The organism is uncultured Bifidobacterium sp., from assembly GCF_959020155.1.
Classification (GTDB): domain Bacteria; phylum Actinomycetota; class Actinomycetes; order Actinomycetales; family Bifidobacteriaceae; genus Bifidobacterium.
The window spans coordinates 1-42,330 of sequence record NZ_CAUERC010000014.1 but is presented as its reverse complement, the minus strand read 5'-3'; the positions used below and the strand labels follow the sequence as shown (position 1 = coordinate 42,330).

The following is a 42,330-nucleotide window of genomic DNA, read 5'->3' as shown; positions in this document are numbered from 1 at the left end:
AAGAGCAGCCGTCAGAGCAAGAGCAGCCGTCAGATCAAGAGGCTTACCAGCAAGTCGAACAAGAAACGGAACAAGAAACGGAAGAAGAGACTGAGCAGTGGGTTGAGCAGGAGGTTGAACAACAATCTGAACAACAATCTGAACAACCTGATGAGCAGCCAGTTACGTTGTCCGCTCAACCGATTGCGCGAGCAAATCGGGCGCAGTCGGTTGCGCAGAACGAGACCGGTTCTCAGTTGGGCGCTCCGGAGAAGCATAAGCGCATCAAGAAGAACGATGATGGCAGTTACACCGTGAACGTGGATGTGAAGGGCGCCGTCAACAGCACCACGGTCACCACCACCCAGCCGATCGACTTCACGCTGGTGCTGGATGTGTCCGGTTCGATGGACGATCCGATGAGTAAGACGGATCGGACCAAGCGGTTAGACGCACTGAAAGAAGCGGTTAAAGCATTTCTTGATGAAGCTGCGAATACTAATACGGAGGCCGGTTCCGAACTGGTTCGCGTTGGACTGGTGAAGTTCGCCGGCAACGAAAAGAACGGAATCGGGGATGACACGTACCGAAGTGGTGGGTACACCTACAACTACTCCCAAATCGTTAGCGATCTGACTGCGAATATGAGCGGTCTGAAGAACAAAGTCAGCAAACTCAAAGCCGCTGGCGCCACCCGAGCCGACAATGGATTCAATCTTGCGGTCAAGGTGATGGGCAGTGCTAGTGCTCGAACCGATGCGAAGAAGGTCGTTATCTTCTTCACGGATGGCTCGCCTACATCGTCTAATGGGTTTGAAAAAGAAGTGGCAAACAATGCCGTTACCGCTGCCAAGAAGTTGAAGGATGGCGGTGCCGCCGTGTATTCCATCGGCATCTTCGCCAGTGCCAACCCGTCCTCGCTCTCCAGCAACGAGAACCAGTTCATGCATGCGGTGTCCAGCAATTTCCCAAAGGCAACGAAATACAACCAGCGCGGTGAAGGGAATATCAAAGCCGGCTATTATAAAAGCGCGACGAACGCTTCGGAGCTGAATGCCATCTTCGACGAGATTGAGAAGAGCGAGACCACCACATCCGCATACATCAATGTGGTGATGGAGGATACGCTGTCGGAATATGCCGAACTTGCTGGCAGCGACTATAAGGTCGTAGCCAAGGACTCGTCCGGACAGGCCGTCGCTTTGACCAAGGATGTCGATTACACCCTGACATACGACGAGAACGCGAAGAAGTTCACCGTCAGGTTCCTGAAGGCTCTGGCCCACAACGTGACGTACACGCTGGAATACAACGTGAAGCCCACGCAAAATGCATACAACGACTACGCCTCTAATCTGAATACCGGCAAGGATGGATATGCCGGCGTGAAGGGTGACGCGGATACCGATCTGGACGGGAACACCACGTCCTCGAACCAGCCTGGTTTCCATTCGAACGATTCCGCATGCCTGTCATACACGGCCGATGGCGTGGATCATGCATGCGGCGGCAATCCGTATCCGCATCCGGTGATCCAGGTGGTTTCCTCGACGCTGCATATCGAAAAGCAGTGGAGTGGAGACGGTGACAAGCCGGAAAGCATCACGGTGGATATCAAGCAAGGTGGCAATAGCTACAAGACAGTCACGTTGAAGCCGGATGCGAACGGAAACTGGTCCACGGATGTGATCATTCCGGCCGGTGCCGCGAAAACGTACACGGTGACGGAAACCGAACCGGAGAACCATCAGTGGCAGGCCTCCTACCAGCACAAAGTCGGCAATGGTGCTCTCGCTGACGGCAATGTGGTGACGGTGCCGGAATCCACGGCATCGCAGAACGCCACAGTAGTCATCACCAACACGTTGAAGACGGCCACGTTGAAGAACGCAATTGGCGTGAAGAAGGAGCTGGTCGGCCGCGATTGGAAGGATTCCGACGAGTTCACTTTCAAGCTGAAGGCAGACGATTCCAATCCAGACGCGCCGATGCCAGCTTCCTGCAAGAACCAGTCGGCGTGCACGGTGACGGTGAAACGCGATTCGTCTGACGATCACGTTGCTTACTTCGGCGACATCACGTATGACGCAGGTGAAGCCGAGTACACATATCTTGTGACGGAGAACGCTGGTAATGCTTCCGCAATGTATTACTCGCAGGCGGAATACCGGGTGGTCGTGTCCGTGATGAAAGACGGAACGTCCGGTGAATGGAGGGCCGTTGTCGAATCCGTGACCCAGCTGAAAACCGATTATGGTGTCGCTGGTTCGAATTGGGATAGTACCCGGCCAATGCTGTTCACCAACAAATACATTTCGGCATCGTCGCTGCCATTGACGGGCCGCATGGGCGCGGAACGATGGTGGCAACTGGCGGCGAGCGGGATTGGCGTGCTGGCATTGCTGGCCGTCGCTGCGGCCGACCAGTGGAGACGCAAGAAGCGGCTCGGCTGAACAACACAGGATTTGCGGATCGCGGGGGCATGTTGGGTTCCCGCCTCCCGCGATTGCAGAACACAGTAACCAACAATCAAGGAAGAGGAGATTCTCATGAAGATGAGGAAGCTTTTCGCAGGGCTGGCCGCCGCGGCAACGTTGCTGAGCGGCATGGCCATCGGCGTCGCCGCCGCACAGGCTGATGATGCTCCATTGCTGCAAGTTAACCACGCACAGGAAGGCCATACGTACACGCCATACAAGTTTGCCATGTTCGAGAATCCTGGCGATGGCTCGGTCGAAGTGAAAACGGTTGACGCATGGGAGGGAGCTGTGACCACCGCTGCTGATGTGGCTGATGGAAGCCACAACGGCATCCCGACAGAGTACAAGGATAATCCAGCCGCCTATGTGGCGACGTTCACTGCGGATCAGCTCCGTGTCTTCGCCAAGACCTTGGCTGGAATTACTCCGCCGGCAGGACCTGATGGTACTGGCCTGACCGTAACTACGGAGCAGGCAAATACGAGCCAGGCGGTCAATGTGAACGGAGAAGGCTGGTATCTGGTGAAGGATACGTTCACCAAGGCTGGCGAAACGACTGTGACGTCGGGGACTCCGGCTGTGGTGGCCACCACCGTCAATGGACTGTCCAATCTGAGGATTGCGGCCGATACGACGACCGGTCAGGGCAACATCACGACTGAAGGCCAGTTCAACGCGAAGAACGCGAATCCGACCGACGAGCCGCTCAAGTTCGCCCGGATGAATGACGTGGATGTGAACGGTAAGAGCGTAAAGGTGGGCGACACCGTGGACTTTACTGTGGCCGCGGACGTTCCTTATGCTGCGGCTGGCTGGGATGCGTACCCCTTTACCATTACCGATACCGCGTCCAAAGGTTTGCAGATTGCGGCAAAGAGTGCCTTCACGGTCCAGTTCGGAGATCATACTACTGTGGATCCCGATCTGTACACGATAACGCAGGAAGGCAATGCTCAATCCGGCACCACCACGACCATCTATTTTGCCGATGCCACAACGCTGGCCGGTAGGACGATCGTCGTGTCGTACCAGGGCACCGTCACCAAGGATGCGTTGGATGGCTTGAGCGGCAGTGTGGACAACAAGGCCACAATCACCACCAAGGATGGTACCAGCGGTGAAGGCAAGACTGTCCTTAAGACCTACGGTTTCCAGTTCACGAAGATTGGCAAGGAAGGGAATGAGGCCAAGCCTCTAGCCGGCGCCAAGTTCGTTGTCAAGAATGCGGAGGGCAAGTTCCTTAAGCAGGCTGAGGACGGTGCGTGGTCGTTTGTTTCCGATCAGAATGATGCCAAGACGTTCACTACTGAGAATGATGGTTTGGTGAAGGTCGCGGGTCTTGCGGCGGGAACCTACACGGTTGTGGAGACTCAGGCTCCGACCGGCTACGCCCAGAACTTCAGGGTCACTTTCAATGTGGAGATCACAGATGAAGGTCTCGTCACCTTCGAGCCGGATGCCCTTCGTCAGGTCCAACCGGTCGATAACACCACTGCGAATGCCACCGCTACCGTGCTGAACGTCAAGTCTGTCACTCAGCTGCCGCTGACCGGTGCCGCGGGAACCGTGCTGTTCACGGTCGTGGCGCTGCTGGTGGGTGGCGCTGGCGTGGCTGTGGCGGTCAAGAGTCGTCGCCGCACGTACTGAGCGCATGCGTTCGGTGTGAGTGAGTTGTGAATTGACTCACTCGCAATAAAAGTCAATGCGGGCGGTTGTGGATATTCCATAATCGCCCGCATTGATGTGTGACCGACCGGTTGAAGTGATATACGGTCAGCAATATTTGAAAAGCTGCTTGTGAGAAGTCGGATATACACTTGCTTCATTACGGGGTATAGCAAAGGGGGTAAAACGATGCGCGGTGGAGGATCATTCAGCATGGAAGAGCTCCAAATGTTGCGGGATCTGCCGGCGGTGGCTAACGTGTCGAAAGACCGCATCACGTACTCCAACGCTTTCAAACAGGTGTGTGTCATACGGTATCTTGCGGGGGAATCGCCGACCAAAATCTTCCGCGAGGCGGGATTGCCGCCGGAACTGATTGGGTATAAACGTATAGAACGAAGTGTGGCGCGTTGGAAGGCTGCCGTCCTCAAATCCGTGAACGGTAGCAGTAACATGAGTAACGGCGAAATCATTACGGAGCTCGTCAACCTGTATGTTCATGCGGTGACGCGCAAGGAGAAACTCGACGACATCGCAGGAATCGCCAATCCCGATAAGGCAAATATTGAAAATGCTCCGCATCCGCTGGACGGGGCGAACGTGTCGGGGGGGGGTGTATATCCGCTGACGTGCCCGTCCCATCCGATGCGGCTGCCATCGCCGTGCCGCCTGCACCTCTCAGCGCGAGCAGCGGCCTTGACAGCGAGACGGCGCTTGTCATCATCAAACAACAGGCTCGGCGCATCGACGAGCTGGAACGCGAAAACGAATCGCTCCGTGGCAAGCTGAAAACCTTGGCAAGCTGACTCCACCCGTCGCAAAGCGTTTTTTGGAAAAGATGCGAATCTGCCACATATAGCGCATTTCGCGGTGCGAACAACGGCGGAGATTGTGCGGTTGGCGCGGTAGGGTGTGAACATTATGACTTTTGGGAATACGAAAACCGGAAAAACTGGTACAAGCACGTCCGAAGCGACGGAAACCGCGCAAATCAAATCCGTCGAAAGCCTCGACAAAGGCAACGACATGGAACGCGGCCTGAAAAACCGCCACGTCCAATTCATCGCCATCGGCGGCACCATCGGCACCGGCCTGTTCCTCGGCTCCGGCAAGTCGATCGCGCTGACCGGACCGAGCATCATCCTCGTGTACATCGGCGTGGGCCTCATCATGTTCCTGCTGATGCGCGCCATCGGCGAAATGATGTACAGCGACCCAAGCCAGCACACCTTCATCAACTTCATCACGCGCTATCTCGGCCGCGGGTGGGGCAAGTTCGCCGGCTGGACGTACTGGATCGTGCTCATTCTGACCGGCATGACCGAAATCACAGCCGTCAGCACGTATTTCGTCACGTTCTTCGGTACGTTCGGCATAGACCTCAACGCGTGGAAATGGCTTATCGAACTGTGCTTCCTTGTGGCGCTCACCGGCATCAATCTCATTGCCGTGAAAGTGTTCGGCGAGGCGGAATTCTGGTTCTCCATGATCAAAATCACGCTGATTGTGGGTCTGATTGTCACCGCCGTGGTGATGCTGTTCCTCGGTTTCAGCTACCCGGCCACGCATATCGAAGGCGTGGACGGCACGGTTTCCGGTGCCACTGTGAGCCTTACGAACATTACCGACGGCTTCCAGCTTGCGCCGAACGGCTGGATGAACTTCTTCATGAGCTTCCAGATGGTGTTCTTCGCCTACCAGCTCATCGAATTCGTAGGCGTGACCGTATCCGAAACGCAGAACCCACGCAAGGTGTTACCGAAGGCCGTCAACGAGCTGATCATGCGCATCCTCATCTTCTACGTGGGCGCGCTCGTGGCCATCATGGCCATCGTGCCGTGGCGCAACTTCCATCAGAACGCGGACGGCTCGTTCGGCTCCCCGTTCATCATGGTGTTCAAATACGCTGGGCTCGACTGGGCTGCCGCGCTCGTGTTCTTCGTGGTGATCACCGCAGCCGCGTCGGCACTCAATTCGCTGATCTACTCGGCGGGCCGCCACCTATACCAGCTTGCGCAGGACTCCGAATCGCCCGCTATGCAGCGCCTCGGTGAGGTGTCGGATCACAAGGTGCCGGCGAAGGCGATCATCGTGTCCGGCTGCATGATTCTGTTCTCCCCGCTGGTCAACGCGATCCCGGGCGTTTCCGGTGCGTTCGTGCTGTTCGCTTCGGCCGCCAGCGCCGTCGTGATCTTCATCTACATCCTGACGATGCTTGCGCACCGCCGCTACCGTCAAAGCGCCGACTTCCTGCCGGACGGCTTCGTCATGCCGGCATGGCAGGTGTGCGACTGGATTGCGATTGCGTTCTACGTGTTCGTGTACGTCACGCTGTTCCTGTCCGCAGATACGCGCGGTTCCGCCATCGCCGGCCTGCTGTGGCTCGTCGTGTTCGGCGGCTACTGCCTGCTGCACGAGCGCTTCCAGAACCGCGATTTGAAAGCGGCTCTAGGGAAGTAGACGTATTGCCTGTCGCTGCGGTATGCGTGGCATGCGCGTGTTGCGCTACGTGTCGCGCATCCGACGAAAGAGGGCCGGTGGAAACCTTGCGAAAATGTGCGTTTCCACCGACCCTCGTCGTGTAATCGCAATAAAACAGTGCGAAACGTTAGTGCACGAATCGTACGAAATCGGCGCGAATCAGCCGATGTAGTCGGCCTCGTTCGTCGGGCTGGACGGGACGGCGTGGTCTTCCGTCACCTTGCCCAGGCCGGACAGGTATGCTTCACGGCCGGCCTCAATCGCGTTCTTGAAGGCGCGTGCCATCAGCGGAATGTTGCCGGCGGAAGCGATCGCCGTGTATGCCATCACCGCATCCGCACCCATCTCCATGGCCTCCGCGGCTTGGCTCGGCCGGCCGATGCCCGCGTCGATGATCACCGGAACGTTGGAGTTCTTGATGATCACCTCGATGAAGTCACGTGCGCGCAGGCCCTTGTTCGAGCCGATCATCGCGCCGAGCGGCATCACGCATGCCGCGCCCGCGTCCTCAAGACGTTTCGCCGCGATCGGATCCGGGAACATGTACGGCATGACCACGAAACCTTCCTTCGCCAGCTTTTCCGTGGCCTTGATGGTCTCCTCGTTGTCAGGCAGCAGGTACTTCGCCTCGTGCTCGATCTCCACCTTCACGAAGTCCGTCTGGCACACCTCGCGCGCGAGACGTGCGATGCGCACCGCCTCCTCCGCGTTGCGCGCGCCCGACGTGTTCGGCAGCATGGTGATGCCCTTCGGAATGTAGTCGAGCAGGTTGTTTTCGGTGGTGCGGCAGCGGCGCAGCGCCATGGTGACGATTTGCGTGCCCGCGTTCTCGATGGTGGCCTTGATGAGGTTCAGGTCGTAACGGCCGGAACCGAGGATGAAGCGGCTGGTGAACTTGTGGCCGCCGAGAATCAACGGATCGGCGTCTCCTGTGGCGATCTCGTCGTACGCGTGCGCGTCCGGCTCCGGCAGGATCGCCGTGTTCGTGGTGGTGCCGACCAGCTCGTCAAGCGTGGCGTTCGGTGCGGCCGCAACATCGGCTGCTGCGGTGGTGATGGTGTTTTCGGTGCTCATCGTCGGTTCCTTTCGTTGGGGTGTTTGGTGTTGCTGTTGTTGCGATTGCTGTGCTGCTGTTGTGTTGTGTGCAACGTGCGTTTGTAATCGCAATAAAAATTTCGATTACGGCAGTGGAGTAACGTAGCAGTGCGTCAGGCGTCTTCCTCGCCGAGGATCAGTCGCGTGATCATGTTCGCTTCGTGGCAGGCGACCACGCCCACGCGCGGCGCCATCAGGCCGGCACCCGGTACCGGAGCCGTCTCGCCATCGCCACAGAAGTAGAAGTTCTTCGAAACGCGACGCGTGCTCACCAGGTTGGAGCTGCGGAAGCCGGCCATGCCGGACGCGCTGACGAGCTTCTTGCCCGGCAGATTCTCCAGCACCGCGTTGACGAGCATCGTCTTGTTTTCCGGCACGTCGAACGCCTCGCAGATGATGTCCTCGTTTTCGAACAGCGTCGGCACGTTCTCGTCGGTCACCTTGACGGTGTCGATGGTGATGTCCGTGAACGGGTTGATTTGGCGCAGATTGCTGCGCAGCGCCTCCGTCTTGTACTGGCCGAGGTCCTTCAGGAAATACTGCTGGCGATTCAGGTTCGTCATATCCACGCGGTCGAAGTCGATCAAGTGCAGGTGGCCGACGCCGATGCGAGTCAGCGCCACCGCGATGGTGGAGCCAAGGCCGCCGCAGCCGCAGATGGCCACGTGCGCCGCGTCGAGCTTGTCCTGCGTGGCGGCCGTGTGACGGTCGAGCAGGGCCGCGCGGATCTCCTCGCGGCTGACCAGGGTGGCCGGGTCGGGCTGGTTGTCGAAAGCGTGCTGGCGGGCGTCGATCCGCGCCTGCGATGCGGATGGTTCAAAAGTCATGGTTGTTCTCGTATTCTCGTTTCCGTTCGTATGGTTTGTTTCGCTGCTGTGCTCAGCCGCCCTGCACGAACGTGACGATTTCCAACGTGTCGGTGCCCTTGAGCTGCGTCTGCGCACGCTGGGCGCGCGGCACGATCTCGCCGTTGAGCTCCACGGCCACGCGGTCGGCGCGCAGACCGCGCTGCTCCACTAGTTCGGCCACGGTGATCGGCGTGGCGACGTCCTCTTCTTTGCCGTTGATGATCATTTCGGTTCCCTTCTGTATGTCAGGCCCCACGAGTGCCGTTCCCGCCGAAACGGACGTTCAGAACTGCTTTGTGGGCTTCCGAGCGTTTGCTTCCGGTGAATCGGACATTCACGGTTGGTACGAAAAAAGGGTCGCCGAAGGAACCGTACCCTATGAGGTGGTGCGCCCCTCCGTGACCCTAATCACGCGATATTCGGTTATCGCGAACGGAAATGAGATGCGCCTCGCGGCGCGAACAACCCGTCTCCTTACGGCGGCATTACCCGCATCAAGTCCTCGGTCGAAGCTCGTCGAGCTCCCTCTCAGCCTTTCGGCTCCCGTTCGGTTGTGCCCTCATCTTCCCGCACCCGCCCGACAACCCGCTCCGCGCTGTTTTGTGCGAGAATGGGTGGCGGATTTTGTAGCGACGGATGTGGCGACGGAAGGGAGACGGTTATGACGACCGCACGAAACATGGGCGAATTGGCGGGATTTGCGATTCCACGGCTCGGCATGGGCACGATGGCGTTGGCGATTGAGGGCCGCCCGGACCGCGATACGGCGATCCGCACGATTCACGCCGGCTTGGACGCGGGCGTGCGATATCTGGACACCGCCTGGTCGTATTACCTGCCAAGCCAACCCGGCGCCGGCACCGCCGAAGACCTAGGCTACGGCGAAAAAATGGTGCGCGACGCGCTCGCCAGCTGGGACGGTCCGCGCGACGAAGTGCTGATTGCAACCAAAACCGGCTATCGCCGCACCATGGAGGCGCCGAACGTTGCCGAAAACGAGCCGGAACGCCAGCATTTGCAGGCTGTGGGCAGCCAGTACGGGTGGATGGCGGATTCGCGTCCGGAAACGATGATCTGCGACGCAAAGGAGTCGGCCGCGCACCTCGGCGTGGAGGCGCTGGACCTGCTGTACTCGCACGGACCGGACCCGGAAGTGGCTTATGAGGACCAGGTCGGCGCGCTGAAGCAGCTGCTTGACGAGGGCGTGATCCGGTACGCGGGCATTTCCCGCGTGGACAACGCGCAGATCGACATCGCCCGCGAGATTCTCGGCGACAAGCTGATCGCCGTGCAGAACCAGTTCTCGCCCTCGCACCCCGACCCTGAGCATACGATGGAGCACTGCGCGGAACTTGGACTCGCGTTCGTGTGCTGGAGCCCCCTCGGCGGCTTCCTCGACGCGTTCGACCAGCGCGCGTACGACCCGTTCCGTGAAGTCGCAGGCAATCATGGCTGCTCCTACCAGCGCGTGGTCCTCTCCTGGGAACTGAGCCGCTACGAGCGGTTGTTCACCATCCCCAGCGCCCGCAATCCGCAGGAAATCAACGATTCCTTCGCCGCCACCGAACTGACGCTCACGCAGGATGAGCTGGCGATGCTGAACGACTCCGTCGACGCCCGTCGCGGCTGAATTCCGCGCAATACGTACGATTGGCCGCGCCCGATTCCGCACAATAATCGCGATTCGGGCCGCGGCCTTTTTCGTGCCTTCTGTAGCTTGCTCGCTGCAAAATCGCCCTGGGAATAACTTACACTGTAAAATGTTTACACTGTAAGATATTATGACGGCGATTGCGACGGAAGGAGGTGCCTCGTGGGCTTTGAAGAGGAACTGTTCCACGAATTGGCGACCAACACATGGGACAAACGTTCGCGCATGCAGCAGGAGATGGTGAAAGGCGCGAAGGGCGAGCCCTTCGCCGTGCAGGAACTCTATAGGAAAGGCCCGCTGACGCCATCGCAGCTCGCCTCTTCAATGAAAACCACCACCGGACGCGTGTCCACACTGCTGTCCGCGTTGGAGAAAAAAGGCCAGATCACACGCGAATCCGACCCCGACGATCGCCGTGTGGTGCACGTGAACCTCACCGAAGCCGGCAGGGAACGCGCCGAACGGCAGCGCGAAAGCATGCGCGAGGCGATCTGCTGGATCTTCTCGCAGATGGGGGAGCGCCGCGCGCGCGAATTCGTTGAGCTCACCGAGGAATTCACCACGTACATGTCGCTGTGCATGCCCGGCAAACCGCGCCCCACGGCGGACGAGGTCAAAGCCGCGTTCTCAGGAAACGCACAGGAAGACGCGTAGTATCTTACGCTGTAAATAATTCACAGTGTAAGTAATCGCAATCCAGTAATCGCAAAAACCGCGAAAAATCGCAAAAACTAATCGTAAGAAAACAAGCAAAACACAAAACAAGAGAAGGAACCAAGCATGCTTCGCATCGTACGATACCTCTCCAAAGCGGAGATCGGTCAGATGCTCGTCGCGCTGGTCAGCATCGTCGGTCAGATCTGGCTTGACCTGACCCTGCCGGATTATATGGCCGACATCACGCAGCTCGTCGAAACCCCCGGCAGCGAAATGCGCGACATCTGGGTGGCCGGCGGCAAAATGCTGCTCGTCTCGCTCGGCTCGGCGGCCTGCGCCATCGTCACCGGCTTCATCGCCGCGCGCGTGGGCGCCTCGTTCAGCCAGCGCCTGCGTTCGCTCGAATTCAACAAGGTGGAAAGCTTCGGACCGGCGGAAATGAACCGTTTCTCCACCGCGTCGCTCATCACCCGCTCCACGAACGACATCACGCAGATCCAGATGTTCATCACCATGGGCCTCATGATGATCGTCAAAGCGCCGATCATGGCCGTGTGGGCCGTGTGCAAGATCGCAGGAAAGGGCTTCGATTGGACGCTCGCAACCGGCATCGCCGTGGCCATCCTGCTGGTGGTCATCGCCGTGCTCATGCACTTCGTCATGCCGAAGTTCAAGGCCATGCAGCGCCTGACCGACAACATCAACCTCGTGGCGCGCGAGAACCTCACCGGCCTGCGCGTGGTGCGCGCGTACAACGCCGAGGACTACCAGGAAGCCAAGTTCACCGAAGCCAACAAGGAACTCACCGAGACCCAGCTGTTCACCAACCGTGCCATGGCCATCATGATGCCGTTGATGAACACCGTCATGAACGGCCTGATGCTCGCCGTCTACTGGATCGGCGCGTACCTCATCGACGCTGCCGACGCCGTCGACAAGCTCACCACCTTCTCCAACATGGTGGTGTTCTCCAGCTACTCCATCCAGGTCATCATGAGCTTCCTGCTGCTGAGTATGGTGTTCGTGCTCTGGCCGCGAGCCGACGTGTCCGCGCAGCGCGTGCTCGAAGTCATCGACACCGAGCCGATGGTCACCGACGGCACGCAGGACGCGGGCAAGCCGGGCGAGGAAGGCGAAATCGAATTCCGCAATGTGAGCTTCGCCTACCCCGACTCGCGTCAGGCCATGTTGGAAGGCGTCAATTTCAAGGCGAAGAAGGGTCAGACGGTGGCGTTCATCGGCTCGACCGGCTCCGGCAAATCGTCCCTCATCAACCTCGTGCCGCGTTTCTACGACGCCACGCAAGGCGAGGTGCTCGTCGACGGCGTCAACGTGCGCGACTACAAGCTGAAGGCGTTGCGCGACAAGATCGGCTACGTGCCGCAGCAATCGTTCCTGTTCAAGGGAACGATCGCCAGCAACGTCGCGTACGGAGATACGGACCGCGACGACGACACCGTGCGCCGCGCATGCGACGTCGCGCAGGCGACGGAATTCATCGACAAAAAGCAGAAGAAGTACGATTCCGGCATTTCGCAGGGCGGTTCCAACGTTTCGGGCGGGCAGAAGCAGCGTCTGTCGATCGCACGCGCCGTCTACCGTCATCCGGAAATCCTAATCTTCGACGATTCCTTCTCCGCGCTCGACTTCAAAACCGACCGTGCCGTACGTGACGCGCTCGAAAAGGAAGCGAAGGATTCCACGAAACTCATCGTCGCGCAGCGCATCGGCACCATCATGAATGCCGACCGCATCATCGTGCTCGACGACGGCAAAGTGGTCGGCCAGGGCACGCACGAGGAACTGCTCGACACGTGCGAAGTGTATCGGCAGATCGCCGAATCGCAGTTGAGCGAAGACGAACTGAAGCGCTGAAAGGGGGAGACATGCCAAGAGGAATGGGACGCGGCCGTGGGGCCGTGGAAAAGCCGAAGGACTTCGGCGGAGTGATGAAGAAGCTCGTGAAATTCTGCAGCCGGTACATTCCGGTGATGATTTTCGCGCTGGTTCTGGGCGCTGCCGGCACGGTGTGCCAGATCATCGGCCCGGACAAGCTTAAGGACATGACCAACGAGATTACGAAGGGTCTGCCGGCCATGGTGCACGGCAAGCCCGTCATGAATTCGATCGATATGGACGCGGTGTCGCGCATCGCATGGCTGCTCGTCGCGCTGTACGTCGGGTACGCGCTGCTGAGCTACCTGCAAAGCTGGCTGATGGCCAACGTCACGCAACGCACCGCACAGCAGCTGCGTGAGGCGATCAGCCAGAAAATCAATCGCCTGCCGCTGAAATATTTCGACAAAGTCAGCTACGGCGACGTGCTGAGCCGCATCACCAACGACGTCGACGCGATCGGACAGACGCTCGGCCAGTCGGTCGGCTCGCTGATCACTTCGATCACGCTGTTCTTCGGCGCGCTCATCATGATGTTCTACAACAACGTGACCATGACGCTGTGCGCCATCGGTTCCGCACTGCTCGGCCTGATCGTGATGGGCCTGATCATGAAGGTCTCGCAGAAATACTTCGCCCAGCAGCAGATCGCGCTCGGCGACGTGAACGGGCACGTGGAGGAGATGTACTCCGGCCACACCGTGGTCAAGGCATATTGCGGCGAAGAGGACTCCATCAAGCGCTTCGAAAAGTACAACAACGACCTGTACGTTTCCGGCTGGAAGAGCCAGTTCCTGTCCGGCCTGATGATGCCGCTGATGAACTTCATCGGCAATTTCGGCTACGTGGTCGTGTGCGTGGTGGGCGCGGCGCTCGCCATGGACGGCAAGATCGAATTCGGCGTGATCGTGGCGTTCATGATGTACATCCGCCTGTTCACGCAGCCGCTGTCCCAGTTCGCGCAGGCCTTCCAGAACCTGCAGCGCTGCGCAGCCGCATCCGAACGCGTCTTCGGCTTCCTTGACGAACCGGAACTGGCCGACGAAACCGGCAAGCAGGCGCTGCTGGGCGTCGGCGCGGACGGCAAGCCGCAGCCGGTGCGCGGCGACGTGGAATTCAGCCACGTGCGCTTCGGCTACGACGCGGACAAGACCATCATCAACGACTTCTCCGCGTCCGTGAAGGCCGGCCAGAAGGTGGCTATCGTCGGCCCGACCGGCGCCGGCAAGACCACCATGGTCAACCTGCTGATGCGCTTCTACGAGATTTCCGGTGGCACGATTTCGATCGACGGCATCGACACCAAGTCCGTACCGCGTTGGAACGTGCACGACCAGTTCTCCATGGTGCTGCAGGACACGTGGGTATTCCGTGGAACAGTGCGTGAAAACATCGCGTATTCGAAGAAGGACGTCACCGACGAGCAGATCGTGGCCGCATGCAAGGCCGTCGGCCTGCACCACTACATCATGTCGTTGCCGAACGGCTACGACACCGTGCTCGACGACAAGGCGTCGCTTTCCCAGGGCCAGCGCCAGCTGCTGACGATCGCCCGCGCGATGGTGGAGGACGCGCCGATCCTGATCCTCGACGAGGCCACCTCCTCGGTCGATACACGCACCGAGGAGCTGATCCAGAAGGCGATGGACGTGCTGACCGTGGGCCGCACGAGCTTCGTGATCGCGCACCGCCTGTCCACCATCCGCGACGCCGACATGATCCTGGTGATGAACGGCGGCGACATCGTGGAACGCGGCACGCACGAGGAACTGCTCGCCAAGGGCGGCTTCTACGCCGACATCTACAACAGCCAGTTCACGCTGGCCGAGTGAGGTTGGTGTGCTGACTCGCTAAAAAATCCGGAGGGACCACCCCTCCGGATTTTTGCGTTTTGGCTTCGGCATTTTTATTGTGTTGCGCTGACGGGACGGCGGATTTACCATTGAGGTGACTGACGTCAATCGATTGACGTATTTGAAAATCACAAAGAAAGTGGGCAGTCATGAAAAGCATCGAAATCGGCAAATCGGCAGTGGTCGCATCGCAGGCGGCGCTCGGCGTGATGCGCATGGACGCGCTGGATGCGGACGCTGCGGCAGAAGTCGTGCGTACGGCCGCCGAGCATGGAGTCAACTTCTTCGACACGGCGGACATCTACGGATTCAACGTCAACCACGACCATGCCAGCTCGCGTGTGCTCGGCCGCGCGTGGAAGGACGCCGGGCTCAAGCGCGAGGACATCTTCCTGCAGACGAAGTTCGGTATCAACATCGACTTCAGCGACCCGAACAACGTGCACGCCACCCGCTACGACTTCTCCGCGAAGCACCTCATCACGCGACTCGACGAGGAACTGGAAGCGCTCGGCACTGACTACGTGGACTTCGCGCTCCTGCACAGGCCCGACACCCTGATGGAGGCCGAGGAAATCGTCGAAGCGTTCACCACCCTGCACAAGGCGGGCAAAGTGCGCCACTTCGGCGTGAGCAACGTGAACCCGTGGCAGGCGGAACTGCTGCAGTCCTGGCTCGGCGACGACCCGGCCATGAGGCTCGAGGCGAACCAGCTGCAGTTCGGCCTGATGCACGCGCAGATGGTCAGCGACGAGCTGATGACCAACTCCGGCGCCGAAGGCATGGTCGTGGCCAACCATTCGGACGGCCTGCTGTCCTACTCGCGACTGCGCCACATGACCATCCAGGCGTGGAGCCCGTTCCAGTCCGGCACGGAATACGGCCCGTTCGTAGGCAACGAGCACTTCCCGGAGCTGAACAAGGCACTGGACGAAAAGGGCGCCAAGTACGGCGTGAGCGCCAACGCCATCGCCACCGCATGGGTGCTCAGGCATCCGGCGAAGATCCAGATCGTGCTCGGCTCGATGAACCCCACCCGGCTGGGCGAAATGCTCGACGGCGCGGACATCGACCTCGACAAGCAGGATTGGTGGGACCTGTACGTGGCCGCCGGCAACCTCATTCCGTGAGTTTTGTTGGAAATCAGAAGAAGCGGCCGGGGAAACCGGCACTGATGGTGGCGTGACGGTCGACGTCCAACGTGGCGCAATCGAAAGCGAAAGTGCTGCTCAGCTCGTTCGGATCCGCAACGAACAGCGCCGTAGCCAACCCGTCCGCCACCGCAGTCGGATAGTCGCCAAATGACGCGGATCGCACCGCAACCCAGGCGGCTTCCGTTTGTTGCACGGGCAGGCCGTCGATGGCGTTGAGCAGGTGGTGAATCGCCAGATGCGTCTGTTCGTTCACCGCCACCTCCCAATGGCGACGGCTGGGCGCGCTCGCACAGAACGCGCCATCGCCGATCAGTGCGACGCCGACCGCGCAGGACGGATCATCCGGATCCTCAAGCGCCACACGGATCGGCTTGTTCGTGCGCGCCAGCAGATCGCCGCCCGCATCAATCACAAATTCCGGGGCAGCGCTTTCGCGTTTGCTGTCTGAGGTGGAAGATTGGCATGTCGGGTTGGTCGTTTCGGCTGACTTGACATGCGATGTGCGCGAAAGTTCTGAATCGGTGAGCAATCCGCCCAGCGAATCCACCAGATAACCCTTGCCGCACGCGCCGAAATCCACATGAACCGGACTGCGTGTAACCAATGTCGTACCACTCGAACGAACCACATCACGACCCCATACGGCCCGTCCGTGCAGCGCGCCCAGGCGCTCGCCGGCGTCGGCTTCAACGGTGAAACTCAGCGCGGGATCGTAACCGAGACGAATCAGGTCCTCGCCCACGCACGGGTCGATCGCACCGCGCGTGGCGGCGTGCAGCGCGTCGTACAAATCGAATAGCGGGCCAGCCCAATCGGGAAAATCGAAATGCCCGCCATGCTCCGCATTGCCGATGTGCGCAACCAGCGAATCAGCGCGGAATCGCGAAAGCGCATGCTCGTATTCATCGATGAACCGTTCCATCTCGCCGCGCAATTCCGCAGTGATCGGGTGAGGCGTCGAAATCAACAACCCCGTGCCGAGCGCCTTGGGGAACGCGGTGGTATACGGCATGCGCTGTGCGAGCGGTGCAATGGAGTCCATACCACGATGCTAGCGCGTGCCCGGCTTGGCGTAGTTCGTGCCTGGGGCTGGCGGGCGCGGGATTTTGCGTGAGGTCGAGGCGCGGGCGTCACCGAGGATGGTATACGCATTGTCAACGCCATTGATTGGCTGTTGGGTGATTGAGCCAATTGAGACGCGTATCTCGCTTATAGATGGCGGATTCCGGGGTTCGCCCGGTGCTATCTCGCTTATAGATGGCGGGTCTCGGCGGAGAAACGAACCTAGGGGGCATCTTTTCGCCCCTCTAGCCCTTGTATTTTGCAAAGGGGCCGCCATCTATAAGCGAGATACCAACTGTCACCCCGCCAAATCCGCCACTCATAAGCGAGATGTTTTTTCGTGGGTGTGGCATGAGGCATCGCCTTATTTTGATACCCCCGTAGCTTTGTATGGTTACGATTATGCTAATCGTGATTATGCAAGTCGCGATTATACAAACTGACGCTTTGGCATGGAGTTCGCTTCACGTTTTCGGGCGGACGGGGGTGTTGCGGAACGGCGGTGAGCGTCACAATGTGAGACGACACGCGGAAAACGGGAAAAATAAAAACGGCGGAATTCCAACGTTTTTTCATGCGCGATACAACAAGACCAATTAAAAATCAAGACTGTTATTCAAAAAAGTTTCGTTCTATCTTGGCTTCCGATGCGCGCTTCGTACGTCGGGTACGTCGGGGAAAGCGCGCCGAAAAGATTTGCGGAAGGAAGGTTCGACCCATGTCATCTCGCGTCGCGCAGCGCCACGCAGCCGGTTCCTACGATTCGTGCGGTTCGCGCGTCTCGGCTTCCGGCCGTCTCGCCGCGCTCGTCGCCGCGTTGATGATCACGCTCGCCACGCTGTTTGCCAGCACCGCGATGCCGCGGCAGGCGTCCGCCGCCGACGACAGCCAGACGAATTTCGATTCCTGGACCGCCGCCGCGCAGAACATCGCCAAGCAGCTCGCCACCGCCGAAAAGGACTACAACGACGGCGATTACGGCCAGGCCGGCACCGACTTCCAGACCGCGCATTGGATCGGCTACGACGCATCCAACTTCTCGAAGGCCGTCAACGACACCATCTCCGCCGACAAGCAGCAGGCGCTGCTCACACAGTTCACCGATTTGGAAGGACTCGCCTACCAGCAAGGCCAGGGTAGCGCAATCGCCGGCAAAATCGATGCACTGAACGCCGATCTCACCGCCACCGCGCAGACGCTTGACGGCAACGCGAACCTCGCCGACCCCAAAACCTACGCGAAGCAGCGCGCCGAACAGACCGCCGCGGAACGTAAGAAGCTCGACGAGGCCAAAAAGAATTCCTCCAAAGGCAAAGGCGACCGCACGTGGAGCGAAGTCGCCAGCGAAATGAACGTCATCCTCGACAAGGCATACAAGGCCGCCATCTCCGGCAAGGGCGCGGAAGGCTCCAGCCTCGTCAACGACGCGTACTACCAGTACTACGAAAAGCTCGGCTTCGAAAAGAACGTCATGAACGCCATCTCCGGCGACCGCGTCTCGCAGGTGGAATACCAGTTCAAGATGACCCGCAAAACCATGCGCGACGGCGGTTCCGACAAGGAGATCAAAAAGCTTGTCGACGACCTGAAAAGCTGGCTCGTCGAAGACGCGGCCACCCTCGACGGTGGCGCGGCCGGCAACGTCAACGCCTTCACCAAAGCCATCACCAGCTCCGCCGGACAGGCGTTCCTCATCCTGATCCGCGAGGGTCTCGAAGCGCTGCTGGTGGTGGCCGCCGTGGTGGCCTACCTCGTCAAATCCGGCAACCAGCGTTTCACCAAGTGGATTTACCTCGGCGTGCTCGCGGGCCTTGCCGGCTCCGGTCTGGTCGCCGTGCTCTTCACGTTCCTGTTCGGCGGCTCCGGCCCGGTTCAGGAAATCAGCGAAGGCGTGTGCGCGCTGATCGCCATGCTCATGCTGCTGTGGACCAGCAACTGGATGCTCAACAAAAGTTCCGTGGAAGCGTGGAACCGTTACATCCGCACCAAAACCGAGTCCGCCGTGGCCGACGCGCAAAACAAAGTCGCCGCCGGCGAAGGCGTGGGCCTGGGTATGGTCGTTTCGCTCGCCATGCTGAGCTTCCTAGCCGTGTTCCGTGAAGGCGCCGAAACCGTCATCTTCTACGAATCGATCTACTCGATGAGTCGCGACGCGCAAGGCATGTGGATCGGCGGCATCGCCGCGGGCGTGGTGCTGCTCGTCATCTTCCTCGTGCTGCGCTTCACCTCCGTAAAGATTCCGATTGGCCCGTTCTTCCTCGTTACGTCGATCCTGATGGCCGTGCTGGTCGTCATCTTCGCCGGCGGTGGCATCCACGCGCTCATCGAAGGTGACCTGATCGACGGCCACTACCTGTCCAGCGTGCCCACAAACGACTGGATCGGCCTGTATCCGTACGTCGAATGCCTTGCGGCACAAGCGATCGCGGCGATTGCCGTACTCGCGCTGTTCACCGTCGGCTTCGCACGCAAACGCAAGTTGCGCACGCCTGACAATCGCAAGTAATACGCAAATTTTCCGAGATTTACCGATATTTTTTCCACATCCAACAACAAAGGAAAGAGAAATGAAGAACAAGAAGATCGCCGCTCTGCTCGGCATCCTGCTGGCCGGCTCCATGGCCTTCTCCCTGTCCGCATGCGGCAATTCCAACGATTCCGCCGCTTCGGACAAGTCCAGCGCCTCCGCGTCGGCTTCGAAGGCCGACGACTCCAGCAAGGACGATTCCAGCGATTCCGCCGGTTTCGAAGAGATCCAGGTCGATGAGAAGCACTCCGACCAGGAATGCGGCCCGCTGACCGTCAACGCCGTCTACTTCCAGCCGATCGACATGGAACCGTCCGGCATGGGCCTCAAGGCCGCCGATGCGAGCTTCCACCTCGAAGCCGACATCCATGCCAACCAGAAGGGCACCGAACTCGGCTACGGCAAGGGCGATTTCGTGCCGGACCTGACCGTCAACTACGACATCATCGACAAGACCTCCAACGCGTCCGTCGCCTCCGGAACCTTCATGCAGATGAACGCCTCCGACGGCCCGCACTACGGCGCCAACGTCAAGCTCGACAAGGCCGGCGCGTACAAGCTCGTGCTGAAGATCGAATCCCCGGAGAAGAAGGGCTGGATGCTGCACGTCGATCCGGAGACGGGTGTGAAGGGACGCTTCTGGACGGAACCGATCGAGGTCACCTTCCCGGACTGGAACTACACTCCGCAGGAGTGGTGATCTCCTAGCGTAGCCCGTTCGCGGTTTCGGCATGCATTACCCGACACACTCAAGGCCGTTCGGCCAAGCTTACGGTCGGGCAATGCATACCGAAACCGCTCTCTCGCGTTTAGGGGGATGGATTCACCTCTGCGATTGTGGAGGGGGTCCGGGAAATCCTCGCATTTTAGGGGAGGGATGAGAGGGGTGGGACTCTTTGGGATGGGGCGGAATGGGAATCGTTGGGCTCTTTGAGTTGGGTTTTTGGATGAAAGGATTTTGGGATGCTGCTGCAGTTTGTGACGGTGTTGCAGGGGGTGTTGGCGCCGGCGCTGCTCGTCATGGCGTTGAGCGTCATGCTCACCGTCGGTGAGGGGCGTGACAAGCCTCTGAGCGCGTACTGGCGGCTGGCCGGTTTCGTTGTTGGATTCGCCGGCGCAGTCGTATTCGCCGCGCTGCGCGCCACCGCCGTCATCACGCAACGCACGTTCGTCAACTATCCGACCCTGTGGTGCTGCGTGATCCTCGACGTGGCCGTGTTCGTCATCGTCCTGTTCGCCCGCCGCATCACCGCCGATTGGCACAACCACCGCGCGCTGCTCGACATCGCGAATCTCGTTGCGGCGCTTGCGATCGCGGCCACCACCTTTCGTGCGCTGCCCGACGTGATTCTGCGACTGACGATCTTCGTCGAGCCGGGCGATCCCATCTTCACTTCCGACATGCTGTTGCGCGCGCTCGGCTTCGCTTTGGGCGCGGCCGTCGCAATCATCGCCGCGCTTATCTTCCGCACGATGCGTTCCACCGCCGTCCGCTGGTCGTTCACGACGGCGGTGCTGCTGTTGGTCGCGCTGTTGTTCGCACAGCATTTCACCGACCTTGCGCAGATTCTCCAATCCAAACGCATCGTCAGCTTCCCGACCGCCGCCTTCCTCGCGCTCGTGTGGGGCATCAACCATCAGCGCAGCCTGACCATCGCAATGGCGCTCGTCTTCGCCATTCCGGCAATCGCCAGCATCGTCATGGGCTTCAAAGTCAAGCCGACCGGCGCCAACGAGGCGATCGCACGCACGCATATCGCGTTCCGCCGCCGCGCGAAAGCGGCCGGCGCGTTCAGCCTGGTCGCCATGATCTGCGTCACCGTGGCCCTGACGTACGGCGTCGCGCAAACGCAGAAAGTCGTCACGCTGTCGCCGCCGGAAGACTACTCGCTCGCCGACGGCGTGGCCACCATCAAATTCAGCCAGATTTCCGACGGCCACCTGCACCGCTTCGAATACCGCGCGAAGGACGGCACCTCCATGCGATTCATCATCATCAAGAAGAACGGCGGCGCGTACGGCGTCGGCCTCGACGCGTGCGATAACTGCGGCGACGCCGGCTACTACGAGAAGGACGGCAAAATCATCTGCAAGAAGTGCGATGTGGCCATCAACCTCGCCACCATCGGCTTCAAAGGCGGCTGCAACCCGATACCGTTCGACTACCAGGTCAAGCCGGGCAAAATCGTCATCCAAACGTCCACGCTCGACGCGCTGTCGAGCCATTTCCAGTGAGCGCCGAGAAAGGTAAGGGGGTACCATGTTCTTCCTGAAAATGATCTCTCGCTCGTTCAGCCGGCAGTTCAAACGCCGTCTGCTCATCGCCGTCACCGTGTGCCTGTCCGCCACCGTCAGCGTGGCCATGCTCGGCGTGGTGTTCGACGTGGGCGACAAGCTCAACGCGGAGCTGAGCACGTACGGTTCGAATATCGTCGTGCAGCCGAAGTCCGACGCTGTGGTGAGCGATTTGTACGATACCGGCGATTCTGCTGGCTCGGCTTCGGGTAGTTCGTCCGGTTCGGACGGGGGTTCCACTTCCGACGGCTCGGCTGCGGCGGACAGCGCCGACCCGACCGCGTTTCTGAAGGAGTCGGACGCGCAGAAGATCAAGACCATCTTCTGGGCGTTCAACATCACCAATTTCGCGCCGGAATTGAACATCCACGCGGATGCGGGGTGTGTCGGTTCGGGGGCTGGTTCGGCTGGCTCTGCTGGAACGGCTGGTGCGTCAGGTGCGGCTGCTTCCGCGGCGAAATGCAAGGCGACCAACGTGCCGATCGTGGGCACGTGGTTCGCGAAAACCCTGCACATGGACTCCGGCGAGTCCACCGTGGCCGGCATGAACGGCATGCGCTCATGGTGGAAAATCAACGGAACCTGGCCGAAAGACGACAGCGAGCAGGCGATGGTCGGCAGCGCGCTCGCCGCGAAACTGGGCGTGAACGTCGGTGACAGCGTTACGCTCGACAAGACGATCGCCGTCGGTGCGGACGACAATACGAACGGAGGTACCGGGAAAACCGGCAAATCCTCCACCGAACGCAATCGCGTGAAAGTGAAAATCGTCGGCATCTTCGATTCGGGCGATTCCGACAACAGCGCCATTTATATGCCGTCCATCGCCGCGCAAACGCTTGCGAATCTGCCGAATTCCATCGACAAGATTGAAGTCAAGGCGCTCACCACGCCCGACAACGACCTCGCGCGCAAGGCGTCGAAGAATCCGAACGCGCTCACGCAGGACGAGTGGGAGACGTGGTATTGCACCGCGTATCCGTCGTCGATCGCGTACCAGATCGAAGAGGTGCTGCCGGGCGCGGTGGCCAAGCAGGTGCGCCAGGTGGCCGCGCTGCAGGGCGATGTGCTGAACAAGACGCAGGCGGTGATGGTGCTGATGACCGTGCTGTCGCTGGTTGCCGCCGCGATCGCCGTGGCAAACCTGATGGCCGCGTCGATTGGCGAACGCGGTTCGGAATTGGCGCTGTTGAAGGCGATCGGCGCCACGGACGGTGCGGTTTCGCGCCTTATGCTCGCCGAAACGGCGGTGATTTCGCTGGTTGGTGCGATTGCCGGTGCGCTGCTTGGCTCGGGCGTTGCACAGATCGTGGGGCACGTGGTGTTCGGCTCGGGCATCACCATGCGTCCGATGGTGTTCGTGTTGGTTTTCGTGTTGCTGGCGGTCACTGTGCTCGTGGCCTCGCTTTCGTCGATTCGGGCGATTCTGGGCTTGCGTCCGGCGGAGGTGCTGCATGGTAGGTGAGTTGTGCTTGGCTTTCGTAGGGGGTGTGCGATGACGAATCGCAAGATGTTCTTCACCATGCTGTGGGGCGCGGTGTTCCGCCGTCGCTCCCGTGCGATGATGGCCGTGATCGCGTCGCTCGTCGGCGCGGCCACGCTGTTCTGCCTTGCATCCGTGTGCGTCGCGGTGCCGCAGCAGATGAACGAGGAAATGCGCGCGTACGGCGCGAACCTGATCGTCACGCCCGCGTCCGCAACGGGCAAATCGCAAGGCATCGATACTGCAACCGTACGCAACGTGACGGCGCTCGTCGGCGCCGGACACAGCGTGAAATCAGCCGCATACCGGTATGAGAGCGTGCGCATCAATTCCGCGCCGTACACCATCGCCGGCGTGGACGTGAAAGCCGTCCGCGCGCTCAATCGCCATTGGAACGTGACGGGCGATTGGCCCGGCTCGGGCAACGTGATGGTCGGCCGCGACGTCGCCGACGCGCTCGGCGTGAAAGTCGGCAGCCGTGTCACCATCGGTTACCGCGCCGCCGACGCGTCTGCTTCAGCGTCTTCTTCCGCGTCCGCAAAATCCGATTCGGACGAATTAACTGAAACGGCAGAATCGTCCGCGCAGGGCACGCAGAGTACGCAAACTACGCAAGGCGAACAGACCACGCAAGCCACGGAAAACGGCCGCGTCTCGTCCGACATCATGGATAACAACGGCACCGAATTCCGTATCGCCGGCATCGTCGACACCGGCGGCAACGAGGATTCCATCATCTACGCCACCACCGCGGACGTGTCCAAACTTGCGGGCCACGAGCGCGGCGCCGACGTGGTCGAATACTCGGTGAACGCCATGGGGGATGAGCTGAACGCCATCGTCAACAGAATCAACAAAAATACAAACACTGCCGTCAAAGCGCAGACCGTCACCAAAATCACCTCGTCCGACACCCGCATCATCGCCATGCTGCAGACCCTGTTCTGGATTGTCTCGCTCGTCGTGCTCGTGCTGACGCTTGTCGGCGTGGGCACCACCATCAGCTCCATTGTGAGCCAGCGTCGCAACGAAATCGGCCTGCGCAAGGCCCTCGGCGCCGATTCACGCGCCATCGGCGTCGAATTCTACGTGGAATCCGGCATCTACGGCTTGATCGGCGGTCTGCTCGGCACTGCTATCGGCTATGTGCTGGCGCGTGTGCTGTGCTCCACCGTTTTCGGCCGTGCGCTCGGCCTCAACTGGCTGCTTTGCGTTGGGTCGCTGTTGCTTTCCGTGGCGATCGCCGTCATCGCCTCCATTCCGCCGGTCCGCCGCGCCACCCGTATCGACCCCGCCATCGTTTTGAGGGAGGAATAATCATGGACAACGAACATATGCTGCTGGAACTCGACCACATTTCCAAGATTTACGGCGATCTGCACGCCGTCGACGACCTGAGTCTGACCGTTCCGCAAGGGCAATGGCTGGCGATTGTCGGCTCGTCCGGTTCCGGCAAAACCACGCTGATGAACATGATCGGCTGCATGGATACGCCGTCGAAGGGTTCCGTCATGCTTGAAGGCCGGCGATTGGAGGATTTGAACGCCCGCCAGCTCGCCGACGTGCGCAAGAACATGATAGGACTAGTGTTCCAAAAGTTTTACCTCGTGCCGCATCTGACGGCGGTGGAGAACGTGATGGTGGCGCAATACTACCATTCTGTAGTCGATGAGAAGCAGGCGATGGAAGCGCTGGAACGAGTGGGATTGAAGGAGCGTGCGCATCACCTGCCCGGCCAGCTGTCCGGCGGTGAGCAGCAGCGCGTGTGCATCGCCCGCGCGCTCATCAACTGCCCGAAGCTCATCCTCGCTGACGAGCCGACCGGCAACCTGGACGAAAAGAACGAGAAGATCGTGCTCGACCTGTTTCGCCAACTGCACGAGCAGGGCACGACGGTCATCGTCGTCACGCATGACGCGCTCGTCGCTTCCTGCGCACAACGTGAGATCATGCTTAACCATGGCGTGCTCGTCGGCGAACAGTGGAACGACGAGGAGGCGAAACGTGCGTACGAGGCGGCCGGTGGCAAGCCTGCGCACACCGGTTCCGCCGAGGAAGGCGCGCAGAACGGGGGTATTGCGATTTCGTTCGCCGACCCCACGAAAGCCGCGAAAACCGGCGATACGGACGCGGCCAACGTTGCCGTTGCGGCTGGCGTTGCCGACGATACGGACGTAGAGCCCGACGTCACGAAAGGGGAGCAGGCATGAGCACCGCACAATCGAACGCAGTCAAAGTCATCGCACTGTCCGCGGCGAGCATCGCGCTGCTGTCGGCATGCGGCGAGCCGAAAGCCACGCCGATGGACGACGAATACGCCGGCAATTCCGGCGAAAGCGTGCAATCGCAGGAAAATAAGTCGAAAACTGACGGCAAGGCGTCCGGCGACACGGCAGACGACGGCGACGCCACCAAAAACCGTGCCGACGCGAATTCCGCAACATCCGACAAGCAGGACACCGGCAACTACGCGGATGGCGACTATTCGATCAACGGCCAGTACGGGCCGGTCGGCGAGGACACCATCGACGTGCATCTGACCGTTAAGGACCAGAACGTGACGGCCGTGAAGATCGTCGGCCATCCGTTCACGTCCATCTCCAAAAAGCATCAGAACGACTTTGCCAAAGCCGTGCCGGACGCGGTGGTCGGCAAGCCGTTGAAGGACCTTAAAGTCGACAAGCTCGCCGGTGCCAGCTGGACCTCCGAAGCCTTCAACAAGGCGTTGGAAGTGGCGCGTCAGGAAGCGTCAATCCAATAGCCCATTCCTTCTGAAACCGACACGGCATGCCCGTCTTGCGTCGGTGCGGACGGTTTTCCTGTGGTTACCGTGCGGATTCGGCGCATACGTTCGGCCAGAGCAACGTGGCCATGTTCTCGGCCCAGGAATCAGACTTGCGTTCCTTGCCGGATTGCCGTTCCCCTCCGGCTTCCTGTCCCGCCAACGCTTTGCAAGCCAGCATGGAACCCAGCACCGTGCTGAACAGGAACGTGTAGTCCAAACGGTTTTGAAACACTCCGTCGGCGATGCCACGTTCCATGAACCCCACGAACCGTTCTTCGGCCGGCGCCAGAACTTGTGCTGCGATCGCCTTCAGCGTGGCGTTGTCGGAAGACAGCACCACGCCCACGGCTTTCAATCCGAGTTCGCTGTCGAAGCAGTCCTGGATGCGTCGCAGCATGGTGGCCAGTCCGCTCCGCGACGGCTTCAAATCGTTGAAATTCGGTAGTCCGGCAACTTCCGGTTGGATGCGTTGCAATAAATCGTCGGCGTTTCGGTAGCGTCGGTAGATTGTGGTCTTTGCTACCCCTGAACGTCGTGCGACCTCTTCGATGGTCACCGCTCCGATACCATCGGAAATCACTATCCCCAATGTGGCTTTCATGATTTTGCGGTCGGTTTGCTCCCGTAATCGCTCACGTCGGCCACGTACTGTGCCGACGTCTTCCTGCGTGGTTTTTTGCACCGTCTTCCGCGTGCCCTCTTGCGTGGTTCCGCCCATCATGCCGCGATCACTTTCGTGCTTTCCAGCTTGCTTACGTACCAATGGTTGAACTTGACCAGTGGAATGCGCAGTAGCAGGCCTATCAGCAGCAGCGGCGGAATGAACAGCAGTAGCGCGCCAATCGCAAACCAGTAATCGTTACTGTAGATTCCGCCGATCGCCGCGCGCATTGCTGTGATTGAATGCGTCGCAGGCAGGAACGGGCTGATGCCGCTGATGATTTTCGGCAGCACGGCCAGCGGATATGCGCCGTTCGCTCCAGAGATCTGCATGACGAGAAACAGCACGCCGATGGCTTTGCCGACGTTGCCGAAGCTGGCCACGAGCGTGTAGGTGAAGAACGAGAACACTAGGCTGCTCACCCAGCCGGACAGCATGAACAGCAGCGGATGCACCGCCTGGACATGGAGGAACAGCAGACTGCCTCCCAAGGAGAACGTGCTCTGCAATAGTCCGATCACGCCGAACACACCGTAATGTCCGAGAAACAGCTGATGCGGTTTCGGGTCGCCGAGTTCCTTGCGCACCTTACGCGAGACGGTGGTCTTGAGCGTCACTGCCATGAGCAGCGAACCGACCCACAGCGGCAGGATCGTGTAGAACGGTGCCATCTGCGAACCGAAGTTCTTGACTGGGAACACCGCGTTGCGTTTCACTTTTACAGGGGCTGCAAGCGCGGCGGCCAACGAGTCGGTATTATCGCTGAGCACATCTTTGACGGCGCTCATATCGCCGCTGTTCAGAGCATCGGTCAATGTTCCTGTGAATGCGCCCAGTTTTTTGCCCGCGCCGGCCAGACTATCGGCGGTGGAATCCAACACGCTGCTGATGGCGGTCAGATTCTTATCCGCGGTCTTGGTGGTGCCGTTCAGATTGCCCAGCGCGCCTTTCAGATCGGCCGCTGTGGCATTGAGCGCGGTGGTGGTGCTGGTAATGGACGTGGCGATATCGTCAAGTTGCGGTTTCAGTTGGCTCTCATAGTCGGTTTTGATGCCACTGACGGACGTTGCCGCCTGCTGCGCCAGTTTCTTGATCTCCGCACGTTCGGCCGTGGTATCGCTTACTTTGGCGTCGATGTTGTCGGCGCTGCCATTCAGCGCCGATGCTAGGTCGTTGAGCTGTGTGATGGTGGTGCCGACGTTGGTTTTGAGATGGTCGATGGCGTTCCTCACCGCTTCCGGCAGCTTTTCGTTTGCGCTGAACGCGTCGAGCGAATCATAGATCTGCTGGTAGCTTTGCGCCTGCTTGCTGATGTTCGTGGCCTGGTTGCGTAATGCGTTGGCGGTGTTGCCGGCCTGCGTGCCCGCATTGCCGAATAGGCTGTCCACATCTGCTTCCATGGCTGTGAAGCTGTTGGCGGAATCAGTCAGAGCCGTGCCCAGCGCGGTGGTGCCGGTCTTCAACGCGCCCGTCAGATCCTCCACGCCGCTGCCGGCTTGCTTGAGTGTTGTTCCTACGCTTTTCGCATTGCCGCTGACATTGGCGATCAGACCGTCGGAGGACTCAAGCAGATGCCGTGCGCTTTGGGTCAGCGTGCTGAACGTGCGGAGCGTTCCGGAAGCGTCGGTGAGCGTTTCCGCGAAGTCGCTGATATTGCCGTTGAACTGCGTGAGTTGTTCCTGCGCGGCTGGCTTGTCGAGTTGGTTGGCGAGCTGCGATGCCACACTCAGCGCGGTGCTGGTCAGTGTTTCGGAGAACGTCTCGTTGACCTGCGCGCTGACCGTATCGGCGCCTTGGCCTGTGATCTTCGGAGCCAAGGCGTTCTTCTTTTCATTGTTGTAGTAGGCGATTTCGGCGTGGTTGCCATCGGATGCGAAGAACGTCATCATACGGGTGCTGAAGTTCTTTGGAATCACCACAGCTGCGTAATATTTGCCGGATTTGGTGCCGTTGATGGCTTCTTTTTTGGTGGTGAAGGTCCAGTCGAGCTGATCGTTGGAACGCAGCGTGTTAACCACTTGGTCGCCGATGTTGATCTTCACTGGAATGAGGTCGGACCGGTATCCGTCGTCCTCATTGGCTACGGCGAATTTCAGATTGCCGGTATTGGCGAACGGGTCCCAGCTGGCGGCCACGTTGAACCATGTGAAGATGCCGGGGATCACAACGAGTCCGATGACGATGATGATGGAGACGACGTTGCTGGTGATTCGCCGGATGTCGCCGACGAACAGTTTCCAGATGGTTTTCATGCGTTGCTCCTTTCCTCGTTGTTTTCGTTGTTTTCGGTTGTCTCGGTTGTCTCGGCGGTCTCGGCGGTCTCGGCGGTGTCCGTGGCGGCATCGTTCGCGGCGGCGCTTGGACCGGTCGTCTGCATTTTCTGCATTTTCTGCACCAGTATGGCGATTCCGTCATCTTCATTGTGGTTGACGCCCGTCACGTTTTCCGTCGTTTCTTTGATGACGCTGGTATTGCGATTATCGGATGTCGTGCGTTTGCCGCTGGTGCGTCTCCGCGTTTTGCGCAGCAGTCTGTTCCGCCGTTCCTGTTGCGCCCGCTTTTTGCGACGGATGCGTGCCGCTTGGCGCTCCACCAGCATGGATTGGATCGATTCATCGCTCAAATGGCCGAGCTCCACTTGACGGTTCAGATTATCGCGCATGTATTCGATGACCATGAGGAAGCCCATGATGAGCAGAATCCAGACGACCCACGTGGCCAGTACCACCACTTTCTCTCCGTTGGTGAACGAGAACACCGCCGCCAGAGTTACCGGAACTACGAATCCGATCACCAGAGCTCCGCGCTTGAGTTTCGGGTACAGTTCCGCGAACCGACTTGCGCGTTCCTCGATCACCTCGCGGTAGCCGCCTTTGTCGGCCAGCACCTGAATGGCTTGGGACATGTTGTATCCGCGTTCCGGAAGCTCCACTTCCTCGCCGATAATCATGTCGCTTTCCTTGATTTCGCGGGCGAAGAGTCGGTTGAGGTTGACCAACAGAGGACGGACCACCAGGCCGATGACGAACGCCATGCCGGCAAACAGCAGCAGCGTGCCGATCGCCTTGATCCAATGGCCGTCGTAGAAGCCGGCGATGGTCTCGCGGAATGCGTCTATCGAATAGCTGAATGGCACGAACGGATAGACCATGCGGAAGAACTTCGGCATCATCTCGATCGGATACAGGCCGGAAGCGCCTGGAATCTGCACGATCACCAACGCCACGCACAGGCCCTTGCCGATGTGCATGAACGTGGTGGACAGCGCGTACGTGATGCTCAGATATACCAGCGATGTGATCATGCCGGTCAGTATGAACAGTGGCGCGCAAGCCGTCTGCACGCCGAGTATCAGATCGCCAACGGTGCAGATCGCGCCTTGAATGACGCCCATCGTGCCGAGCAACAGGTATCGGGCCAGATACTTTTCGGTTGCGGTCGGATCGAGACCCTCAAGCCCCTCGTCGTCCACCTCCACTTTGTAGATCACCACAAAGGCGAACGCGCCCACCCACAGTGCCAGATTGGTCATCAGCGGAGCCATGCCGGAGCCGTAGGAGTTGACGGGATACACGTTCTTCGTGTCGATTACGGTCGGGGACTCCATGAACGAGGCGATCTTATCCGCGTCAAGCGAACCGCTGCCGGTCAACGATGCGAGCAGATCCGCAGTGCCCAGCGCCTTCAGGTCGGTGCTGACGGTGGTGAGCTTCGTCTCCATCTTCGCCAGCTGCTGGTCGGTTTGCTCAAGGCCGATGCGGGCGTCTGACGCCACTTGGTCGAGTTGGTCGAGCACGATGTTGGTTTGCCTGACCACGCTGTCCTGGCTGGTCACGGTGCCGGCAAGTGTTCCGGCCGTCCCAGCCAGCGAGCCCAGCGCGGAATTCAGTCGCGGCAGTGCGCCTGAATTGATGGCGTTGCGCGCCGTGCCTGCGCTTTTGAGCGAGTTCTGCGTGCCTATGTTGAAATCGGTGGACAGTTTGGATACGCTGCCGGCTGTGGCCTGTGTGTTCTCGCTCAGGGTTTTGAGGTCGACGAGTGTTCCGGCTGCCGTGTTGTTGGTATTCTCCAGTTTGCTGATGATTTGCTGGTATTGCGCGTTGTCGCTGGCGGATTTGAGCTTCTCGAGCAGTTTCGCATTGCTGTCGGTGATGTTTTGCATGCCGGTCACCGCCTGCTGCGCCGATCCACTTGCCGCGGATACCGCCGACGAAATCTGGTTGATGCTGGCTGTGGATTGCGCCGTCGCTTGGGAAACAAGTCCGGATCCGGTTTCCAGCGCGCTGTTGGCGTTGGACGAAAGCGTGTTGAGCTGGGTTTGCGCTGTGCCGATGGCGGTGGATGCGCCTGCTAGTCCTCTGCCTGCGCTCGCCGCGGCCAGCTGCACGTCGTTCAGGGCATTGCGTGCTGCTTTTGTCTGCTGTGGCACATTGGCTAACTGGGTGTCGAGATCCGCGATTGCGGAGCGGATCGTGCCTACGTTCCGCTTGGTGTTGTCGAGTTCGCCGATGGTTTCGTTGGCGATGGTGTTGGTGTTGCCGCTGATGGTGCCGTTGGCTGAGTTGACGGCTTTGACGAGCACGTCGCTGACGGTGGAGACGAAGGAGTTGTTGACGGTGCGGTCGACCACGGTCGCGCCTTGGTCGGTGATTTTCGGCGAAATCGGACTCGCCTTCTCGTTCACGTAATATTCGAGCGTGGGGCGATGCTTGCTGTTGGTGACGACGTTGGCCAGATCTTCGCTGAAGTCGGAAGGGATGACGATTGCGGCGTAGCAGTCGCCCGACTCCACCGCTTCCATCGCGTTGGCTTTGCCCATGAACTTCCAGCCGAGCTGGTCGTTGCTCTTCAGCGTGCCTTCGATTTGATCGCCGAGATTGACTTTGCCAAGCAGCGCGTTGTCTGTGCCTTCGTCCATGTTGGCCACGGCCACTTTGATGCTGTCCGTGTTGCCATAGGGATTCCAGAACCCGTAGATGTTGAACCATGCGTATAGCGGGGGAATGAGAATCAGGCCGATCATAATCACCCACGTGGCGGGTACGGTGACCAATCGTTTGAAGTCACGGCGCAGGATCTGCAGTACGTTGTGCATTGTCTCTCCGGTTTGGCGAATCAATTCCCTTATATGGCGATACGTGTTCCGTAGCGCTACGCGGTTCGTATCGTATACCGTGCTCTTGGACAATCGCCATCGCGTTTCATGGATGACGGAAATCGGGTCGAGTACTGCGGCAAAGCCTCGGCAAAACCATCGCCGGCTGACGTAGCCCCTTCCGCTCACGTCCGTGACAAATCGCCATTTCTGTATGTCCGTGAGCGAAAGGTGGTAATAAATCGCTATTTTCCGTCCGTATTTATACCCCCATTCGCTCACGATGCGCTATACATCGCCATTTCTTGCGGACGTGAGCGAAAGGTGGTGTGCGAATGGCGATTGCAGCCAGCTGACGTCCCCCTCTTTTGCTCGCGTCCGCCAATAATCGCACCTGAACCGCTTTTCTTGCGGCGGATATTGCCTACGTTTGGTAGCGTGGGCTGAAGGAAGGAGCGGCATATGAGCGAAACCGCACAATCTGAATCACGATCCGAGGATTCCGCCGCGGGCAAGACGGATGGAGAAATCAAGGCGATTGCCGCCGAAACCGAAATCGCGGCTATCGAAGAAGGCGGAAAGCAGGGCACTGGCGAAGTCGGCAATCCCGCTGACCGTCGTCTGCCGTTAATCGTTCGCATTTACGGCATCGTCATGCTTATTGAAGGCGTGGTGACGCTGCCGATCATCGTGCTGTCGTGCCTGTACGTCGTGCAGGCCGTGCTTTCCGGCGATATGACGTTCGACGCGCTGAGCCTCACCACGATTCTGTCGGCGATTCACGCGGTCGTGCTGATGGTCACCACCGCGTGCCTGACGGTGTTCGGCGTGCTGCTTTTCAGGAACAAACGCCGGCACATCGCGCAATGGACGTACCTGCTGATTCCGCTTACGCTCGCCGAAGGCCTGCTGTCGCTGGCGTTGAAGGGGCTTGGCCTGAACCTTGTCAGCCCGGCTGTCCAGCTTGTCGTGCTGATCGCCCTGCACATCACCGCCGACCCATCGCTGCGGGAGGAGCGCCGGCTGCAGTTCGCGTTGCGGCGCATGGACGCCCGCAGCGCGTATGAGAACGCCGCCTCCCAAGGCATGGCCGGCCGCGACCTGACCGGCAAAGGCTATATTTCGCTGGATTTCTTCAATCTGTTCTGGCTGTTCACCATCGGTTGTGTGTTCGGTTTGGTGATCGAGACCATCTACCATTTCGTGCTGTTCGGCGAATACCAGGATCGCGCAGGCTTCCTGTGGGGGCCGTTCTCGCCGATTTACGGCTTCGGCGTGGTGATCGTCACCGTGTTGCTCAACCATTTGTGGCAGTCGAATTGGTTGCTGATTTTCTGCTCAAGCGCGGTGATCGGTGGCGCGTTCGAATATTTCACCAGCTGGTTCATGCAGGCCGCGTTCGGTATTCGCGCATGGGATTACACGGGGCAATGGCTTTCGATTGACGGGCGTACGTCCGGCAAATACATGTTCTTCTGGGGTATCCTCGGCTTGATTTGGGTCAAGTTGATTTTGCCGCGATTGTTGCGATTGATCCAGCGTATTCCGTGGAAGATTCGCTATTCGCTGACGCTGGTCTGCTTCATTTTCCTTTTCGTCGACGGTGTGATGACGCTGATGGCCCTTGATGCTTGGTATTCCCGCATGGCTGGGGTTGCGCAGAATTCGCCCGTTTCGCAGTTCTTCGCCACGTATTTCAATGACGATTTCATGGCCCACCGATTCCAGACCATGAAGATCGACCCGTCCACTGCCGGTCGTATGTAGGCTGGTTTTTGCGTTTTGCGGGTTTTGCTAAGCGGCTGGTCGGGCGATGTTCCGGCTGGCCGCTTTGCTTTGGGTGGCTGATTTTGAACGATTTCGGACGATTGCAGTGGGGTTTTGTTGCGGGTTTTGCCGCGGGGGATTTGATTCTTCCGGATTATTGCCGTTTGGGATTCGTGCCTTCCGGCTGTCTGGATGCTTGACTGCTGTTGCCGCGCCTACGCCGCGATGCTTTGCGCCAGCTGGCGGATGAGGTCGGGGCGATGTCCGCTCCATGAGGAATTCGGTGAGATGACGACCGGAATTTGCTTGAAGCCGGCGTCCTTGATCTGTTCGAATGTGGACGGATTCTGCGTCAAATCGACCGCCACGTACCGCACTCCCAGTTTGGAAAGCTCTTGTTCGGTGGCCTCGCATTGAGGATTGTTCGGATTGGTGAAGACGGTCACGGTCATTCTTTTCCTCCCTATGCAAATCGGCTTCCTTTGGTGTGGAAAGCCTTGTCGGCCACGTTTTTTGATTTTGCCTGGCTGAGCAGGCCGTTCATCAGTATACACTACCTGTAGTGGCGTTTCGTACGTTTGCCCACTGTATATAGTGGGGAATTTCCCGTAATACCGAATCTATACGAACAAATGTTCGATATATTCGAGTCTATCATTATCCTCGATTGCGCCACGCCGGTTGCATGCGTATGGTCCGTCCGCGAATCGCCCGCGGGCTGTTCGCTATTCATTTCGGAACACATATTGCGATTTCGCTCGTTTTCTTACGATTGTGAGCGAAAGGTGGTGCCGCATAGTGCGGTAGGGGGTATAAATCGCCTTATTTTCCATACTTTTCGGCGCACGTCGCGAAATAATCGACCGAAATTGCGATTCGTGAGCGAAAGAGGGTGCGCGATATGGTGCGTTCCGTATTGAAGTGCTGAGACCTCATCCCGAAACAAATGAAAAAGTCCTGAGAACCATCGGCTTCCAGGACTTCGAACCTGTGCCCCCCGTGGGATTCGAACCCACAACCCACGACTTAAAAGGACGCTGCTCTAACCGTTGAGCTAGAGGGGCAACAGCAACACAGTATACAGCATATTCGGACCAATCGCCACCACGGGCGTCGGACGGGCGTCGAAATGGCCTTCGGAGTGTTGGTGTGCCTACAATCGAAACCATGTCATGTACCACAATTCTTGTAGGCAAAAAAGCAAGTTACGACGGTTCGACCATCATCGCCCGAGATGACGACTCTGGTTCGGGACGTTACGATCCCAAGAAATTCGTAGTCGTCGCACCGCAGGAGCAGCCGCGGCACTACCGCAGTGTGCTGAGCCACGTTGAAATCGACCTTCCCGACAATCCATGCCGGTACAGCATCGTACCGAACGTGCTTCCAAATCGTGGAATCCTTGCGGAAGCTGGCGTCAACGAACGCAACGTGGCCATGAGCGCCACCGAAACCATCGCCGTCAACGAGCGCGTGCTCGGCGCCGACCCGCTGGTCGCACTGCAGCCGGCCGACGAAGCCAATGGTAAGCCGGAAACCCCAGGCGGCATCGGCGAAGAAGACATCATCACCCTCGTGCTGCCGTACGTCAACACCGCGCGCGAAGGCGTGAAACGTCTGGCCGAACTGCTCGAAACGTACGGAACGTACGAATCGAACGGCATCATCATTTCCGACGTGGACGAAATCTGGTACGTCGAAACCATCGGCGGCCACCACTGGATCGCCCGCCGCGTGCCGGACGACAAATGCGCGATCATCCCCAACCAGCTTGGCATCGACTATTTCGATTTTGATGACGCCTTCAGCGACGCACGTGAATTCATGTGTAGCGCCGATCTGCAGGAATTCATCGAAACGCACCATCTTGGGCGCGCGGCGGGTACGCAGGGCGGCATGAACGGCGGCCACTGCAACCCGCGTATCGTATTCGGCACCGCCACCGCGAAGGACCACATCTACAACACGCCACGCGCCTGGTACATGTACCGCTATCTCGATCCGGCCGACGCGGAAAACCTTACCCCTGAATCGGACGATATTCCATGGTGTCTCGAACCGGAGAATGCCGTGACCGTCGAGGATGTCGACTTCCTGCTCGGTTCGCACTTCGAAGGCACCCCGTATGACCCGTACGGCACGCAGGGAACTGAGGAAAGCCGCCATCGCTACCGTCCGATCGGCATCAACCGCACCGGACACATGGTGGCCATGCAGATTCGCCCGTACGCGCCCGTCGAAAGCCGTTCGATCATGTGGATTTCGTACGGTTCCGGCGCGTTCACCACGTCCGCCCCGTTCTATGCGAACGTCGACGACACCCCCGCCTACCTGCGCGACACCACGCCGGAAGTCTCCACGGACTGCCTGTATTGGACGAACCGCCTGATTGCAACGCTCGCCGACGCGCACTTCTACGAGACCAGCAACGCGGTCGAGGGCTTCTCGGAAGATGTCCGTTCCTTCGGCCACCGTCTGGTGGAACGTACGGATGATGCGCTTGCGATTGGTGGGTCGGCGACTGGGGCTGGTGGCGCTGGTTCTGGTGCCGGTTCTGCGGTTGGCGGTTCTGGTTCTATGTCTGGTGCTGCGGTTGATTCCGGTTCCGATGGGCTTGCTAGTCCTACATCTGTTCCGGCCCGTCTTGCGGCGGCTAACGACGAAATGGCGGAATACCTGCGATCGCGCAATACGAAGCTGCTCGGCGACGTGCTGTACACGTCCAGCAATCTCATGCACAACAGTTTCGCCATGTCGGATCGCTGGAACTAAGCCCGCTGGTGCTTTCCGTGTCCGTTTCTCCCGAATCGGACACACAGGCATCAAAATGAAGCGCTCCTGTGTCCGAATCACCAGAAACGGACACAGGAGCGCCTAGCCGATCGCAATAATCGCAATACTCACGCAATATCGCGTAAACCCTCTATCGCGCGAAACCTGCGAAACCCGCGAAACCCGCGCGAAATCAGTTGAACCCGACCACATGTTCCGCCACGAAATATCCCTTTCGAATCACAAACCGGCCGAGCGAACCATGTAGGTTCAGCGCGCGCGACATCGCCTTCTTGCGCACGTCCTTGTAAATCGTCGGCGAATACGCCTCGATATCCGCCCACATGGCCTTCTTCTTCTCGTAATTCTCCGGATCGCGCGACAAAATCATGAAAACGCTCGCGACGGAACTCTGAATCGCAAGAAAATGAATCATATAGCGGTACAGGCCGTCTGGCACCGTACCTCGTTCGGGGGTAGCGCGCACCATGCACTGGTTGACGAGCCGCAGCTGGTCCACGCGTCGGATCATCACGTCCGTCTGCACGCTCTGCCCGTCGCGGCCGATGAAATAGTGGTAGAACGGCGTATCCACGTATTGCAGCGACTTGACCCACGGGAACGGCTGGTACGCGTAGATGAAGTCCACGTAGAACGTGTGCTCCGGCAGCTGCATCTTCGATTCGCGCACCACGGCCGTACGGTAGATCAGCGCGTGCATGAGAATGTATTCGGTCAGACCGAAATGTCCCAGATCGTCCCAAGTGAGCCGCCTGCCGGGCTCCATGGCGTGACGGAAGTTCACGACGTGCTTGTTGCGTTTGCCAACCTTGTCATACACATAGTTGGTGACGAGCATGTCGAGCGGCTCGTCCTTGCCGATCTCGCCGCGCAGCACGGCCATGACCTGTTCGAGCGATTCCGGGCCTACCCAATCGTCCGCGTCCACGACCTTCACGTACATGCCGCTCGCCGCCGCGATGCCGGTGTTGACCGCGCCGCCGTGGCCCTTGTTCTCCTGATGGATCGCGCGCACGATTCCCGGATTGCGCGCCTCGAACGTCTTCGCCATCTCCAGCGTGCCGTCGGACGAGCCGTCATCCACGATCAGCACTTCGATGTCATCGTTGCGCTTCGACGCGATCAACGATTCGACGCACCGTTCCAGGTATTCCGTCATGTTGTACGCGGGCACCACGAAGGTGAGCGTCTTCTTCTCCTGCATATTCTTCCTCGGATCGGGCTCGTGTCGGGCCGTGCGGCTGGCCGACCGCTCCGGCCAAAAGCATAACGAAACTAACGTAGCACCATGTGCGGTTCCGGGGCGCGGTTTTGCACACAAACGGCACCCTGAAATACGCAATCTGCACCTGAAATTTCCCCTAGGGTCATTTCGGGTGACGGTATGTCAGTTTTCGTCAATTGTTGATTGTTTTTGCGATTCGTGCGGGCTTTGCGGGTTTTGCGATTCGTTCGTCTCGTCTGATTCGTTTGATTCGTCTGCCGCTTGCGATTTGCCTACTGCTTGCGATCCGTCCGTCACGGTCGTCCCGTCCGTCGCGTCATCTCCCGCAGCAACCGCCTTCTCCTGCGATTTCGCGGCCTTCTTGCCCTGCTTCTCCTGCTTGGCGATCGCCTTCGCTTCCCGCGCGGCCTGCTTTTCCGCCTCGCGGGCGGCCTTTTCGCTTTCGTAGCGCAGTTCCGGCTTGGCTTCCATGCGGCTCAGCCCATACCATGCCAGGTTCACGATATGCGCGGCGAGCTGCTCCTTGCTGAGCTTGCGTTGGTCGGCCCAGTATTGGCAGGTGTACACGGTCATGCCGATGAGCATCTGCGCGTAATACGGCACGCTTTTGGCCGGCAGATGCTGGCGTTTGAACGCGTCGGTGAGAATGTCCTCGACGCGTACGGCAATGTCTCCAAGCAGCGAATTGAACGAGTTGGACGGGTCGGTTTTCGGCGAATCGCGCGTGAGCACGCGGAAGCCTTCGGCGTTTTCCTCCACGTAGGTGAGCAGCGCAAGCGCGGTGCGTTCCACGATTTGGCGCGGATGCGCCTGCGGGTCGGACAGCGCGTTGATGAGAACGTCGGTGAGCGCGCGCATTTCGCGGTCCACCACCACGGCGTACAGGCCTTCCTTGCCTCCGAAATGCTCGTACACAATGGGCTTCGATACTTTGGCGGTGGCGGCGATCTCTTCCACGCTCACCGCTTCGAAACCCTTGGCCGCGAACAGCGACCGACCGATTTCGATAAGCTGTTCGCGCCGCTGGTACGACGTCATTCTGGATGTATTGGCCATGCCGTCCAGTTTTTCATGTCCCGTGGATAGCTCCTTGGCCGTCCGACCCCCACGTATCGTCCGATTCTGCGGAATCGGACATGTGTGTCATATTGACAATGCTTCATTGCAGCTTTAATATATTTAATAAATAATAAATTTTATTAAAGGGGGTGATGTGGACCGTCTACCAGAATGGTTGGCCAACCTTGCGGAGGAGGATTTGGCCTTCATCAAGAACTTCGTGCTATCGTCAGGATCTCTGAAGCAAATGTCCCAGCTGTATCAAGTCTCCTACCCGACCATGAGGATCCGGCTTGACAGGCTTATCGAAAAAATACGGTTGAACGACAACGAGACGGAGGATCCATTCATCCTCTTGGTGAAGAGTCTCGCCATTGACGATAGATACGACGTCGACACGGCTCGAATACTCATAGACGAGTACAGAAAGAGAAGGGATGAATCATGAGCTGGACATGGATCGCATTATTGATTGAGATCCTGGGCGTAATCGCCGTATTCGTTCTGGTCTTCCTCATCGCGAGGAGCCTGATTCGCTACGCAAATTCCCTAAAGAAAGGAGACAGTCCTTCAAAGCAGGCAGCAGAAGACAAAAAAATCACTCTTCACGATTTGTAAAAACGTTACCAGATATATCGAAGTCAAAATCGCATTATCGATGCCTTGCATGGCAGAGCATCTTATTCTTCTGGCGAATCGGACATTCGTGGTGCGTCCGCGGGGCGGAGCCGGTGTGTCCGTTGCGCTTTTTAGGCTGGAACCATGGATACGAATGTGATTATTGCGATTGTCGCGGTCGTCGTTATCGCGGCATTACTTGCGATTGGCGGATGGTGGTTCGGTAAGAGCCGCAAGTCCGCCGTGGACAAGTCCACTGAAGCGGCGAAGGCGAAGGCCGATGCTCGTTTGGCTACGGAGAAGTCCGCCGCGCAATCTGCCGCCGCAAGTGCCGAAAACGCTGAGAAAACCAAGGAAACCGCGGAATCCGCAGCGACGGAAGCCGTGGAATCCGCGACTTCGTCTGCCACACCTGAATCGCCAGTGGCAACTGAACCAACTCCGGTCGGGTCAGCCGTAACTGAATCCGCGACCCCAGCCGTCGAAACCCCTGAAGCCGCCGGCACCCGCATGCAGCGCCTCAAAGCGCGCCTGTCCAAGTCGGGCAATCCGTTCGGCAAGGCTCTGTTCAACATCCTCGCCAAGGACCAGCTTTCCGAAGCCGACTGGGAAGACGTTGAAGACACCCTCCTGCTTGCCGACGTGGGCGCGGAAGCCAGCGAACAGCTAGTTGAAGAACTGCGTAACGATGCCCGAATCGCAGGCCAGTCCGACCCGGCCGAAGTGCGTGCCGCGCTGAAAGACAAGCTGCTGAAGCTTGTAGGCATTGACACGGATCGCCGTCTCAATGCCAATAAGGAAGGTGCCAACAAGCCAAGCGTCATCATCATGGTCGGTGTGAACGGCACTGGCAAAACCACCACCGCGGGCAAGCTGTCCCGACTGCTCGTCTCCGAAGGCAAGCAGGTCATGCTGGGCGCCGCCGATACGTTCCGCGCGGCCGCCGCCGACCAGCTGGAGACCTGGGGCGCCAAGGTGGGCGTGCCGGTCGTGCGTTCCGACAAGGACGGCGCCGACCCGGCGTCCGTCGCGTTCGAAGCCAGCGCCAAAGCCAAGGAAGAGAACGCCGACGTGCTCATCATCGACACCGCCGGCCGCCTGCAGAACAAGTCCAACCTCATGGACGAGCTCGGCAAGATCCGCCGCGTCACCGAAAAGAACCTGCCTGTGGACGAAGTGCTGCTCGTGCTCGACGCCACCACCGGCCAGAACGGCATGACGCAGGCCAAGGTGTTCGCCGAAGCGATCGGCATCACCGGCGTGGTCCTGTCCAAGCTCGACGGCTCCGCCAAGGGCGGCATCGTCATCTCCGTGCAGAAGGAGCTTGGCGTGCCCGTCAAGCTCGTCGGCCTGGGCGAAGGCCCGGATGACCTCGCCCCGTTCGATCCGGAAGGCTTCGTCGACGGCATCCTCGCCTGACGTTCCCATATTTTCCGGATTTGCGATTTCCGTAGCGAAAACCTCCCGTCACGTTCCGTACGTGGCGGGAGGTTTTCGTATTGCGATTACTGCTCAGCGCCAGCCGCACCGGCAGCCGCAGCCCCCACTCCCGGCACCTTCCGGATCGTCAGCTTCAATAGCAGCGGCGCGACCAGCGTCACCAGCGAAATGATGAAGATGATCGTCGAATAGTATTCGCTGCCGAGCACATGCTCGTTGAAGCCGATTTGCGCGGTAATCAACGCCATCTCGCCACGTGGCACCATGCCCGCGCCGATCATCAGCGCCGAAGCGCCGCCGAAACCGGCCATGCGGCCACCCAAACCGCAGCCGACGACCTTCGTGATCACGCCGAGAACCGTCATGATCGCAATGAACACGATCATCTTCGTATCATCCACGCCTGTGGTCTGCAGGCCGATGCCCACGAAGAACACCGGCACGAACAACGTGTCTCCAACCGGCTCGATATACCGGTCCGCGTCCTCCGCGTAATCGCTGTTGCTTACCGCGATGCCGGCGAAAAACGCGCCCACCGCGTAGCTCAACCCGGCCAGATTCGACGCCCACGCCATCGCCAGGCAGATGATCACGGCCATCACCGCGATGCCGGACGGCGCCTTCAGCACGCCAGCCAGCGTCATCAGCGCCGGCGCCACCCAAACCACCACCACGGCGGCCGCCACAAAGAACAGCACCTGCTTGAGCAGAATCAAACCCAGCCCTGCCACGTCCACGCTGCCGGTGTTGACGAGCGTGCACATCACGGACAGCAGGATCACGCCGATCACATCGTCAGCCACGGCCGCGCCGAGAATCGACACGCCTTCCTTCGAATCAAGCAGTCCGGCTTCCTTCAGCACCGCCACGGAAATCGACACGGACGTGGCGGAGAACACCACGCCGATGAACGCAGCCGGAATCGGCTTGAAGCCAAACAGCAGGCTCACTCCACCCATCACCGCCACGGGGAACACCACGCCCATGCACGCGATGATGACCGCCGCCTTCGAATACTTCTTCAGCAACTGCAGGTCGCAGCCGACACCGCCCAAAAACATGAGGATGATGATGCCGAGATCGCTGAACAATGACAGCGAATCGCTCATGTGCATCACGTTCAGCAGCGAAGGGCCCACGAGAATGCCGACGAGAATCTGCCCGATCACTTCCGGCAGCTGCGCTTTGCGGCAGATCAGCCCGGAAACCGTGGTCAGCATCAAAATGGCGCACAGTGAAATGATGAACGTTGCCATGGTCCTCGCCGCTCTCTCGTTACGCGCGTCATACGTTCGTCGCACCGCGCGTTCGGTGTACATGCCACGCGCTCGCCGTACGCGGCGTTCTCCCGTCGCGTGCCACGCGTGTTCCGTAAGTTTCAGCTACCCAACTTACTCCGTCCGCAGCATTGCCCGCCGCTTCCGTCCACCGTCGCAATTTCATATTGCGATTGCCGGGCGATTATGCCTTCCGTATTTCCGTACCGCCGGTTTCGTTGGAATTCCGCCATTTTTCGGCGTAGGTTGACGTTTCGCGCGGATGGCGTTACGTTGGCGTAACACGTCGTAACGTTTTCAAAACGCGGCCGGCGTTCCATATCGTTCTGTCAGCCCCACACGATGGGGACGGAAATGTTGAACCAAATATAGAGAAAGAAAGAGGAGGGTGACATGGGCCAGCTTGATTCTGGAAATGCCGCGTGGATATTGACTTCCGCGTCCCTTGTGTTCCTCATGACGCCTGGTGTGGCGTTCTTCTATG

Annotated in this window: 32 protein-coding genes, 1 tRNA gene and 1 riboswitch; of the genes, 21 read left to right on the top strand and 12 right to left on the bottom strand. The window is 59.3% G+C overall.

Features of this window, described 5'->3' with window-relative positions; translation table 11 throughout:
• The first annotated feature begins 167 nt into the window (after positions 1–167).
• The 4 genes from Q5H31_RS05195 to Q5H31_RS05180 all read left to right on the top strand — a co-directional run bounded on the left by Q5H31_RS05195 (position 168) and on the right by Q5H31_RS05180 (position 6,584).
• On the top strand, positions 168–2,432 hold the full coding sequence (locus Q5H31_RS05195; RefSeq protein WP_270291265.1) for a Spy0128 family protein: 2,265 nt from the start codon (positions 168–170) through the stop codon (positions 2,430–2,432).
• Between the two features lie 96 nt (positions 2,433–2,528).
• Positions 2,529–4,106 (top strand): SpaH/EbpB family LPXTG-anchored major pilin, encoded by a 1,578-nt coding sequence (locus Q5H31_RS05190; RefSeq protein ID WP_302457558.1) that lies wholly within the window; start codon positions 2,529–2,531, stop codon positions 4,104–4,106.
• 207 nt (positions 4,107–4,313) lie between these two features.
• Positions 4,314–4,913 (top strand): HTH domain-containing protein, encoded by a 600-nt coding sequence (locus Q5H31_RS05185; protein WP_368043762.1) that lies wholly within the window; start codon positions 4,314–4,316, stop codon positions 4,911–4,913.
• Between the two features lie 132 nt (positions 4,914–5,045).
• Entirely contained in the window at positions 5,046–6,584 is a 1,539-nt protein-coding gene (locus tag Q5H31_RS05180; protein WP_080863108.1) for an amino acid permease, read from the top strand.
• Between the two features lie 180 nt (positions 6,585–6,764).
• Here the strand turns inward: Q5H31_RS05180 and Q5H31_RS05175 are convergent, their stop codons facing one another.
• The 3 genes from Q5H31_RS05175 to thiS form a co-directional block, all read right to left on the bottom strand.
• Positions 6,765–7,679, bottom strand: a complete 915-nt coding sequence (locus Q5H31_RS05175) for a thiazole synthase (protein WP_021912915.1) — start codon at positions 7,677–7,679, stop codon at positions 6,765–6,767.
• A 134-nt stretch (positions 7,680–7,813) separates the two neighbouring features.
• Positions 7,814–8,527, bottom strand: a complete 714-nt coding sequence (thiF, locus tag Q5H31_RS05170; protein WP_271716263.1) for a sulfur carrier protein ThiS adenylyltransferase ThiF — start codon at positions 8,525–8,527, stop codon at positions 7,814–7,816.
• A gap of 52 nt (positions 8,528–8,579) precedes the next feature.
• The gene (gene thiS, locus Q5H31_RS05165) at positions 8,580–8,774 is read right to left on the bottom strand and encodes a sulfur carrier protein ThiS (protein WP_003807372.1); all 195 of its coding nucleotides are present in this window, start codon (positions 8,772–8,774) and stop codon (positions 8,580–8,582) included.
• Positions 8,775–9,001: 227 nt separating this feature from the next.
• Positions 9,002–9,105: riboswitch (TPP riboswitch) on the bottom strand.
• A gap of 104 nt (positions 9,106–9,209) precedes the next feature.
• Here thiS and Q5H31_RS05160 point away from each other — a divergent pair.
• From Q5H31_RS05160 to Q5H31_RS05140, 5 genes are all read left to right on the top strand, one after another.
• The gene (locus tag Q5H31_RS05160) at positions 9,210–10,178 is read left to right on the top strand and encodes an aldo/keto reductase (protein WP_302457556.1); all 969 of its coding nucleotides are present in this window, start codon (positions 9,210–9,212) and stop codon (positions 10,176–10,178) included.
• Between the two features lie 183 nt (positions 10,179–10,361).
• On the top strand, positions 10,362–10,853 hold the full coding sequence (locus Q5H31_RS05155; RefSeq protein ID WP_003807375.1) for a MarR family winged helix-turn-helix transcriptional regulator: 492 nt from the start codon (positions 10,362–10,364) through the stop codon (positions 10,851–10,853).
• Positions 10,854–10,979: 126 nt separating this feature from the next.
• Positions 10,980–12,731, top strand: a complete 1,752-nt coding sequence (locus tag Q5H31_RS05150) for an ABC transporter ATP-binding protein (RefSeq protein WP_080863094.1) — start codon at positions 10,980–10,982, stop codon at positions 12,729–12,731.
• An 11-nt stretch (positions 12,732–12,742) separates the two neighbouring features.
• Positions 12,743–14,584 carry an ABC transporter ATP-binding protein gene (locus tag Q5H31_RS05145; protein WP_302457555.1) on the top strand — a complete coding sequence of 614 codons (1,842 nt, stop codon included), beginning with the start codon at positions 12,743–12,745 and terminating at the stop codon, positions 14,582–14,584.
• Between the two features lie 170 nt (positions 14,585–14,754).
• Positions 14,755–15,735: an aldo/keto reductase family oxidoreductase gene (locus Q5H31_RS05140; protein ID WP_021912920.1), complete on the top strand. Its 981-nt coding sequence runs from the start codon at positions 14,755–14,757 to the stop codon at positions 15,733–15,735.
• 13 nt (positions 15,736–15,748) lie between these two features.
• Here the strand turns inward: Q5H31_RS05140 and Q5H31_RS05135 are convergent, their stop codons facing one another.
• Positions 15,749–16,801 carry an FAD:protein FMN transferase gene (locus Q5H31_RS05135; protein WP_188015665.1) on the bottom strand — a complete coding sequence of 351 codons (1,053 nt, stop codon included), beginning with the start codon at positions 16,799–16,801 and terminating at the stop codon, positions 15,749–15,751.
• 840 nt (positions 16,802–17,641) lie between these two features.
• Here Q5H31_RS05135 and Q5H31_RS05130 point away from each other — a divergent pair.
• The 7 genes from Q5H31_RS05130 (at position 17,642) to Q5H31_RS05100 (ending at position 25,887) form a co-directional block, all read left to right on the top strand.
• The gene (locus Q5H31_RS05130; protein WP_302457559.1) at positions 17,642–19,327 is read left to right on the top strand and encodes an FTR1 family protein; all 1,686 of its coding nucleotides are present in this window, start codon (positions 17,642–17,644) and stop codon (positions 19,325–19,327) included.
• Positions 19,328–19,388: 61 nt separating this feature from the next.
• Positions 19,389–20,048, top strand: coding sequence for an iron transporter (locus tag Q5H31_RS05125; RefSeq protein WP_003807393.1), 660 nt, complete (start codon positions 19,389–19,391; stop codon positions 20,046–20,048).
• A gap of 263 nt (positions 20,049–20,311) precedes the next feature.
• Positions 20,312–21,583, top strand: coding sequence for a DUF2318 domain-containing protein (locus Q5H31_RS05120; RefSeq protein ID WP_003807398.1), 1,272 nt, complete (start codon positions 20,312–20,314; stop codon positions 21,581–21,583).
• A gap of 25 nt (positions 21,584–21,608) precedes the next feature.
• Complete coding sequence (locus tag Q5H31_RS05115) at positions 21,609–23,108, top strand: ABC transporter permease (protein WP_270500663.1); 1,500 nt, start codon at positions 21,609–21,611, stop codon at positions 23,106–23,108.
• A 30-nt stretch (positions 23,109–23,138) separates the two neighbouring features.
• Complete coding sequence (locus Q5H31_RS05110) at positions 23,139–24,443, top strand: ABC transporter permease (protein ID WP_302457554.1); 1,305 nt, start codon at positions 23,139–23,141, stop codon at positions 24,441–24,443.
• Positions 24,444–24,460: 17 nt separating this feature from the next.
• The gene (locus Q5H31_RS05105; RefSeq protein WP_124917439.1) at positions 24,461–25,336 is read left to right on the top strand and encodes an ABC transporter ATP-binding protein; all 876 of its coding nucleotides are present in this window, start codon (positions 24,461–24,463) and stop codon (positions 25,334–25,336) included.
• Entirely contained in the window at positions 25,333–25,887 is a 555-nt protein-coding gene (locus Q5H31_RS05100; protein WP_270291259.1) for an FMN-binding protein, read from the top strand. Before Q5H31_RS05105 ends, Q5H31_RS05100 begins: the two co-directional genes overlap by 4 nt.
• A 64-nt stretch (positions 25,888–25,951) precedes the next feature.
• Here the strand turns inward: Q5H31_RS05100 and Q5H31_RS05095 are convergent, their stop codons facing one another.
• Genes Q5H31_RS05095 through Q5H31_RS05085 form a run of 3 tightly spaced genes read right to left on the bottom strand, consistent with a single transcriptional unit; the run spans position 25,952 to position 31,667 of the window.
• On the bottom strand, positions 25,952–26,632 hold the full coding sequence (locus Q5H31_RS05095) for a TetR/AcrR family transcriptional regulator (RefSeq protein ID WP_051923546.1): 681 nt from the start codon (positions 26,630–26,632) through the stop codon (positions 25,952–25,954).
• Entirely contained in the window at positions 26,629–28,824 is a 2,196-nt protein-coding gene (locus Q5H31_RS05090; RefSeq protein ID WP_117565199.1) for a YhgE/Pip domain-containing protein, read from the bottom strand. Before Q5H31_RS05090 ends, Q5H31_RS05095 begins: the two co-directional genes overlap by 4 nt.
• Positions 28,821–31,667, bottom strand: coding sequence for a YhgE/Pip domain-containing protein (locus Q5H31_RS05085; protein ID WP_302457553.1), 2,847 nt, complete (start codon positions 31,665–31,667; stop codon positions 28,821–28,823). Before Q5H31_RS05085 ends, Q5H31_RS05090 begins: the two co-directional genes overlap by 4 nt.
• Positions 31,668–32,129: 462 nt before the next feature.
• On the opposite strand from Q5H31_RS05085, the gene Q5H31_RS05080 reads away from it, so the two are divergent.
• A complete protein-coding gene (locus tag Q5H31_RS05080; RefSeq protein ID WP_070122316.1) occupies positions 32,130–33,434 on the top strand; it encodes a putative ABC transporter permease in 1,305 nt (434 codons plus the stop codon).
• Positions 33,435–33,649: 215 nt separating this feature from the next.
• On the opposite strand, the gene Q5H31_RS05075 is transcribed toward Q5H31_RS05080, so the two are convergent.
• On the bottom strand, positions 33,650–33,886 hold the full coding sequence (locus Q5H31_RS05075; protein ID WP_003807419.1) for a glutaredoxin family protein: 237 nt from the start codon (positions 33,884–33,886) through the stop codon (positions 33,650–33,652).
• Between the two features lie 539 nt (positions 33,887–34,425).
• Positions 34,426–34,498: transfer RNA gene (locus Q5H31_RS05070), tRNA-Lys, on the bottom strand.
• 103 nt (positions 34,499–34,601) lie between these two features.
• Between Q5H31_RS05070 and Q5H31_RS05065 the strand changes: the two genes are divergently transcribed.
• A complete protein-coding gene (locus Q5H31_RS05065; protein WP_117779501.1) occupies positions 34,602–36,206 on the top strand; it encodes a C69 family dipeptidase in 1,605 nt (534 codons plus the stop codon).
• A 193-nt stretch (positions 36,207–36,399) separates the two neighbouring features.
• Here Q5H31_RS05065 and Q5H31_RS05060 read toward each other — a convergent pair whose 3' ends face one another.
• The gene (locus tag Q5H31_RS05060; RefSeq protein ID WP_302457552.1) at positions 36,400–37,431 is read right to left on the bottom strand and encodes a glycosyltransferase family A protein; all 1,032 of its coding nucleotides are present in this window, start codon (positions 37,429–37,431) and stop codon (positions 36,400–36,402) included.
• Positions 37,432–37,614: 183 nt separating this feature from the next.
• Positions 37,615–38,508, bottom strand: a complete 894-nt coding sequence (locus Q5H31_RS05055; RefSeq protein WP_229057629.1) for a TetR/AcrR family transcriptional regulator — start codon at positions 38,506–38,508, stop codon at positions 37,615–37,617.
• A gap of 157 nt (positions 38,509–38,665) precedes the next feature.
• Here Q5H31_RS05055 and Q5H31_RS05050 point away from each other — a divergent pair, with 157 nt between their 5' ends.
• The 3 genes from Q5H31_RS05050 to ftsY all read left to right on the top strand — a co-directional run bounded on the left by Q5H31_RS05050 (position 38,666) and on the right by ftsY (position 40,548).
• Complete coding sequence (locus Q5H31_RS05050; RefSeq protein ID WP_117565202.1) at positions 38,666–38,959, top strand: DUF2089 family protein; 294 nt, start codon at positions 38,666–38,668, stop codon at positions 38,957–38,959.
• A complete protein-coding gene (locus Q5H31_RS05045; RefSeq protein ID WP_117565203.1) occupies positions 38,956–39,129 on the top strand; it encodes a hypothetical protein in 174 nt (57 codons plus the stop codon). Before Q5H31_RS05050 ends, Q5H31_RS05045 begins: the two co-directional genes overlap by 4 nt.
• A gap of 144 nt (positions 39,130–39,273) precedes the next feature.
• Positions 39,274–40,548, top strand: a complete 1,275-nt coding sequence (gene ftsY / locus Q5H31_RS05040) for a signal recognition particle-docking protein FtsY (RefSeq protein WP_003807433.1) — start codon at positions 39,274–39,276, stop codon at positions 40,546–40,548.
• An 86-nt stretch (positions 40,549–40,634) separates the two neighbouring features.
• Here the strand turns inward: ftsY and Q5H31_RS05035 are convergent, their stop codons facing one another.
• Positions 40,635–41,825, bottom strand: a complete 1,191-nt coding sequence (locus Q5H31_RS05035; RefSeq protein WP_302457551.1) for a cation:proton antiporter — start codon at positions 41,823–41,825, stop codon at positions 40,635–40,637.
• Between the last annotated feature and the right edge of the window lie 505 nt (positions 41,826–42,330).

What these genes read in the sequence shown, in the direction of transcription:
- Q5H31_RS05035 (WP_302457551.1), bottom strand. Translation starts at nt 41,825, where the DNA reads ATGGCAACGTTCATCATTTCACTGTGCGCCATTTTGATGCTGACCACG.
- Q5H31_RS05160 (WP_302457556.1), top strand. Translation starts at nt 9,210, where the DNA reads ATGACGACCGCACGAAACATGGGCGAATTGGCGGGATTTGCGATTCCA.
- Q5H31_RS05125 (WP_003807393.1), top strand. Translation starts at nt 19,389, where the DNA reads ATGAAGAACAAGAAGATCGCCGCTCTGCTCGGCATCCTGCTGGCCGGC.
- Q5H31_RS05135 (WP_188015665.1), bottom strand. Translation starts at nt 16,801, where the DNA reads ATGGACTCCATTGCACCGCTCGCACAGCGCATGCCGTATACCACCGCG.
- Q5H31_RS05100 (WP_270291259.1), top strand. Translation starts at nt 25,333, where the DNA reads ATGAGCACCGCACAATCGAACGCAGTCAAAGTCATCGCACTGTCCGCG.
- Q5H31_RS05150 (WP_080863094.1), top strand. Translation starts at nt 10,980, where the DNA reads ATGCTTCGCATCGTACGATACCTCTCCAAAGCGGAGATCGGTCAGATG.
- Q5H31_RS05175 (WP_021912915.1), bottom strand. Translation starts at nt 7,679, where the DNA reads ATGAGCACCGAAAACACCATCACCACCGCAGCAGCCGATGTTGCGGCC.
- Q5H31_RS05115 (WP_270500663.1), top strand. Translation starts at nt 21,609, where the DNA reads ATGTTCTTCCTGAAAATGATCTCTCGCTCGTTCAGCCGGCAGTTCAAA.
- Q5H31_RS05120 (WP_003807398.1), top strand. Translation starts at nt 20,312, where the DNA reads ATGCTGCTGCAGTTTGTGACGGTGTTGCAGGGGGTGTTGGCGCCGGCG.
- Q5H31_RS05065 (WP_117779501.1), top strand. Translation starts at nt 34,602, where the DNA reads ATGTCATGTACCACAATTCTTGTAGGCAAAAAAGCAAGTTACGACGGT.
- Q5H31_RS05130 (WP_302457559.1), top strand. Translation starts at nt 17,642, where the DNA reads ATGATCACGCTCGCCACGCTGTTTGCCAGCACCGCGATGCCGCGGCAG.
- Q5H31_RS05055 (WP_229057629.1), bottom strand. Translation starts at nt 38,508, where the DNA reads ATGGCCAATACATCCAGAATGACGTCGTACCAGCGGCGCGAACAGCTT.
- Q5H31_RS05095 (WP_051923546.1), bottom strand. Translation starts at nt 26,632, where the DNA reads ATGATGGGCGGAACCACGCAAGAGGGCACGCGGAAGACGGTGCAAAAA.
- Q5H31_RS05085 (WP_302457553.1), bottom strand. Translation starts at nt 31,667, where the DNA reads ATGCACAACGTACTGCAGATCCTGCGCCGTGACTTCAAACGATTGGTC.
- Q5H31_RS05185 (WP_368043762.1), top strand. Translation starts at nt 4,314, where the DNA reads ATGCGCGGTGGAGGATCATTCAGCATGGAAGAGCTCCAAATGTTGCGG.
- Q5H31_RS05110 (WP_302457554.1), top strand. Translation starts at nt 23,139, where the DNA reads ATGACGAATCGCAAGATGTTCTTCACCATGCTGTGGGGCGCGGTGTTC.
- Q5H31_RS05045 (WP_117565203.1), top strand. Translation starts at nt 38,956, where the DNA reads ATGAGCTGGACATGGATCGCATTATTGATTGAGATCCTGGGCGTAATC.
- Q5H31_RS05145 (WP_302457555.1), top strand. Translation starts at nt 12,743, where the DNA reads ATGCCAAGAGGAATGGGACGCGGCCGTGGGGCCGTGGAAAAGCCGAAG.
- thiF (WP_271716263.1), bottom strand. Translation starts at nt 8,527, where the DNA reads ATGACTTTTGAACCATCCGCATCGCAGGCGCGGATCGACGCCCGCCAG.
- Q5H31_RS05060 (WP_302457552.1), bottom strand. Translation starts at nt 37,431, where the DNA reads ATGCAGGAGAAGAAGACGCTCACCTTCGTGGTGCCCGCGTACAACATG.
- Q5H31_RS05190 (WP_302457558.1), top strand. Translation starts at nt 2,529, where the DNA reads ATGAAGATGAGGAAGCTTTTCGCAGGGCTGGCCGCCGCGGCAACGTTG.
- Q5H31_RS05075 (WP_003807419.1), bottom strand. Translation starts at nt 33,886, where the DNA reads ATGACCGTGACCGTCTTCACCAATCCGAACAATCCTCAATGCGAGGCC.
- Q5H31_RS05180 (WP_080863108.1), top strand. Translation starts at nt 5,046, where the DNA reads ATGACTTTTGGGAATACGAAAACCGGAAAAACTGGTACAAGCACGTCC.
- Q5H31_RS05080 (WP_070122316.1), top strand. Translation starts at nt 32,130, where the DNA reads ATGAGCGAAACCGCACAATCTGAATCACGATCCGAGGATTCCGCCGCG.
- Q5H31_RS05090 (WP_117565199.1), bottom strand. Translation starts at nt 28,824, where the DNA reads ATGAAAACCATCTGGAAACTGTTCGTCGGCGACATCCGGCGAATCACC.
- Q5H31_RS05140 (WP_021912920.1), top strand. Translation starts at nt 14,755, where the DNA reads ATGAAAAGCATCGAAATCGGCAAATCGGCAGTGGTCGCATCGCAGGCG.
- Q5H31_RS05105 (WP_124917439.1), top strand. Translation starts at nt 24,461, where the DNA reads ATGCTGCTGGAACTCGACCACATTTCCAAGATTTACGGCGATCTGCAC.
- thiS (WP_003807372.1), bottom strand. Translation starts at nt 8,774, where the DNA reads ATGATCATCAACGGCAAAGAAGAGGACGTCGCCACGCCGATCACCGTG.
- ftsY (WP_003807433.1), top strand. Translation starts at nt 39,274, where the DNA reads ATGGATACGAATGTGATTATTGCGATTGTCGCGGTCGTCGTTATCGCG.